Genomic DNA, 56,834 nt, shown 5'->3' with positions numbered 1-56,834 from the left:
GACGGGCGGACCGGCTTGACGGCGAACCGGCTTGACGAGCGGACCCGCTCGACGAGCAGACGGACCACCGGACGGGCGGACCGGCTTGACGAGCGGACCCGCTCGACGAGCAGACGGACCACCGGACGGGCGGACCGGCTTGACGGCGGACCGGATTGACGGCGGACCGGATTGACGAGCGGACCGGCTCGACGGGCGGACGGACCGCCGAAATCGGCCCGTTGGCAGATCGGTCCGCCGGTCGGCGTCAGCCCGCGAAGGCCGGCTGCGGCAGCCCCTTCCCCGCCCCCGGCACCACCAGTACCGAGCCCGCCAGGGGATGCGGGGCGGACAGTCCCGTGCGGGCCGTCGTGATGTACAGGTCGGTCAGGTCGGCTCCGCCGAACGCGCAGGCCGTCGGGCGGGGCACGGGCAGCTCGATCACCCGGTCCAGCTCGCCGGTGGGCGTGTAGCGGCGGACGGCCCCGCCGTCCCACAGGGCCACCCACACGCAGCCGTCGGCGTCGACCGTGAGGCCGTCCGGGAAACCGGCCCCCTTCTCGACCGACGCCAACGGCCGCCTGCCCGTGACCCGTTCACCGTCGTAGTCGAAGACGTCGATCCGCCGGGTCGGCGAGTCGATGTAGTACATCAGCCGTCCGTCGGGGCTCCAGCCGGTGCCGTTGCTCACCGCCACGTCGTCGAGCACGACCTCGACCGAGCCGTCACCGGTGACGCGGGACAGCGTGCCCCCGCCCGGTGCCTCGTCGTAGCGCATGGTGCCGGCCCACAGCGAGCCGTCGGGCGCGACGGCGGCGTCGTTGCCGCGGCGGCCGGGAACCGGGTCGTGGTGCAGCCGGCGGAAGGACCCGTCCGGGTCCACCAGGCCCACGCCGTCCCTCAGGTTGAGGACCAGGCCGCCGCCGACGCGCGGCTTGGCCGCGCCCACGTGCTGCTCGGTCGTCCGGACCGTGCGCCGGCCCGACGCGGGGTCGTACGTGTGCACCCGGGAAGCCAGGACGTCGACCCAGATCAGCCGCCCGGCCTCCGGATCCCACGTCGGGCCCTCGCCGAGCTCCGCCTCCGCGCGTACCGCCACCTCGTACGTCATGCCACGCTCCGGTGGCCGAGGCGCTCCGACAGCTCGGCGGCGCCCTTGGCGGCGAGCTGCTCCAGCTCGGCCATGCGCTCGTCGCTCCAGCGGATCATGGGCACGGAGATGGACAGCGCCGCAACCACCTGGCCGGTGCGGTCGCGCACCGGGGCGGCCACGCAGCTCACGTCCGGGTTGGACTCGCGGCTCTCCACGGCGATGCCCCGCTGCCGTATCTCGGCCAGGGCCTCGCGCAGGGCGGCCGGGTCGGTGATGCTGTTGGGGGTCATCGCGACCAGTTCGGCGCCGTCCGGGATGCGCGCGGCGAGCTCCTGCTCCGGGAGGGAGGCGAGCAGCATCTTGCCGACCGAGGTGCAGTGCGCGGGCAGGCGGCGGCCCGCCGCCGACACCATGCGCACCGCGTGCGTGGAGTCGACCTTGGCGATGTAGATGACGTCGGTGTCCTCGAGGATCGCCACGTGCACGGTCTCGTCGCAGGTCTCGGCGACGGACCGGGCCACCTGCTGGCCCTCGGCGGCGAGGTCGAGCTGCTCGGCGTAGCGGCTGCCGAGCTGGTAGGGGCGTACGCCGAGCCGGTAGCGTCCGGGCTGGCCGGTTACGGGGACGATGTACTTGCGGGCGGCGAGCGTGGTGACCAGCTCGTGCACGGTGGTGCGCGGGAGCTGGAGCTTGCGCACGATGTCGGGGGCGGAGAGCGTCCCGTCCCCGTCGAGGAAGAGCTCAAGAATGTCGAGAGCTCGGGTCACGGCAGGTACGAGGCGTCCCACGACCGGCCCCCTCCCTTGATCCAGGCATGTTCGAAATTTCAACAGGCGGTCGGCATGACGAACACAGGCTAGTCATAGTGGGTTGCGCGGGCAATGGGTGTGAGTGCCCGGCTACCGGCGCACCCTCGGGTCCCCCAGCTCTCCGCGCAGGCGCTGCGCCCGCAGGACCAGTTCGAGTTCGAAACGGCGGTCGGGGTCGTCGATCCCGTCCCCCCACAGCTCCCGTATCTGCCGGAGACGGTAGCGCACGGTCTGCGGGTGGACACCCAGCCGAGCCGCCACCTCCGGCGCCCCGCCCCGCGTCTCCAGCCAGGCCAGTAACGTTTCCGCGAGCCGCCGCCCATGGGTGGGCACGCAGTGGGCCAGCGGGGCCAGGCAGCGCAGCGCCAGGTCGACGATCAGCTCCTCGGGCTGCAACAGCACCAGCGCCTGCGTGTGCTCGGTGCAGTACAGCACCTCCCCGGCCGGCGGGAGCCCCCGCTCCATCAGCCCCACCGCCGCCTCGGCCCAGCGCAGCGACTTCGCCGCGTCGGCAGCGGTACCGGCGGCCCGATCGCCCCCGCCCACCCCGTCAGCGCCCGGTGCAGCAGCTCGGGGCGTCCGGCGGCGTCCGGCTCGGGCACGACCATCCGCGGCTGCTCGTACTCCATGTCGAGCAGCACCCCCTGTCCCACCGCGGGTGCCACCGCCTCCCGCGCCGGGCGGAGCAGCACACCGACCGCGACCTTCCCGGGCAGCGGCCGGCCGATCCGCCCGGTGGTGCGGTACCTGGACACCGGTGGTGCGGTACCTGGACATGCTGGGCTACGCGGGCTGGGTGCTGCCGGGCACCACCTGGATCCCGCTGTCCGCCTTCCTCCTGGAGGCCCACCAGGCTCAGACGTCGTACGTCGTCTCCCACGGCCTGCTGCGCCGCGTCCTGCCCTTCCGCGGCCCGCGGTACGTCAACTCGGTGCTGTTCCTCCCGGACGGCCGCCGCCCGGGCGCCCGCGCCGTGGGCGACGATGGGACCCATGCCCACCGCGAAGCGACCCGATAGCCCCGGCAGCCCCTTCGGCACCCTCGACTTCCAGCTGGTCCTGCTGCGCCGCATGGCCGACCACCATCAGGACCTCGTGGAGGAAGCCCGCCACGCGCTGGGCGCCTCCATCGCCGACATGCGGGAGGCCAACAAGCGGTGGCAGGCGATGGTCCGCTCGCCGGGGACGAGGTCCGCCGCCTCCCGGTACCGCTCGGTCCTGGGCCGCCCCGAGTCGACCGCGCACCGCACGATCGGCGACCTGGAGTGCGAGGCCTGGCAGTGGCCCCTCCCGCTCTGGCCCGACCTGCGCTTCGAGGTCCTGGTCGGCCCGAACGGCGCGGTGTGGAACGAGTGGCTGGTCCGCGCCCCGGGCAGCCCCGGCCCTTCCCTGAAGACGCTGGAGGACCTCACCCCCTGGTCCTGCACGGTCGACGAGGCCGCCCGCGCCTTCGCCCCCGCGCGCCCCCTGGAGGGCACCGCCCCCAACCGCTGGCGCCTCGCCTTCACGGCCCCGGACGCGCGGGGGGTACGCCGGGAGGTCGTCGCGGAGTTCGCGTGGGGCCTGCTGCAGCGGACGACGGTGGGCTGACCCGCCTCCGCCCGGCTCGCACAGGTAGCAGCGCCGGGGCCGGGCGAAGGACACCGGGGCAGGGCGAAGGACACCGGGGCAGGGCGAAGGACACCGGGGCCGACGGTCCGGGTGTCAGGCGGTAGGTCCACGCCGCATCCGGCCGCCCGCACACCAGGCAGAGCTGGTCCCGCCGGCTGGTCCCACCGACTGGTCCCGCCGGCTGGTCCCACCGACTGGTCCCGGTCTGCGGCCGGTCAGGAGGCGGCCGCGGTCATCCGGGCTCTCCGGCCGCGTTCAGGATCGCCTCCACCACCCGCGGTACCGAGCCCGGGTGCAGCCACAGGAAGAGGTTCGGCTCGACCAGTTCCAGCTCCATCACCCGGGGTTCGCCGTCCTCCCCGTCCACGAGGTCGACGCGGGCGTACAGCAGCTCGGGCGCGTCGGGTACGGCCGCCAGCGCGCGCTCGGTGACCGAGAGTTCGGCCGGGGTCGGGGTCCAGGGCTCCAGGCCGGGATGGGCCACCTTGCGCTCGTCGTAGGGCGTGCCGGGGGCGAGGACGGCGCCCTTGCGGCCGGCGTGCAGCAGACGGCCGCCGAAGAACTGCAGCGCCCGCTCCCCGCCGGCGTCGATGCGCCGCATGTACGGCTGGACCATGGCCGTGAACCCCTCCGCGTGCATCCGCGCGAGCTGCCGTACGGCGGTGTCGTGCTCGTCGGGCGTGTAGCGGGCGGCGAACCGGGCGCCGGCGCCGGAAGTGGGCTTGATCACGTACTCGTGGTCGTCCGGGAGGCCGGCCGGATCGCCCGGACCGATGTAGCGGGTCGGCACGACGGGCACGCCGGCCGCCGCCAGCTCCCCGAGGTACCGCTTGTCGGTGTTCCACCGCACGACCTCGACGGGATTGGCCAGCCGCGTGGCCTTGCCGCACCGCTCGGCCCACGCCACGAACTCGGCCGCCCGCCAGCTGTAGTCCCAGGTCGACCGGATCACGGCGAGGTCGAAGCCGCCCCAGTCGACGTCCGGGTCGTCCCAGAAGACGGCGGCCGCCTCCGCCCCGGCCTCCTCCAGCGCCCGCACCAGCACCGGGAGGTCGCGGTCGACACTGATGTCGGGAGCGGGGCGGCAGGTGACGAGTGCGATGCGGGGCACGGCGGGCTCCATCCTCGTACAGCGGTTCATGGCTGATCGCCTCGCAGGCTAACAACCGCTTCCGCAGCCGATACCTGCACGTGGGGAGCCCGGGGAGGGCGACGGGCTGAGCGTGGAAGTGACCGGCATCAACCTCCGGCAGCGTCGGATGTTCCCGGCCGTGGGGTAGGAACGGTGGTGTTGTCCTCCAGCCACGAACAGCCCCAAGGAGTGCGCCCGTGTCCTCCCTCTTTCCGGCCCTGACGGGCGATCCGGGTGAGCAAGTCGCCCTGCGGTTCGGTGACCGGTCCCTGACGTACGGGGAACTCGCGGCGGCGGCCGGAGGCGTCGGCGAACGGATCCGCGGGGCGGCCCGTGTCGCGGTGTGGGCCACGCCGTCGCTGGAGACGGCCGTCGGGGTGGTGGGTGTGCTGCTCGCCGGGGTGGCCGCCGTGCCGCTCAACCCGAAGTCCGGGGAGAAGGAGCTCGGGCACATCGTGTCCGACAGCGCGCCGTCGGTGGTCCTGGCGGGTCCCGGCGACGAACTTCCGTCCGCGCTGCGCGACTTGCGGCGCGTCGATGTCGACGTCCACGGCAGCGGGCCGGTCCCGCAGGAGCAGGCGGACGAAGGCGACCCGGCCCTCGTCGTCTACACCTCCGGCACCACGGGCCCGCCCAAGGGCGCCGTCATCCCCCGCCGGGCGGTCGCCGCCACCCTGGATGCGCTCGCCGACGCCTGGCAGTGGACCGGTGAGGACGTGCTGGTGCACGGGCTGCCGCTGTTCCATGTGCACGGGCTGGTGCTGGGCATGCTCGGGCCGCTGCGGCGCGGCGGGGCCGTGCGGCACCTCGGGCGGTTTACCACGGAGGGCGTGGCGCGGGAGCTGAACAGCGGCGCGACCATGCTCTTCGGCGTGCCGACCATGTACCACCGGATCGCGGAGGCGCTGCCCGCCAACCCGGAGCTGGCCAAGGCGCTCGGCGGGGCGCGGCTGCTGGTCTCCGGTTCCGCCGCGCTGCCCGTGCACGACCACGAGCGGATCGCGGCCGCGACCGGACGGCGGGTGATCGAGCGGTACGGCATGACGGAGACGCTGATGAACACCAGCGTGCGGGCCGACGGGGAGCCGCGCGCGGGCACCGTCGGCGTGCCGCTGCCCGGGGTCGAGCTGCGGCTCGTGGAGGAGGACGGCACACCGATCGCGGCGTACGACGGCGAGACCGTGGGCGAGATCCAGGTGCGCGGGCCGAACCTGTTCACCGAATACCTCAACCGGCCCGACGCGACGTCCGCCGCCTTCACCGCCGACGGCTGGTTCCGCACCGGGGACATGGCGGTGCGGGACCCCGACGGCTACGTCCGCATCGTCGGTCGGAAGGCCACCGACCTGATCAAGAGCGGGGGTTACAAGATCGGCGCCGGGGAGATCGAGAACGCGCTCCTCGAACACCCGGGGGTGCGCGAGGCCGCCGTCACCGGGGAGCCGGACGCCGACCTGGGCGAGCGGATCGTCGCCTGGATCGTCCCGGCGGATCCCCAATCTCCCCCAGAAGCCGAGGAGTTGGCGGATCACGTGGCCCGTCGGCTCGCCCCGCACAAGCGGCCGCGCGTCGTCCGCCTCCTGGACTCCCTGCCCCGCAACGACATGGGGAAGATCATGAAGCGGGCGCTGACGCATGACTGAGCGGCTCTCCGCACGGCAGGCCATCGCCCTCGTCACCGACAACTTCACCGAACTCCCGTACCCCTCACGCGAGTCCAGGTCCGACGGCCCACTCGGCTGGCAGGGCTACGACGCCTCGCGCGCCCGCGCCGCAGAGCGCACCGGCGAGGACGAGTCCGTGGTCTGCGGCACCGCGCGCGTCGAGGGCACGCCGACCGTGCTGATCGCCTTCGAGTTCGGTTTCCTCGGCGGCTCGCTCGGCGAACGCACCGGCGACCGGCTGGAGGCGGCGTACACCCACGCCCGTGAGCACCGCCTGCCGGTCGTGCCGCTGATCGCCACCGGGGGCAGCCGGATGCAGGAGGGCATGCTCGCCCTCACCCAACTCCAGCGCGTGGCCCGGCAGTCCGCGCTCACCCGGGAGGCCGGCCTGCCGCAGATCGCGGTGCTGCGGGACCCGACGACCGGCGGCGGCTGGGCCACCCTCGGCGCGGGCGCCGACGTGATCCTCGCCCTGCCCGGCGCCCAGGTCGGCTTCGCCGGCTCCCGGGTCCGCCCGCCGGACGCCGACCCGGCGGCGTACACGGCGGAGGCGCAGGTGGCGGCGGGCTCGGCGGACGCGGTCGTACGCCCGGAGGACCTGCGGGAGACGCTGGGACTGTGGCTGCGGCTGCTGACCCGCCCGTCGACGGCTGCGGCTCCCCCGCCGCACGCGCTGCGCGCGACCGACGCCCCACCTCCCGGCGCTCCGCGCCCGACCGACGCGCCGGCGCGGGACGCCTCGCCGCCCGGCCCCGGCCCCGCACCGGCCGGGCCGACCCCCGAGCCCCCGCCATCACCCGCCGCACCCCAACCCCCGACGCCCGAGCCCCCGCCATCACCCGCCGCACCCCAACCCCCGACGCCCGAGCCCCCGCCTCGGCAGTCCGCAGGCACCCCCGACCTCCCCGCCACCGGCTGGGACGCCGTGCGACGTGCACGCTCGCCCGAGCGCCCGCGGGCCGAGCAGTACCTGGACACCTACTTCACCCGGCGGGCGGCCCTCCGCGGCGACCGCTGCGGCGGTGCGGACGACGGCATGCTCTGCGGGTTCGGCGAGCACGACGGCCGCACCGTCGCATACGCCGCCCAGACGGGAACCGCGACCCGCCCCGCCGGTTACCGCACCGCCACCCGACTGATCCGTCTCGCGGACCGGCTCGGCATTCCGGTGCTGACCCTGGTGGACACCCCGGGCGCGGCCAACGATGCCGAGGCAGAACGGAGGGGCGTGGGTGCCGCGATCGCCGACCTGTTCGCCGCGGTGGCGGCCGCCCGTACGCCGATCACCACGCTGGTGATCGGCGAGGGCGGCTCGGGCGGTGCGCTCGCGCTGGCCGCCCCCGGCAACACCTGGGCCACACCGGACAGTTACTTCTCGGTGATCGCCCCGGAGCTCGCGGCCGCAATCCTCAAACGCCCGCCGGACCAGGCGCCGGCCACCGCGGACCAGCTCCGCATCCGCCCCCAGGACCTGGTCGAACTGGGCGTCATCCGGGGCGTCACCACCGTCCGGGATGGCACGGCCGCTTGACCCCCACCGCCCGGACGGCCTCCTGCCGCACCCCGCCGCCCCGCTCGTCGCTTGCCGAGGCCCGCACCGAGTTCGAGGGGGCGAATGAGCAGGCGCCGGGCCCCCTATTCTGGCCTTTATGTGACATATAACCATCTCTATTCAGCACATAACCATAAATTCACCCATCCAGCCGCACCCCACCCGGCCCACCAGAACAGGCGCCTCTTCCCCGGCCCCCGCACTATGCGAAGGAGGCCGCCAACCGGCGACGGCCCCGTCACGGTCCGCGCTCTCGGGAGGATCTGCCATGACCGCCAGTCTGGAGCAGTTGCGCCGCTGCCATTTCGCCGTCGATCTGGGAGCCGCACGGACCCGTGTGTACGTGAAGGGCACGGGGCTTGTCGTCGACCAGCCGTCGGTCGCCGCCGTGAACACCCGCACCGGCGCCCTGATCGCGGTCGGCGAGTTCGCGGAGAGGATGACGGGCCGCACCCCCGACTACATCCGCGTCGTCCGGCCAGTCTCCGGTGGCACCGTCGTCGACATCGAGATGGCGCAGCGCATGCTGCGGCATCTGCTCGGCGACAAGATGCGCCGCAGCCTGCGCCGCAAGACCCGGCTGCGCGCCGCCGCCTGCACCCCGCACGACGCCGATCCGCTCGCCCAGCGGGCCACGATCGAGACGCTCGTCGGGCTCGGTGCCCGTCGCGTGGAGCTGGTCGACACCCTGATCGCCGCCGCCGTCGGCTGCGGACTGCCCGTCGAGCGGGCCGAGGCCACCATGATCATGGTGTGCGGGGCCGCGGCCACCCAGGTGGCCGTTCTCTCCCTCGGCTCGATCGTCACCGCCGAGCGCATCCCGGTCGGCGGCGAGGCCGTCGACCGCGCGATCGTGCAGCACCTGCGCCACGAGCACGCGCTGATGCTGCCCAGCCAGTCCGTACGGCCGCTGCAGCTCGCCCTGTCGGGCAACGGGCTCACCCCGCACGGCCCGGCGTCCACGGAGATCCACGGGCGGGACGTGGCCACGGGCCTGGCCCGCTCCGTCCGGGTCGACACCGCCGCCGTACGGGACGCCATCCAGACGCCGCTGACCGCCGTGCTCGACGGCATCGGCAAAGTGCTGCGGGAGTGCCCACCCGACCTGGTGGCCGACCTCGCCGACCGCGGGATCATGATGGTCGGCGGCTCCGCCCTGCTCCCCGGCCTCGACCAGATGCTGCGGCAGGCCACCGGCGTGCCGGTGCACATCGCCGAACGTCCCGACGTGTGCGCCGTCCAGGGCCTGGGCGCCATGCTGGAGGGCAGGATCGAGCCGCTGGCACTGGACCCGCTGGGAGCCTGAACCCTCCGTGACGGCGACGGCGGTCGCCCTCGACGCCGCGGCCCGACGAGGGCCGATCAGCAGGCGAACCAGCAGCGGACGGTGGTGCCCGCCTCGCCGGTGTGGACGCGGACGAGGTCGGCGACGAGGTTGACCAGCAGCAGATCGCGGCCGCCACGCTGGTCGCGGGCGGCGGGCCGGCGTCCGGCCAGCGGGTCGTCCAGGCGGCCCTTGTCCCGCACCTCGCACAGCACGTAGCCGTCCTCGGCCCACACCCGCAGCACGCCCGAACCGCCGCCGTGCACCACGGCGTTGGTGGTCAGCTCGGCCGTGACCAGGGCCAGGTCCTCCAGCCGGGTGTCCGCGAGCCCGAGCCGCGCGCCCTCGGCGGTGGCGACGCGCCGGGCCTGCGACAGCGTCTCCGTCGCGAAGCCGAAGGGCAGGGCGTCCGGCACGACCGGCAGCGGCTCGTTGTAGCGGGCGACGATGTGCTCGGGGGCGTAGGCGACGCTGTCCCGCTCCCCGGTGGCGCCGGCGGGGATGACGACGGGGTGGGTGGCGTAGGCGTCGGCGAGGATCCGCTCGTCGAGGCGCCGGGCGTCGTACGGGCACAGGACGGTCACCTCGCGGCCCTGGAACGCCGCGTTGATCAGCGCCTCGTGCTGGACGCAGGCCGGGTACTCGGTCGGCGTGCGGCCGGCCCAGATCGGCTCGCCGATGATCCGCACCCGCCGACCGGGCTCCTGGGCGTCGGCGAAGGCGCGCAGCACCCCGGGGATGATCCGGCCGGGGTTGCGTCCGGCCTGCCGCATGTCCAGCAGCCGCACGGCGTCTGCGTCCGCGCCCAGTTCGGCCTCGATCAGCCGGAGGTTCTCGCCGGGGACGGCCACCGCCACCGGCTCGCCCGACTCCAGTCCGGCGCGCACGAAGGGCACGGTGCCCGCGAGGTACTCCTGCTCGTCCCGGTAGAACAGCGCGGGGTGGACGAAGGGTTCGGCCGCGGCGGTCATGACGTCGACACCTCGCTCCCCGACAGGCCGGGCCAGAACATCTCCACTATCCGGCTCAGCCCGGACGACGGCCGGTGCAGCACGATACGGCGGCCCGGCTCAGCCGCCGTGCGGCGTCCGCGAGCACGCCGACGCCGGCGACGTCGACGAAAGTCACGGCCGAAAGCTCCAGGTAGTACACGTCCTCACCCTCGCGCACCGCCTGTTCCAGCGCGCGTTCCCAGAGCACGCGCGTGGCCAGGCTGACCTCGCCCGCCGCCCGCAGGCCGGCCTGCCGCGGCAGCGGACACACCTTCAGCTTCGGCACCGTGCCGGTGGCACGGCGACGTCCGCCGGAGGTCGCAGCCGGTCCGGGATGTCCACACCGTCTCCCTGCTGATCCTGGACGTGGAGCCAAGTATGCTCCGCGCCGTCCCGGACCGGTGCGTCATGGGTACCCGTTGGGGCGCGAATCCCGCAGCTCGGTCCGCGAGAACGGCACGGCTTGGCGCGCGTACGGCACGGCTTGGCGCGCATACGGCACGGCCGCGTTCGACCACACGCGCCCGAACCGGCCCCTCCTCCACCCAACTCCCCTGTCCCGACAACCACCGACTCGGCAGGAATGCCGCATGACCCGAACACCGCGTGTAGTCCGCCGGGAAGCGGGCAGGCGAACGGGCAGCACCGCCGGGATTCCGCGGAGTTCGGTTCGCCCGCGGCTTTTCGCGGCCGCGGCCCGGCGGCAACGGGGAAACGCGACGTCGGCAGGACGCGCGAGGACTGCCGGGGACGAACAAGGCGGGGAGATGATCTCAGCGGCACCACCATTCGCAAGTCGGTTGAACTCTCTGGTCGACACTCTGGTGATCGACGTGCGTACGGAAGCGGACGGCCGGGCGGCACTCATGGCACGCGGGGCGCTGGTCCACGGCTGCGCGGACACCCTGGCCAAGACGCTGGCCGAACTGCCGCCGGGGACCAGCCGGGTCGACCTGGACGTGGCCCGGGTGACCTTCATGGACACGGCGGGGCTGCAGTTCCTGGACACCCTCGACGACCACGGCCGCCGTCACCTGATCCCAGTGACGGCCACCGGCTGGACCGGCCAGCCGCGCCGGGTCCTGGAACTGGCCGGTCTGGACACCACCGACCCCCTGCGCCCGACGGCGCGCCGGCCCGGACCGCAGCCCGAGGCCGAGCCCCCGGTCGCCTCGGCGGTGGCCCTGGAGCGGGCGGAGCAGCTCCTCCTGCTGCAAAAGGAGGTCGAACAGCTCCGCCAGGCCATCGCCTCCCGCCCGGTGATAGACCAGGCGCGCGGCATCCTGATCGCCACCCGCGCCTGTACGTCCCAGCAGGCCTGGGACATCCTGCGGGAGGCCTCCCAGCGGTCCAACACCAAGCTGCGCAGGGTGGCCGCCGCGGTCACCGCCGGTGCCCAGCCCGACGGCCCGCCACCCCCCGAGGAGATCCGCACGGCCCTGCGCACGGCGGTCGCCCACTGCTGTCCCCGGCCCTGACGCCCCTGTGCCCGGCGGCCGGCTCCCGCGGTCAGTAGGCAGCTGCCGCCCCGACGGCGTCCGGCGGTCGATCGTCACCTCGCGGGGAGCGGCGGGCCGGCGGCTGACCCGAACGCGGATCCGGCGGGTGGTCGAGCCGGGTCGGTTCCGTCGGCGCCGCTCCTGCCCGTACGGGCCGCTGCGGTCATGGGCCCGCCATTCCAGTCCGCGAGCGGATACGTTCACTGCTGTAGGCGTCACGCGGGCATCGGCGTATCCGAGCCGATGGCCCATGTCGGAGTTGACCGGGTACGGATATTCGGAGGGCAAGGAGCGGCTGCATGGCGACCGAAAGTGAGCGGACCGTGAAGCTGAGTGGCGTTCCGGAGACGCTGTTGTGGAACCTCTACCACCGTGCGTACGAGGCCCGGCAGCCGCGGCCGGTGCTGGAGGATCCGAAGGCCGTGGAACTGGTCGAGCGGATCGACTACCCCTTCGAGGAGACCTTCGGCCCGCCCAACCCTCTGCTCGCTCAGGGACAGGCCCTGCGAGCGCGGACCTTCGACGACGCCGTGCGGGCCTTCCTCGCCGAGCACCCGGACGGCACCGTCGTCGCACTGGCCGAGGGGCTGGAGACACAGTTCTGGCGGGTGGACAACGGGCGGGCACGCTGGTTGTGCGTGGAGTTGCCGGAGACCGCCGAGGTGCGCCGCCGCCTGCTGGGGGACGGCGAGCGGCGTCGGATCCTGGCCCAGTCCGCACTCGACCTGTCCTGGCGCGACGAGGTCGACGTCACCCGCGGTGTGCTGATCACCGCGCAGGGGCTGCTGATGTACCTGCGGCCGCCCCAGGTGAGGGAGCTGATCGCCGGCTGCGCCGAGCGGTTCCGCGGCGGAGCTCTCGTCTTCGACGCGGTCCCGCGGTGGTTCAGCACCCGCACACTGCGCGGCCGGATGCGCACGGCACAGGGGTACCAGCCGCCGCCCATGCCATGGGGGCTGGACGCCGGCGAGCTGTCCCAGGTGCACACCACCCACCCGGCCATCACCGACGTGCGGGAACTGCCCCTGCCGCGTGGCCGCGGACCGTACTACGGGCTGCTGGCACCCGTACTGCACCGGCTGCCCGCCGTACGCAATCTCCGCCCGACCATGACCGTCATCGCCCGCTTCTCCTGACCGGCACCGGTCGAGGCCTCGCCGGCCTTTCCCTTGTCACTCGGACAGCGAACTCGAGCGGGCAATGGAAATCGCCTTCCTCGCACCTGTGCCGTGAACGGGAGGAAGAGAGGCGTGTGCTCGGCGAGTTGGAGCGCGCGGGCAGGGGCGTCAGCCCAGCTGCGAGTGATCGAGAGCACGGCGTAGCCACTGGCCCCCGACGTCCCACAGATTTCCGCCCGCGTTCCCCCAGTCGAGTGCAAATAGGGCGACACGCACGCCTGTGGCCCCAGGATCGGATCCTGGGGCCACAGGCTTGATCAGTGCAAACGGCGAACGCGCTGGTCAGATCGATTCTGCGCGCGTAACGCCTAGGGGGCGGGTGGGACTCGAACCCACGGCCGACGGATTATGAGTCCTTTGGGGATCTTGGCGGCCCTTGCCGATCAACGCCCATCCATGACGTTCCAGCAGGTCAGAGAGGGTAAGCCGTGTCTTGGGGGACGATCGTGCGACAGCGCCAGCAGCCGACGGCGCAGCACCGCGGTGCGTACCGGGTTGCGGCGGGCGAGTGCTTCGTAGGTGCGGTCCCAGTCACGCTGGGTCTCGATCAGATCGCTGGGGAAGGTGTGACGCGCCATACTTGAAAGACCGTATGAGCGCTGAATTCCGCAGTGGTCATTTCTGCGGCAAAACCTCCGTAAGAACGCATCGGAAGCTCACCAGCGCACAAACGAGAGCGGGGAACCCACGTATGCACCCGAGTTGTAGCGATCCGCCACGGCGTGCGCCCTGTCGCATGGCCGCGCTCTGGAGAAACAAAACGCCCCCCAGCACCAAAGGGCCGCGAGGGGAGGGAAGTTCAGGGCGGGGCTCAGGTCACCGGGCGACGCGGTACCCGGGTTGAGGGGATCGAAGGGCGGATCGGCGTGGCGGGGAAGGGGTCGCCGACGCTGGCTGCATCCTGCCGAGTGCCATGTCGATCCGCCATATGCGGTATGGCTTTTCCGGTCACAAGGCTCGCGGGTCCGGTCGTTCACGCGGCCCCGCGCTCCGGGAACAGCGGGGCATCAAACATCGATTTCTGGATCATTTGTTCACCCACGGTCACGTGCTTCGATCGACGTCACGATCGAAGCCCAGTGCGGCATGGAAGTGAGCCTCGTCACCGTTTCGGGACCGGCTCATCAATCTGTGTACAAGGCTGGCCTATGCGCCATGGATCCGGCCGCAGTTGGGCATGGTGGTGTGACTGTCGGCTGGTGGAAGTTGAGGTGGGTGTGGTGCTGAGCAGGGTGTGGGTGAGCTTCCGGCCGTGCGACGGCCGGGTAGTCGATGACGCTCTGCGGATGAGGGCTGCCGGAACTTGTCCGGGAGACCGGCGCTGTTCTCGAGTCGGGGTGCTCGGATGCTGATGACGACGCTCCCCGAGTACCGCCTACGCCCCGGGCTGGTCAGGGAGTGGACGCTGGACGGGGAGCCCTTTCGCGAGGCGGCACGGTCGGTCCGGGGCACGCCTTTGTCGTATAACCAGGAATGGCACCTGAAGTTCGTCTCGAAGCTTGTCGAGCGGGACGTCAGGACTCCTCCGTGGCTGGGATTCGGTTTCGAGATTCCTGGACTCCTGGACGTCGAAGCGTTTCGTGCGACGCTGCGGGCGTGGGTCGAACGCCATGAGACGCTGCGCAGTGGGTTCCGCGTGGTCGACGCGAAGGCCGAGCGTTTCACCGTCGACCACGACGCGGTGGTCGTGCGTGACGTGGTCCTGGGCGAGTTCACCAGCACTGAAGAGATCTCCGCTTGTCTCCAAGGGCGCATCGACGGTGCGACCGACGCGTTGAACTGGCCCAGTTATGTGGTGGAGACCGTGGAACACACGGATTCCACCACTGTCGTCGTGGGGATGGACCACGCGCACACCGACGGCTTCTCGGTGATGATCAGCGTTGAGGAACTGCAGGATCTGTACGCCGCCATTTCCGCGGGGCGGCCGGCCCCGCACCGCCGCGTCGGCAGCTATGTCGACTACAGCGTCGCCGAGCGCGACGCCGCCGGGCAGATCGACGCCGACGATCCCGCCGTCCTGCGATGGGCCCGGCTCGTCGAGGACGGCGGTGGGCGGTTCCCCGGGTTTCCGCTCGATCTCGGTGTCACGGAGGACGTGTTCCTGCCGCACATCAGGATGGACATGACGCTACTGGACGGACCCGAGGCCGAGGCGGTTGAGGAGGTCTGCCACGCCGCGGACGGAGGGTTCGTCGCCGGTCTGCTCGCGGCCTTCGCGATCTCCGCCTACCAGCTCACGGGTGAGCCGCTCTACCGGACTGTGATGCCGGTGCACACCCGCTTCCGGCCGGAATGGCTGCACGCGATGGGGTGGTACATCGGAATTGGCGCGGTCGAGGTCGAACTCGGCGGAGCCGCAAGCTTCCGCGATGTGGTGCCGAGAGCGCACCGGTCCGCGAGGAGAGCAGTGCGCCTCGGCCGTGTGCCGTTCACGAGGGCCATGGAACTTCTCGGCATGGCAGCGGATGTGGAGCGGTCGATGCCCGAGGTGTGCCCGTTCGTCTCCTTCAGCGATATGCGGGTGGTCCCGGGGGAGCCGCGGTGGACCGAATGGAATGCCCGGACCTTGTTCCGTATGACCCGCGGAAACAAAGCGAACATCTGGGTCAACCGCACCGGTGAGGGAGTGCAGCTGATGGCGCGCTATCCCGATGCGGAGACCGCCCGTGCGGGCATTGCCTGCTTCACCGACCACGTGCGGGACGTGCTCCACAACGTGACGAAGACCGGTGACTACGTTTTCGACATCCGACCGAATACGACAGGAGTGACCGTATGACCCCTGTACGGGAGATCGTGGAAGCCACCTTGACCGGCAAGTTCCAGGTGCTTTCCGAAGAGTTGGAACCCGAGGCGACTCTGAACTCCCTGGACCTGGACTCGCTGGCCGTGATCGAGCTGCTCTACACCGTAGGCCGGGAGCTGGGAGTCAGGGTCGGCGAACATGAGGTGACCCCGCGGAACACGGTTTCGGAGCTGGTGTCCGTGGTGGAGGCGAAGCTCGCGCAGCGGGCGGCGGGGCCACTGCAGTGACCCGAACCGAGGTCGCGGTGACCGGTCTGGGCATGGTCACTCCGGCCGGGGTCGGCGCGGAGGCCACCTGGCAGGGTGTGTGCGAGGGGGTGCCTACCGCCTTGCCCGACCCGGGGCTCGTAGGCCTGCCGGTCGACTTCTCCTGCCGCGTTCCGGACTTCCGGCCCACTGCGTATCTCGGGCGCCGTGCCCTGTGGCGTACGGACCGCTGCTCGCAGCTCGCCGTCGCCGCGGCGTGCGAGGGGGTGCGCGACGCGGGGCTGGACCCCGAGACCTGGGACAGTGCCAGGGTGGCTGTGGTCATCGGCACTTGCTTCGGCGGCCAGCGGTCGTGCGAGGACGGGCACCACAACCTGCTACGGGACGGACATGAGGCGGTCTCCCCGGCACTGGTGCCGAAGATGATTTCCAACATGCCCGCGGCCGAGGTCTCCATGGCTCTGCGGGCGCGCGGGGTGAGTCTGAGTGTGTCGACGGCGTGTGCCTCGGGCGCCAGTGCCATCGCGCTGGGCCGGGACATGCTGGCCTCTGGCTCGTGCGACGTGGTGATCGCTGGTGGCGCCGACGCCGCTGTCACGCCGCTGATCACCTCCGGGTTCCACTGCATGGGCACGCTCTCCGGCCGCTGCGACGACCCGGCCACGGCCTCCCGGCCGTTCGATGCCGACCGCGACGGCTTCGTACTGGGTGAGGCCGCGGCCGTACTGGTCCTGGAGCGCGCGGACGATGCCCGGCGACGCGGTGCGGTGCCGCGCGCGGATCTGGCCGGTTGCGGATCCACGAACGACGCGTACCACGTCACCGCCCCGCACCCGGAACATCTCGGCGCCGAGGCCGCGTTGCACGCCGCGCTCTTCGACGCCGACGTCACTCCACGCGAGGTGGACCACGTCAACGCACACGGCACCTCGACGCGGATCAACGACGCCGCCGAAGCCGCCCTGCTCGCCCGCGTCTTCCCCCACGCCCCTAGCGTGACATCAGCCAAAGGCGCCCTGGGCCACTGCCTCGGCGCCGGCGGAGCAGTGGAGGCAGCACTCACCGTGTTGACGCTCCAGCGGCAGCTGGTCCCGCCGACAGCCAACCTGGAGGCAATCGCCCCGGGCATCGAGCTGGACCTGGTATCCAAAGCCGCCCGAGAACAACGCGTTGACCTCGCGGTGAGCAACGCATTCGGATTCGGTGGGCACAACGCGGTCCTGGCCTTCCGGCGCTGCCCGTAGCCGCTACGCGGGGAGACTTAACGCTGGAAGATCCATACAGCACGGAACCGCTGCCGCCACGTGCGTCCCGCGTGGGCTACGGCCTCCGAGTTCGCCTCCGCGAGGGCGTTCAAGCGCGGCTACGGCACGGCACGCGGGCAGTACCGCAAGAGCTGGCAGGTCAGATGATCGAGGAACCGGCCCCCACACCGGGAGACCGTCCAGGGGTCGAGTAACCCCTTGGGGCGGCTTTCTCTTGGGGCCGTTTCCTTGACGCCTACCAACCATCGCCGGACACACTCTCAGCGGTCACCTACAGCCACAAACCCAAGCGATCGCCACAGCGAACTCCTCGACCCGCAGCAGACGGCAGACCTGAGCGCAGCTCCTCGGGGACACTGTCCCGGGCACCAATGTCCCCACGTTGTCCCCAACATCACGGCTCTGTCGCCCCATGGTCGCCGGCCGCAGCTCGCACCAACTACATGTCAGGCGCATCCATGCAGGTCAGACAAGCATCAGCCGATACAGACCCCCCCGGCCCCGAACTCGCGAGCAGCGGATTCTCTATGACCAACTTCAACCCCAACTACTACCGGCGCTGCGCGTGCCAGGCGCCGGCCGTTGATGACGAGGGGGAGCCCATACGCAGCCCATACGCAACGCAGACGGCCGCCCCAAGCTGCGCATGCTGGGTGCGAGCTGCCCGAAGCTCACGCAGAAGGGACACGGCACCTGGTACTTCTACTTCGAACTGGAAGCAGGCGAAGGCGGCAAGCGCCAGCGTGTACGGCGGGGCGGCTTCGCCACCAAGGAGGACGCGAAGACGAAGGCCTCCGAGGTCTACCGCGATGTACTCGGCGGAACGGACGTACTCAGCAACGCCACCGTCGGCGAGGACCTGCGACCGTGGCTCAAGCGCAAGAAGAGCCTGGCCCGTACAACCCTCCACGGGTACGAGGAGCACATCAACCTTTACCTCGAACCGCACCTCGGCCACATCAAGCGGCGCGACCTCAAGCTGCGGCACATCGAGGGCATGTATGACGCGATCGGGTGAGAGAACGCCGAACGGCTCATCCACCACGCCAAGGTGGTCGAGTTGGAGGAGGCCCGGGACGCCGCGTACACGGCCTGGGTGCGGGCAGCGGGAAAGAAGGAGGAGCGCCGCGTCACCCGCCGGGCCTACCTTGACGCCAACGCCGCCCTGCGCGAGGGCCGCAAGGGCAAGCGGGAGATCACCAGCGCGGCCACGATGCACCGCATCAATGCCACCCTCAGCTCGTTCCTGGGGAGCGGCGTCAAGCGAGGCGAGTACGCGACCAACTGGGCCGCGCTCGTCGAGCTTCCGCCGGTCACGCGGTCCAAGCCGCTGGTGTGGACCCCGGAGCGGGTCAAGGAGTGGAAGCGGACAGGCGAGAAGCCCGGCCCGGTCATGGTCTGGACCCCCGAGCAGACCGGCCAATTCCTGGACTTCGTGAGCGACGACCGGTTGTACGCCCTCTGGCACACCTTCATCTTCCTCGGCCAGCGGCGGGGCGAGCTGTGCGCGCTGCCCTCGCCGGAGGTCAGCTTCACGGGGCTGTGGATGCGGATCTCAGCGCAGATCGTCGAGGTCGCCCACCGACTCTACGGCGAGCCGCCGAAGGCTGACAGCGTCCGCACCATCTCCATGAGCATGGAGTCGGCGGACGTACTGCGGGTCTGGAAGGCGAAGCAGGACCAAGAGCGCGAGCAGGCGAGCAAGCCCGGGTGGAGACGAACCGGGTCTTCACTCAGGAGAACGGCGAGCCGTACCACCCTGACTGGATCAGCAGGCGGTTCAAACGGCTCGTGGAGCTGTCCGGACTCCCTCCGGTCCGCCTGCACGACCTCCGCCACATCTCCGCCACTCTGTCGCTGCTCGCCAAGAACGACATCAAGGTGGGGCAGGAGCGACTGGGGCACCGCTCGCGGCAGATCACCTCGGACACGTACACCAGCGTTCTTCCGCAGCTCATGACGGCCGAGGCCGAGTCCACCGTCTCGATGGTGCCCCGGTCATCGAAGGAAGGCCCCGAGCGGGACGAGCGCACCCAGCCGGGCAACGAGGACAAGGCCCCGGAGGGCGCCCCGGAAGCCGGGGACGATAGCCCAGACGAGGGATTTCGTCCTGCCGCGTGCCCCGCGTCCTCAATTTGTCCTCACGATCATGAAACCATGATCGTGACAGGCCGCCAAGACCCTGCTGCACTCACCTCCGACCAGCAAAGCTGCTGGTCAGATCGATTCTGCACGCGTAGTGCTTGGTGGGGCGGGTGGGACTCGAACCCACGGCCGACGGATTATGAGTCCGCTGCTCTAACCGGCTGAGCTACCGCCCCGTTACGGCGCGTCGCGTACATGTGTACGCGCCGTCTGCCGCAGCATAGCCGCTCATACGATCTCCTGCTTCGCCTGGTCGGCTTCCCGCGGCCCTTCATGACCTTGAGGACTTCACCGCGGGCGCGGCGGTTCCCCGGGCATGAAAAAGGACCCCTGAGGGGTCCTCGTTCAACGTGCTCCCCCGACTGGACTCGAACCAGTAACCTGCCGGTTAACAGCCGGCTGCTCTGCCAATTGAGCTACGGAGGACCGAGCTCCCCCGACTGGACTCGAACCAGTAACCTGCCGGTTAACAGCCGGCTGCTCTGCCAATTGAGCTACGGAGGAATGCCTCATTGCATCGAACGTACCTACCTGGGTATTCGCCAGGGGGCGCGCGCTCGCTGCGACACATACATTAGCGCAAGCAGGGGGGTGTTCCGCCAATCGGTACTCCCCGGCTCCGACCTCGAGGCAAGGGAAGGGTGGCCGCCATGCGTTACCGGCTCACGTTCATCGCAGGGCTCGCTCTGGGTTACGTGCTGGGCACGAGGGCCGGACGGGAGCGCTACGAACAGCTGAAGAAGTCCGCACACCAGGTCGCGCAGAACCCCGCGGTGCGCAACACCGCCGAGACGGCGGCGCAGCAGGGCCGCCAGTTCGCGGGCAAGGCCTACCACGCGGTGAGCGAGAAGGTGGGCGACCGCGTACCCGAGTCGGTGGCCCAGCGCGTGCGCTCCCTGCGCGAGCGCAGCACGAACGGCACCGGCGGCGAGGACGACTGGGGCACCAGCAACACGTAGGCCTGCGGCGCGATCGACCGACGGGCCCGGACCCGTGACCGGAGGGGCCCCGCCCTGTGTTCGGAAGGGCGGGGCCCCGATCCGCGTTCGGAAGGCGGGCGGCGGCCGGCCAGGATCTGCGCCATACGGCGCCACCCGGCCAGGGCGCAGGCCATATGCCGCCCCCACTCCATCAGCGGCCGCCCCGCACTCCCACCGCAGGCACAGCCTGCGCAGGCACAGCCTGACGGCCGCAAGCCCCCGCCGGCACAGCGCGGCTCCAGCACAGCGCGCAGCCCCCGACACGCCCCGATCCCCCGACACGCCCCGGTGTCTCCCGACCGCCCCCGATTCCCCGACACGCGCCCCGCCGCCGCACGCTCCGTCGCCCAGCCCGCCCCGGCGCCTTCCCGCCGCCTCCCCCGCACCGTCCGCCCCGTCCCTCCACCCCGTCCGAGTCGGCGGCAGCGACCCGGCGCGGTCACCCCTCGCCGTACGGCAGAATTTTGGCCATGGGGATAGTCGCCGGGTTGGACAGTTCGCCCGATTTCACTCGTATCGTCGTCTGCGACACGGATACCGGGGCCGTGCTCAGGCAGGGATATGCGCCGCATCCGGTGGAGAACCCCGAGGGCGGCGGGCGCTCTGCCGATGTCGATCCGCAGGCCTGGCTGCTGTCGCTCGGGGAGGCTGCGGGCGGCGGGCTCCTCGAGGGCGTGCAGGCGATCGGTGTCTCCGCGCAGCAGAACGCGCTGATCCCGCTCGACGCCCAGGGCAACACCGTGCGGCCCGCGCTGGTCGGCGGCGACCGGCGGGCCCAGGTCGCCGCCGCCGACCTGATCGACGCGCTCGGCGGGCGTGAGGCGTGGGCGCAGGCGGTCGGCTGTGTACCGCAGGCCGCGCAGCCGGTGACCAAGCTGCGCTGGCTCGCCAAGAACGAACCCGACGCCGCCCTGCGCACCGCGGTCCTCATGCAGGCGCACGACTGGCTGGTGTGGCAGCTGCTCGGGCGGCCGGTGCGGCGGACCACGGATCGCGGTGGTGCCTCCGGGACCGGGTACTGGTCCGCGGCCACAGGCGCCTACCGGCCCGACCTGGTCGAGCTGGCGCTCGGTCACCAGGCCGTGCTCCCCGAGGTGATAGGGCCCGCGGATGCGGCGGGTACGACCCCGGAGGGGCTGCTGATCTCCGCCGGGACCGGCGAGACCATGGCCGCGGCCTTCGGGCTCGGGCTCGGGCTGGGCGACGCCGTCGTCTCGCTCGGCGCCTCCGGGTCCGTGATGGCCGTCCATCCCGAGGCGCTCGTCGACCAGACGGGAATGATCACCGCGCTCGCCGACGCCACCGGCATGCACCTGCCGGTCGTCACCACGCTGAACGCCGTACGGGCCCTGCGCGGGACCGCCGAACTGCTCGGCCTGCCGGATCTGGAGAGCCTGTCCGACCTGGCGATGAAGTCGACGCCGGGCGCCCACGGGCTCGTCCTGCTGCCCTACTTGGAGGGCGAGCGCACGCCGAACCTGCCGCACACCGCCGGGACGCTGGCGGGCCTGAGGCGCGAGTCGATGAAGCCGGAGCACCTGGCGCGGGCCGCGTTCGAGGGGATGCTGTGCGGGCTCGCGGACGCGCTCGACGTGCTGCGCGGCCGGGGCGTGGAGGTGCGGCGCATCTTCCTGCTCGGGCCGGCCGCCGAGCTGCCCGCCGTGCAGGCCGCGGCGCCCTCGCTGTTCGGCGCGCAGGTGGTGGTGCCGCAGCCCGCGGACTACGCCGCGATCGGCGCCGCCCGGCAGGCGGCCTGGGCGCTCGGCGTCTCCCAGGGCACCCTCGACCCGCGTACCCCGCCGGCCTGGCAGGGCGCGGCCGCCCAGGTCCTGGAACCCGGCGAGGAACTGGCGGTGGGCCAGGCGGTGCGCCAGCAGTACGTGTCGGTGCGCGAGCAGACCCACCCGGGGGCGTTCCGCGCGTAATGGTCACCCGTCCAGGGCGTTTGGCACGCTGCGACCACCCGTTCGGGGGCATTTCGGATGCGGCCGCCTGGGGCCAACGGCTGACGAACCGTCGGTCGTTGGCCCGTTGTTGACTTACCCGTTGTTGGCTTAATCGGTTGAGGTAACGCCGGTGGAGTGTCCGACGATAGGGGCGAAGGGATACCGACCGTCCCCATCGCCGACTCCGAGAGACGTAGCGTGCTCATACGACTTCTGCAGACCTATCTCAGGCCCTACAAGAAACCCATCACCCTCTTGGTGCTGCTGCAGTTCCTGCAGACCTGCGCCACCCTCTACCTGCCCACGCTGAACGCCCACATCATCGACAACGGTGTCGTGAAGGGTGACACCGGTTACATCCTGACGTTCGGCGCCCTGATGATCGGCATCTCGCTGGCACAGGTGGTGTGCAACATCGGTGCCGTGTACTACGGCGCCCGGACCGCGTCGGCGCTCGGCCGGGACGTCCGGGCCGCCGTGTTCGACCGCGTGCAGTCCTTCTCGGCGCGCGAGGTCGGCCACTTCGGCGCGCCCTCCCTCATCACCCGTACGACCAACGACGTCCAGCAGGTCCAGATGTTGGCCCTGATGACGTTCACCATGATGGTGTCGGCGCCCATCATGTGCGTCGGCGGCATCGTCCTGGCGCTCGGGCTGGACGTACCGCTGTCCGGGGTGCTGGTCGCGGTCGTCCCCGTGCTGGGCATCTGCGTGACGCTGATCGTGCGCCGGCTGCGCCCGCTGTTCCGGGCCATGCAGGTGCGCCTGGACACGGTGAACCGGGTGCTGCGCGAGCAGATCACCGGTAACCGCGTCATCCGCGCCTTCGTCCGCGACGAGTACGAGAAGGACCGCTTCCGCAAGGCCAACGCCGACCTGACCGACATGGCGCTGGCCACCGGACGGCTGCTCGCGCTGATGTTCCCGATGGTCATGACGGTGGTGAACCTGTCGTCCATCGCGGTGGTGTGGTTCGGCGCGCACCGCATAGACAGCGGCGGGATGCAGATCGGCGACCTGACCGCGTTCCTCGCCTACCTGATGCAGATCGTCATGTCCGTGATGATGGCGACCTTCATGTTCATGATGGTGCCGCGCGCGGAGGTGTGCGCCGAGCGCATCCAGGACGTCCTTTCCACCGAGTCCAGCGTGGTGCCGCCGCTCGCGCCCGTCACGGAGCTGCGCCGCAGCGGCCACTTGGAGATCCGCGCGGCCGGCTTCCGCTATCCGGGTGCCGAGGAGCCCGTGCTGAAGGCCATCGACCTGGTGGCCCGCCCCGGTGAGACGACCGCCGTCATCGGCTCGACCGGCAGCGGCAAGTCCACCCTGCTGGGGCTGGTGCCCCGGCTGTTCGACGCCACCGACGGCGAGGTCCTCGTCGACGGGGTCGACGTCCAGACCATCGACCCGAAGCTGCTGGCGAAGACCGTCGGGCTGGTGCCGCAGAAGCCGTACCTGTTCGCGGGCACGGTGGCGACCAACCTGCGCTACGGCAATCCGGACGCCACCGACGAGGAGCTGTGGCACGCGCTGGAGGTGGCGCAGGCCAAGGACTTCGTGTCGAAGCTGGAGGGCGGGCTGGACGCGCCGATCGCGCAGGGCGGCACCAACGTCTCCGGCGGCCAGCGCCAGCGCCTGGCCATCGCCCGCACGCTGGTGCAGCGCCCGGAGATCTACCTCTTCGACGACTCCTTCTCCGCGCTCGACTACGCCACCGACGCGGCGCTGCGGGCGGCGCTCGCCCACGAGACCGCCGAGGCGACCGTCGTCATCGTCGCCCAACGCGTGGCGACCATCCGGGACGCCGACCGGATCGTCGTCCTCGACGAGGGACGGGTCGTCGGCACGGGCCGGCACCACGAACTCATGGCGGACAACGTGACCTACCGGGAGATCGTGCTCTCCCAGCTGACGGAAGCGGAGGCTGCCTGATGGCCGGGCCGATGGGGCGGATGATGGCCGGGGGCGGCCCCGACAACCGCTCGATGGACTTCAAGAACTCGGGCAAACGCCTGATCGCCCAGTTCAAACCCGAACGCCTCACCATCGGCGCGCTGCTGCTCTGCGTGGTCGTGAGCGTGGGCCTGTCCGTGGTCGGCCCGAAGATCCTCGGCAGGGCCACCGACCTGGTCTTCGCCGGGATCGTCGGGCGGCAGATGCCGAACGGGCTCACCAAGGACCAGGTCCTTCAGTCCATGCGCGACCGGGGCCAGGGCGCCATCGCGGACATGCTCAAGAGCACGGACTTCACCCCGGGCAAGGGCATCGACTTCGGCGCGGTCGGGAACATCCTGCTGCTCGCGCTGTGTACGTTCCTCGCCTCCGGCCTGCTGATGGCGGTGGCGACACGCCTGGTGAACCGGTCCGTGAACCGGACCATGTTCCGGATGCGCGAGGACGTGCAGGTGAAGCTGTCGCGACTGCCGCTGTCGTACTTCGACAAGCGGCAGCGCGGTGAGGTGCTCAGCCGGGCCACCAACGACATCGACAACATCGGGCAGACGCTGCAGCAGTCGATGGGGCAGCTCATCAACTCGGCCCTGACCATCATCGGTGTGCTGGCGATGATGTTCTGGGTGTCGTGGCTGCTGGCGCTGGTCGCGCTGGTGACCGTGCCGCTGTCGTTCGTCGTCGCCACGCGCGTCGGCAAGCGGTCGCAGCCGCACTTCGTGCAGCAGTGGCGCTCGACCGGAAAGCTCAACGCGCACATCGAGGAGATGTACACCGGGCACACCCTGGTGAAGGTGTTCGGGCGGCAGGAGGAGTCGGCGCAGCAGTTCGCCGAGCAGAACGAGGCGCTGTACGAGGCCGGGTTCCGGGCGCAGTTCAACAGCGGCATCATGCAGCCGCTGATGATGTTCGTGTCCAACCTGAACTACGTGCTGGTCGCGGTCATCGGCGGCCTGCGGGTGGCGTCCGGTGCGCTGTCCATCGGTGACGTGCAGGCCTTCATCCAGTACTCGCGGCAGTTCTCGATGCCGCTGACGCAGGTCGCCTCGATGGCGAACCTGGTGCAGTCGGGCGTCGCCTCGGCCGAGCGGATCTTCGAACTCCTGGACGCGGAGGAGCAGGAGGCGGATCCGGTGCCGGCCGAGCGGCCGGCCAAGTTGCGCGGGCGGGTCGCGCTGGAGCACGTGTCGTTCCGGTACGACCCCGACAAGCCGCTCATCGAGGACCTGTCGCTGAAGGTGGAGCCCGGGCAGACGGTCGCGATCGTCGGGCCGACGGGCGCGGGCAAGACCACGCTGGTCAACCTGCTCATGCGGTTCTACGAGGTCTCCGGCGGGCGCATCACGCTCGACGGCGTCGACATCGCGAAGATGTCCCGGGACGAGCTGCGCGCCGCAATCGGCATGGTGCTGCAGGACACCTGGCTGTTCGGCGGCACGATCGCGGAGAACATCGCCTACGGCGCCTCCCGGGAGGTCACCCGGGGGGAGATCGAGGAGGCGGCGCGGGCCGCGCACGCCGACCGGTTCATCAGGACGCTGCCCGACGGCTACGACACCGTGATCGACGACGAGGGCTCCGGGGTGAGCGCCGGTGAGAAGCAGCTCATCACCATCGCTCGGGCGTTCCTGTCCGACCCGGTGATCCTCGTCCTGGACGAGGCGACGAGTTCGGTCGACACCCGTACGGAGGTGCTGATCCAGAAGGCGATGGCCAAACTCCAGCACGGCCGGACGTCGTTCGTCATCGCCCACCGGCTGTCGACGATCCGCGACGCGGACACGATCCTCGTCATGGAGAACGGATCCATCGTCGAGCAGGGCGCGCACGACGAACTGCTCGCGGCCGACGGGGCGTACGCCCGGCTGTACAAGGCGCAGTTCGCGCAGGCGGTGGCCGAGGTCGACTGAGTGCACGGGGGCCGCCGACGGGCGGCCCCCCCTTTCAGTCCAGGTAGCCCCGCAGCTGGTCGGCGAAGGCGTGGTCCCGCAGCTTGTTGAGGGTCTTGGACTCGATCTGGCGGATCCGCTCCCGCGTCACCCCGAAGATGCGGCCTATCTCCTCCAGCGTGCGCGGACGCCCGTCCACGAGCCCGTACCGAAGCTGCACGACCTTCCGCTCCCGCTCCCCCAGTGTCGACAGGACGGCCTCCAGATGCTCCTTGAGCAGCAGGAACGCCGCCGATTCGACGGGTGAGGCGGCGTCGCCGTCCTCGATGAGATCGCCGAGGGCGACGTCGTCCTCCTCGCCGACCGGGGCGTGCAGGGAGACCGGTTCCTGAGCCAGGCGCAGGACCTCGCCGACCCGCTCGGGCGGCAGGTCGAGCTGCGCGGCGACCTCTTCCGGGGTCGGCTCGTGGCCCCGTTCCTGGAGCATGCGGCGCTGGACGCGGACCACGCGGTTGATGAGCTCGACGACGTGAACCGGGACGCGGATGGTGCGGGCCTGGTCCGCGAGCGCACGGGACATGGCCTGGCGGATCCACCAGGTGGCGTACGTGGAGAACTTGTAGCCGCGGGCGTAGTCGAACTTCTCCACGGCCCTGATGAGGCCGAGGTTGCCCTCCTGCACCAGGTCGAGCATGGTCAGGCCCCGTCCGACGTACCGTTTGGCGACGGAGACGACGAGCCGCAGGTTCGCCTCGATCAGACGGCGCTTGGCCATGCGGCCCATGACGACGAGCTTGTCCAGGTCGAGGGCGAGCTGGCTGTCCAGGTCGGGCGTGTTGCCGAGCTTCTCCTCGGCGAACAGGCCTGCCTCGACGCGGCGGGCGAGTTCCACCTCCTCGGCAGCGGTGAGCAGCGGGATGCGGCCGATCTCGCGCAGGTACTGGCGGAACAGGTCGGAGGAGGGGCCGCCGGTCTCGGTGCGGGCGAAGGCAGGTTCGACGGGCTCGGGCGCCTCGGCGGCCTCGGGCGTCTCCGCGGGCTCGGGCGCCGCCAGCGCGCCGGCCGGGGGTTCCTCGGGCTCGGGCGGGCTGTCCGCCTCCGTCTCGAGGTGGAGCGCGACCCGGTTCTGCGGGGGTACGGCCGCGATGACATCGGTCTCCGCGTCCGGCCCGGCGATGCCGAGGTCGGTGGTGATGTCGGTCTGGGCGAGGGTCTGGGTCTGCACGGGGGCGACCTCCAGGATGATCGCTGCTGAGGTGTGCGGCAGCGGTACTCGGGGGGCGGAGTCGGCGGCCTCGCCGCTGTCCGTCCCGTACGCGATGAACGGAACCGCGGGGATGTAGGACCCGTGGGGGACGGATCGGCCGCGCTCCGAGGACTCAGGCACCGGAACCCAGTGTGGGGTACGACACATCGTCGCCACGAGGGGCGTGCGGTGACTTTTTGCGTCCGGTCCGTGACCGCACGGTTATCCCGGCGTACGAGTGCGCAGCCCACAGGGCCGGAAACCCCCCGAAAGACGTACGGCTCGCCCCGGATACCTCAGAGGGCGGCCGCGCCCCGCTCCCGCAGGGCCTGGTCGTACTGCTGGAGGATCCACAACTCGTTCTGGACGGCGGCCAGTTGGGCCGGGTCGCCCCCCGTGCCGAGGCGGGTGAGGGTGCTCTGGATGTCGCGGATGCGGCGTTCGACGGCGCGCCGGCGGACGGTGACCAGCTGGGCGCCGGCGTAGGCCTCGTCGACCTCCTTGCGGAGCATGATCGCCTCGACGGCCAGCTCCGTGACCATCGCGCGGACGGCGTCGTCGGGGGCCGCCTCCCGGACGCGGACCAGATACTCCTGCGGGTCCTGTACCCCGAGTTCGGCGCCGCCCGCGTCCATGATGGCCTGGCGTACGGCTGCGTACGGCGGGGCGGTGAACTCGTCGACTCCGTACGCGTCGAACGCCGGGGAGACCAACTCCGGCCGCTGAAGGGCGAGTTTGAGCAGCTCGCGCTCGGTGGCGTAGACCGGGTTGCGCAGGTTGAGCGCCGGGCCGCGGGCCGGGGTCTGCACGGCGGCGTACTGCTGGGGCGGGCGCTGCTGCCGGTCGGGCGCCGGGCCCCGACCGCCGCGCTCGCGCGCCCAACGGGCCAGCTGCGCCACCCGCTTGACCACGAACTGGGTGTCGAGGATGCCGAGCATGCCGGCGAGCTGCACCGCGACCTCGTGCTGGGCGCCGCTGTTCTTGATCCGGGCGACGACCGGCGCCGCCTCGTCCAGGGCGGCGGCGCGGCCCGCCGGGGTGTTCAGGTCGTACCGGCCGACGATCTGGCGCAGCGCGAACTCGAAGAGCGGCGTGCGCGGTTCGACCAGGTCGGCGACCGCCTCGTCGCCCTTGGCGAGCCGCAGGTCGCAGGGGTCCATGCCGTCCGGGGCGATGGCGATGTAGGTCTCGGCGGCGAACTTCTGGTCGTCCTCGAAGGCGCGCAGGGCCGCCTTCTGGCCGGCCGCGTCTCCGTCGAAGGTGAAGATCACGCGGGCCGAGCCGTTGTCCATCAGCAGTCGGCGCAGGATCTTGATGTGCTCGCCGCCGAAGGCGGTGCCGCAGGTCGCGATGGCCGTGGTCACGCCGGCGAGGTGGCAGGCCATGACATCGGTGTAGCCCTCGACGACGACCGCGCGGGACGTCTTGGCGATCTCCTTCTTCGCCAGGTCGATGCCGTAGAGGACCTGGGACTTCTTGTAGATCGCGGTGTCGGGGGTGTTCAGGTACTTGGGGCCGTTGTCGGCCTCGTAGAGCTTGCGGGCGCCGAAGCCGACGACGTCCCCGCCGATGTCGCGGATCGGCCACATCAGACGGCCGCGGAAGCGGTCGATGGGGCCGCGGCGGCCCTCCTGGGAGAGGCCGGAGAGGATCAGCTCCTTGTCGGTGAAGCCCTTGCCGCGCAGGAAGCGGGTGAGGTGGTCCCAGCCCTGGGGGCTGTAGCCGACGCCGAAGTGGACGGCGGCGGCCTGGTCGAAGCCCCGCTCGGCGAGGAAGACGCGGCCGGTCTCGGCCTCGGGGCTGGTGGCGAGCTGCTCGGCGTACCACTCGGCGGCGAGTTTGTGGGCCTCGACCAGGCGGATCCGCTCGCCGCGCTGGTGGGCGGGGTTGTACCCGCCCTCCTCGTAGCGCAGGGTGATGCCGGCCTGGGCGGCCAGGCGCTCGACCGCCTCCGAGAAGGAGAGGTGGTCGATCTTCATCACGAACGTGATGGTGTCGCCGCCCTCCTGGCAGCCGAAGCAGTGGAAGAGCCCCTTGCTCGGGCTGACCTGGAAGGACGGGGACTTCTCGTCGTGGAACGGGCACAGGCCCTTCAGGTTGCCCCCGCCCGCGTTGCGCAGCTGGAGGTACTCGGACACCACGGCGTCGATCGGGACCGCGTCCCGTACCGCCTTCACGTCCTCGTCGTTGATCCGTCCTGCCACGCGTGAATTCTACGGGGGCGGACCGACATCTCCGGGGCGAGCCGCCGGGCCCGAGGGGCGCGGGGCTGTGACATCGTGCGGCTCCGCCGCGTGGGCGCGAGCAGCCACCGTCCACCCGCGCCCGCGTTGCGGCAGAACCCGGCAGACGCCTAGGCGGACAGGCTCTCGAGCGGCACGTGCGGGTCCGACAGTGCCTCGGTGTCCACCTGTGCGCGTGTCCGGATCATCCGCTGGATCGGGTCTGTAACGTCCCACACGTTCACGTTCATCCCCGCCAGCACCCGGTGCTCCTTCACCCAGAACGCGATGAACTCACGCTTCCCGGCGTCTCCCCGGATCACCACTTCGTCGTACGACCCCGGGGGCGCCCAGCCGGAGTACTCCATGCCCATGTCGTACTGGTCGGAGAAGAAATAGGGCACGCGGTCGTAGGTGACGTCCTTGCCGAGCATCGCGCGGGCCGCCGCCGAACCGCCGTTCAGCGCGTTGGCCCAGTGCTCGACGCGCAGCCGCGTGCCGAAGAGGGCGTGCGGGAAGGCGGCGACGTCGCCGGCGGCGAAGATGTCGGGGTCGGAGGTGCGCAGCCGCTCGTCGACGACGATGCCCCCGCCATGCCTGCCGTCGGCGATCTCCAGGCCCGCCGCCTCGGCGAGCGCGGTGCGCGGCGCGGCGCCGATCGCGGCGAGCACGTCGTGGCAGGGGTGCTCCTCGCCGTCGTCGGTGCGGGCGGCCAGCACCATGCCGTCCTGGCCGACGATCTCGGTCAGCCGGGCGCCGAAGTGGAAGCGGACGCCGTGCTCACGGTGCAGCTCGGCGAAGAGCTGGCCGAGCTCGGGGCCGAGGACGGCGTGCAGCGGGGTCGGCCCCTGCTCGATGACGGTGACCTCCGCGCCGTACTCGCGGGCCGCGGCGGCGACCTCCAGGCCGATCCAGCCGGCGCCGGCGATCACGAGGTGGCCGTTGTCCCGTCCGAGGTGGGTCAGGACGCCCTTGAGGCGCTCGGCGTGCGCGAGGCGGCGCAGGTGGTGAACGCCCGCGAGATCGGTGCCGGGGATGTCCAGGCGGCGCGGTTCGGCGCCCGTGACCAGCAGCAGCTTGTCGTAGCGGATGAGCGTGCCGTCGTCGCCGTAGCGGACGGTCTTGGCGGCGCGGTCGATGGCGACGACGGTCTGGCCGAGGTGCAGCTCGATGTCGTTCTGCGCGTACCAGGCGGGCTCGTGCACGAAGACGCTGTCGCGCTCCTCCTTGCCGAGGAGGTAGCCCTTGGACAGCGGCGGGCGTTCGTAGGGGTGGTCGCGCTCGTCACAGATGAGGATCACGCGGCCGCTGAAGCCCTCCGCGCGGAGGGTCTCGGCCGCCTTGGCGCCGGCGAGACCTCCTCCGACAATGACGAATGTCTGATCCGCGTCGACCACTTGATGCCTCCTCGTAAGGGTGCCGCCACTTGCGAGCGTCCCGCACGGAGCGTGATGCGGGAAGAGGGAGTGGCCCGATCAGGCCACGGAGGGTCACCTTCGGACCCCTTGGTTCACTGAGGCCCCGTGGGTCACACGGGTGCCCTCGCCAGTTTCATGGATGCCCCGTCAGACGGGCGTGAAGCGAGCGGGCCGAGGCGTCGGTGAGGGAGGCGATCTGGTCGACGATCGCGCGTTTGCGGGCGCGGTCGTCCGGGGCCCGGTCGAACAGGGCGCGGAACTGCGGGTCGAGGCCGTCGGGGGCGCGGGCGGTGAGCGCCTCGGCGAGCTCGGCGACCACGATCCGCTGGTCGGCGCGGAGCCGCTCCTGTTCGGCGCGCTGCATGACGTACCGGTCGGCGACCGCCTTGAGGACCGCGCACTCCATCCGGGTCGCGCGCGGTACGACGAGTTCGGCACCGTACCGGGTGAGGTGGCCGCTGCCGAACGCCTCCCGGGTGGCGCCCTCGGCGGCGAGGCAGAAGCGGCCGATGAGCTGGCTGGTGGCGTCCTTCAGGCGGGCCTGGGCGACGGCCGAGCCGTCGTAGCCGTGCGGCCACCACTCCTGGTCCAGGAGCCGGTCGAGGGCCTCCGCAAGCTCCTCGGGATCGGTGCCGGCGGGGACGTACCGCCCGATGGCGACCGCGAACACCGCCTGCCGCTCCGGCTCGGCCTGCAGGCAGTTGGGGTCGATGTGGCCGGCGTGCAGGCCGTCCTCGACGTCGTGCACCGAGTACGCCACGTCGTCCGACCAGTCCATCACCTGGGCCTCGAAGCACGTGCGCGTGCCGGGGGCGTCCTTGCGGACCCAGTCGAAGACGGGCCGGTCGTCCTCGTAGACCCCGAACTTGGGGGACGCCGGGTCGGTGGGGTGGGCGCCGCGCGGCCAGGGGTACTTGGTGGCGGCGTCGAGGGTCGCCCGGGTGAGGTTGAGGCCGACGCTGACGAGGTCGCCCGACTCCGGGTCGGTGACGAACCGCTTGGGCTCTATGCGGGTGAGCAGCCGCAGGGACTGGGCGTTGCCCTCGAAGCCGCCGCAGTCCTGCGCGAACTCGTTCAACGCCTGTTCGCCGTTGTGACCGAAGGGCGGGTGGCCCAGGTCGTGGGAGAGGCAGGCCGCCTCCACCAGGTCGGGGTTGCAGCCGAGGGCGGCGCCCAGCTCGCGGCCGACCTGGGCGCATTCGAGCGAGTGGGTGAGCCGGGTGCGGGGGCTGGCGTCCCAGGCCTGGCTGCGCGCGCCCGGGGTGACCACCTGGGTCTTGCCGGCCAGGCGCCTGAGGGCCGCGGAGTGCAGTACGCGCGCGCGGTCGCGCTGGAAGGCGGTGCGGCCGGGCCGTTTGTCGGGCTCGGCGGCCCAGCGCTCGACGGCCGGCGCCTCGTAGCCGATGGGCGGGACGTGGTTCTCGTACGACTGGGGTGCGTTCTCGTACGCCCGCGGTGCGTCGGGTGCGATGCCTTCCATGCCTCGACAGTAAGCGCACCCACCGACAATCGGGACGTCAGCGTCCGTTTCCGGCCGGGCCCTCGGGGCCGTTCCGGACCGGTGTCGCCTCACCCACCGACGTCGCCGCGGCCAGGACGGCCTCCGCGGTCGGCTCCGGCGTCGCAACCGCCCGGTCGTAGCGGTGCAGGACCAGGCGGGCCATCGCCGGGTGGGCGCCCAGCGGGGCGGAGGCGATCCAGGGGGCGGCGTCGGCGCACTGGGTGGCGAAGCGGCCGGGAGCGGTGAAGCAGGAGGCGACGGCGACGCGATGGCGGCCGCGGGCGGCGAGGGCGCGCAGGGCGGCAGGGACGGTGGGCGTGGCGGCCGCGGCGTAGGCGGGGACCACGGGCACGCCGAGGCGCTCGGCGAGGAGCTGCGCGGTGCGGCGGATGTCGGCCGCGGAGTCGGGGTCGCGGGACCCGGCGGCGGCGAGGACGACACCGCCGGCGCGGCGGCTGGCGTCGTCCGTTCCGGTGCGCCAGCCGGCCTCGACCAGTCGGGCGTACAGGGTCTCCACGAGCAGCGGGTGCGGGCCGAGCGGAGCGGACACGCGCGTGCGGGCCGAGGCGGACGCCGCCATCTCGGGGATGTCCTGCTTGACGTGGTAGCCGCGGCTGAGCAGCAGCGGCACCAGCACGGCCTCGGTACTTCCCAGGCCGGCGAGGGTGTCTGGGAGCAGCGGCTCGTTGAGTTCGATGTGCCCGAGGTGGACGGGCACCCCGGGGCGGAGCTCGCGGACGCGCTCCACGAGCGCCCGTACGGTGCCCAGCGCGCGCGGGTCGCGGCTGCCATGGGCCACGAGGTCGCGGCTGCCATGGGCCACGAGTACGAGGGCGGGCGGGTCGGGCCGGCGTCTGCCGTTGAGCGAGACGAGGCTGAGCCGGCTGGCGAGCCGCCTGCTGATGCTGTTCATGATCTGCGCCGTGCTGTCGAGGTGGACGCCAGGGGGCGGCGGGCCGCCGGGGCGCTGGAGGGTCTCGTCGCGAGGAGGGTTCGACGCCGTCATGCAAGGATCCTCGCGGCCCGAGGTTGCGCCGCCGTTGCGTGACCGTGACGGGTATTTTCCGGGGCGTCACCGGGCGGGTCCGGGCCGTGTGAGGCGCTTGCCGGAAGCCGTGCGACCGCTGTTGCGAGGGTGATACACGGGCGGTGAACCGGACCACCCCGCGCTGCGTCCTCCATGATCGAGGCCCGCCGGGGCCGCCCGGGGAGGGGACCGTCCGATGCGTCGACCGAAGCCGTTCCGACCGCGACTGCCGCGCACGCGTGCCGGGCAGCGGCGGCTGGTGAAGATCTTCGGAGTGGACCGGGCGGTGCTGTCAGCCAGGCCTTCCACATCCGGCGGGCGGTCGCGCTGTGCGACGCGGCGGGCGTCGACTCCTACGGTGTCGGCGTCGACGACAAGCACGACACGACCTGGTACTACGGCGGCACCCGCGAGGTGTTCGCGGCCGGCAAGGCGGCGCTGAACGCGGTGTTCCACCCGGCTCCGACGTTCCTGGGGCCGAAGGAGCAGGGGGTGGCCCGGGCTCTGGCCAGTGCCCGGTGACGGGCACCTCACGGCGTGCGGACGGGGACGGGGAGGTCACCGTCCCGGCCGTGTAACAGACAGCCGCCTGGGCACGTAACACGGCCGAAGCACGCTGAGCGGCATGCAGACCTCCGCGACGCCCACGCACTGCCCGTACTGCGCCCTGCAGTGCGGGATGAATCTGACGCCCACCCCGGACGGGGGTGTCAAGGTGACCGAGCGCGCGGACTTCCCGGTGAACCGGGGCGCGCTGTGCGGCAAGGGCCGTACGGCCCCGGCGGTGCTCTCGTCCCGGGTGCGGCTGACCTCCCCGCTGGTGCGCTCCGGCGACACGCTCATGCCCGCCACCTGGGACGAGGCACTGGACCGGATCGCCGAGGGGCTGTCCCGGGCCCGTTCGGCGCACGGCGCGGACGCGTGCGGGGTCTTCGGCGGGGGCGGGCTGACGAACGAGAAGGCGTACGCGCTCGGGAAGTTCGCCCGGGTGGTGCTGGGCACCTCGCAGATCGACTACAACGGCCGCTTCTGCATGTCGTCGGCGGCCGCGGCCGGGACGAAGGCGTTCGGGCTGGACCGGGGGCTGCCGTTCCCGCTCGAGGACATCCCGAAGACCGGGTGCGTGATCCTCGTCGGCTCCAACCTCGCCGAGACGATGCCGCCGTCGCTGCGGTACTTCAACGAACTGCGCGACAACGGCGGCACGCTGATCGTCGTCGACCCGCGCCGCACGCGTACGGCCGAGCAGGCCGACCTGCACCTGGCACCCCGCCCGGGCACCGATCTCGCGCTGGCCCTCGGCCTGCTGCACCTGGTCGTCGCCGAGGGCCGCACCGACGAGGCGTACATCCAGGAGCGCACGACCGGCTGGGAGGAGGCGCGGGCGGCCGCCATGGTGCACTGGCCGGAGTACGTGGAGCGGATCACGGGGGTGTCCGTTCCCCAACTGCGCGAGGCGGTACGGATGTTCTGCGAGCCGGAGGCCGCGATGGTGCTCACCGCGCGCGGACCAGAGCAGCAGTCCAAGGGCACCGACACCGTGGGCGCGTGGATCAACCTGTGCCTGGCGACCGGCCGCGCGGGCCGCCCGCTGTCCGGGTACGGCTGCCTGACCGGGCAGGGCAACGGGCAGGGCGGGCGCGAACACGGCCAGAAGGCCGACCAGTTGCCCGGCTACCGCAAGCTGACGGACCCGGCGGCGCGGCGGCACGTGGCCGAGGTGTGGGGCGTGGACCCGGACGCGCTGCCGGGGCCCGGCCGCAGCGCGTACGAGCTGCTGGACGCCCTCGGCACGGACATCCGCACACTGCTGCTGATGGGTTCCAACCCGGTGGTGTCGGCGCCCCGCGCCGCACACGTCGAGGAGCGGCTGAAGTCGCTGGACTTCCTGGCGGTGTGCGATGTGGTCCTGTCGGAGACGGCGGCGCTCGCGGACGTCGTCCTGCCGGTCACACAGTGGGCGGAGGAGACGGGCACGACGACCAGCCTTGAGGGCCGGGTGCTGCTGCGGCGGCGCGCGATCACCCCACCGGACGGGGTCCGCAGCGATCTGGAGGTGCTGCACGAGCTGGCCGCCCGCCTGGGCGTGGAGAAGGGCTTCCCGACCGACCCCGAGGAGGTCTTCGACGAACTGCGCCGGGCCAGCGCGGGCGGCCCTGCGGACTACTTTGGGATCACCTACCGGAGGCTGGCGGAGGAGAACGGGGTGTTCTGGCCGTGCCCGGCGCAGGCGGACTTTGCCGAGGACGCCGAGGACGCCGAGGACGCGTCGCCGGACGTGCGCGCGGACGCGGCCGACTCCGACGCGTCGCCGGAGTTGCTCACGGACGCGGGCGACTCCGAGGACGCCTCCCTGGACGTGCGCGCGGACGCCCCGGCGCGGGACGACGCCTCCGACGAGCACCGGCCCGGCGTCCACCCCGGCACCCCCCGCCTCTTCCTCGACCGTTTCGCCACCGAGGACGGGCGGGCCCGGTTCGCGGCCGTGACGCACCGGGCGATCGCCGAGGAGCCGGACGACGAGTACCCGGTGCTGCTGACCACCGGGCGGGTCGTGGCCCAGTACCAGTCCGGCGCCCAGACCCGGCGCGTCGACGAGCTGAACGCCGCCGCGCCCGGCCCGTTCGTGGAGCTGCACCCGCGGCTGGCGGCACGGCTGGGGGCGGCCGAGGGGGACCCGGTCGCGGTGGTGTCGCGGCGCGGACGGTCGGTGGCCCCGGCCCGGATCACGAACAGCATCCGCCCGGACACCGTGTTCATGCCCTTCCACTGGCCCGGCGAGGGCCGCGCCAACACGCTCACCAACCCTGCCCTCGACCCGACCTCGCGCATGCCGGAGTTCAAGGTGTGCGCGGTGCGCGTGGAGGCCGTGAAGTCCTAGGCGGCCTGGCGGAGTTGGGGCCGTAGGGTGGTGCGCCGTGACACGGGAGGCCGGGGTGTCACCCCGCGCGCACCATGGTCAAGGCGAACCGGTGGCCGACGCACAGCACCGGACGGCAACTTGCCGGTCCGGGCTCCACTGTTGGTCCACTGTGGCCAGCAACTGCCGGCCGAGCCGCTCGTACAGAGCTGCCATTGCCGTGTCGGCAGCAACTACGTCGAGCACCGGATGCAGGTGGTGATCTCGCGCCGCTCCGACCGCCTGCGCCATCAGCAGTGCACCGATCCCGTGGAAGCACAGTCCAAGGACCGTGACCAGCGAGTTCACGACAGGCCCGGGCACCGGGCCGGCCAGTCCCCGCCCTCGATCCGTTTTGCCCGGGCCCGCAGCCGTGCCGCGACGGACGGCGCGGCGACGTACACCCAGGCCCGCACCGCCGCGCCGTCGGCCTCCCGGACCACCTCCCGCTCCACCCGCTCGTAAAGGTTTTGCGGATCCCCCGGCGTGTACTCCTCCAGCCGGTCCAGCGCGACCAGCAACTCCCCGTACGCCTCCGGCACCGCGGTGACGAGTTCCCCGCGCACCGTTCCCCCCGGCTCCTCGACGGCATACGGATATCCGGGCCCCTCGTACAGCACCGCGCCCGCCAGCAGCCCGGGCTCCTCGGACTGCGTACGGCCGCGCAGGAACAGGCCGTGGTTGCGCTCGCCGGGGCGAAGGGTGCCGTAGACGAAGAACGGGAGGCTCACAGAAACGATTCTCTCCCCTCACACATCCCCACGTGGGCGCTATGGACATGACATGTCAGGGGCCCTTAAATCTCAGTCGACATCAGCGCAACCCCGACGCGCCCGAGGGCGCCCGCGCTCAAGGAGATTGATGAGTCGGACACGGCACATCCGAGGTTCCCGTCTCGCCACGGCCGGCATAGCCGCCACCACCGCCACCCTCCTGGTCGCCGCGCTCTCCCCCGCCGCGCACGCGGACGGCAGACCCGGCCGGACCACCGCGATCGCGAACGCGGCGTCGGCGCTCGTCGAGCACGCCGCGGCCCTGGGACTCACGTCCGCCGAGGACACCACCGTCCGGGACGTGATCGTCGACAAGGACGGCACACAGCACGTCCGCTACGACCGCACGTACCGCCAACTCCCCGTCCTCGGCGGCGACCTCGTGGTCCACCTGGCCCCCAACGGCACGTACCGCAGCACCAGCCGCGCCACGAAGGCCAGGATCGCCCTCTCCACCATCGCCCCGAAGCTGTCGGCCCCGAAGGCCGCCGACCTCGCGGTGAACGCGCTGCGCGCCGTGAACCTCGGCGAGCAGCTGAGGAAGGTCACGGCCAAGCCCCAACTGGTGGTCGACGCCCTGCACGGCGCCCCGCGCCTGGCCTGGCGCACCAACGCGGTCGCGCAGGACTCGCTCGGCAACCCGGTCGCGCGCACGGTGCTGACCGACGCCCGCACGGGGGCGCAGATCGACGCGTGGGACAGCATCGAGACGGCCACCGGCGACGGCAAGTCGCTGTACAGCGGAACGGTGCCGCTGGAGACGACGCTGTCGGGATCGACGTACCAGCTGAAGGACCCGACGCGCGGCAACACGTACACGGGTGACGCGGCGAACAAGACCGACCTGTGCTTCCTGGGCAGCATCTGCATCAGCCGTGCCCCCGCGACGCTGTTCACGGACGCCGACAACCACTGGGGGACGGGCACGGCCTCCGACCGCTCGTCGGCGGCGGTGGACGCGCAGTACGGCACGAACGAGACCTGGGACTACTACAAGAACGTCCACGGCCGCAACGGCATCGCGGGCGACGGCAAGGGCTCGTACAACCGCGTCCACTACGGCAACAACTACAACAACGCCTTCTGGGACGACAGCTGCTTCTGCATGACGTACGGCGACGGCGACGGCACGACGTTCGGGCCGCTGGTGGCCCTGGACGTGGCCGGGCACGAGATGTCGCACGGCGTGACGTCGAAGACGGCGGCGCTGACGTACTCGGGCGAGTCCGGCGGCCTGAACGAGGCCACGTCGGACATCTTCGGCACGCTGGTGGAGTGGTACGCGGGCAGCTCCACCGACCCCGGTGACTACCTCATCGGCGAGAAGATCGTCCGCTCGGGCTTCGGCAAGCCGGCCCTGCGGTACATGGACAAGCCGTCCAAGGACGGCAACTCGGCGGACTGCTGGATCAGTTCGGTGGGCAACCTCGACGTCCACTACTCGTCGGGCGTCGCCAACCACTTCGCGTACCTGCTGGCCGAGGGCAGCGGCGCGAAGACCCTTAACGGCGTCAGCTACAACTCCCCGACCTGCAACGGCTCCACGGTCACGGGCATCGGCCGGGACAAGCTCGGCAAGATCTGGTACCGGGCGCTGACGGTCTACATGACGTCCTCGACGAACTACGCGGGCGCCCGGACGGCGACGCTGAACGCGGCGAAGGACCTGTACGGAGCGGGCAGCAACGAATACAACGCGGTGGCGGCGGCCTGGAGCGCGGTCAACGTGGGCTGAGTTCGGCCAGTGGACCAGACGGAGGCCGGCGCCCCGAGGGGCGCCGGCCTTTCGTGTGTCGCGCGCCGGGTCAGGCGACGAGTTCCGGCTTCTGCTCCGCGGGAGCCTCCGGCGGCGTCGGCCTGCCGTCCCGCATCACCACCGTCGCCAGCACGGCCGCCGCCAGGACACCGATCGCGCCGATCGTGAAGGTCGTCGACATCGAAGCGGTGAAGGCCTCGCGGGCCGCGTGGACGAGCCCGATGTCGCCGTGGGCCGCCGCCAGCGCGTCCGCGATCGAGCGCTTGGCCCCCTCCGGGACCCGAGCGGGCATCTCGTGGGCGAAGCCGCTCGACAGGAGGGAGCCGAGGATGGCGATGCCGAGGGCGGAGCCGGCCTGCTGGATGGTGTCGTTGAGGGCCGAGCCGACGCCCGCCTGTTCGGCCGGGATGGCGCCCATCAGGGCGCCGACCGCGGCCGGCATCGCAAGGCCCGCGCCGAGGCCCAGCACGCCGAGCGCCACGGCCGGGACCGCGAAGCCGGTGTCGGCGGAGACGGTGGTCAGCAGGGCGAAGGAGGCGGCCATGACGAGCATCCCGGCGAGGATCACCCGGCGGTGGCCGTACCTCGCCGTGAGCGAGGCGCCGGCCGTGTTGCCGGCCAGGGCCGTGATCGCCAGGGGGAGGAAGGCGAGGCCCGCCTTGACGGCCGAGTAGCCGAGGACGAACTGCAGGTACTGGGTGAGGACCAGCATCAGGCCGCTCCGCTCCGGCGAGACCGAGGCGGACTTCATCGCCCGCCTCATGCCCGCCGCCCAGCAGGCCGCCTCCGCCCACACCCACCTCGCCGACTCCTACGCCGACACGGCCGCCGCCGCCACCGACCCCGCCGCCCTCCGCGACGCCAAGTTCGCCTACGGCCTGGAGGTCGTCCTGGACGGCCTGGCCGCGCGACTGCCTCGCTAGGCCGAGCGGCGGCGGATCCGGGGAACCAGCCTGCGTCAGCTTCCGTACGGCCGCCTCTCCTTCGCCTCCCGCAACGCCCGTCCCCACCACACCCGTTGGTCCAGCATCGTCTTCGCCGCCGCGTCCGGGGCAGACGGGTCCTTCGGGCGGCCCTCGTCGTCGAAGGACGAGCCCGCGTTGTGGAAGGAGACCGTGTCACGGACCGTGACGGCGTGGAGTTCGGCGAAGACCTGGCGGAGGTGTTCGACGGCCCGGAGGCCGCCGGCGAGGCCGCCGTAGGAGACGAGGGCGACGGGCTTGGCGCGCCATTCGGTGAAGTGCCAGTCGATGAGGTTCTTCAGGCCGGCGGGGAAGGAGTGGTTGTACTCGGGGGTCACGACGACGAACGCGTCCGCGGACGCGAGCTTCGGCGTGATGTCCGCCAGCGCGGCCGTCGCCTCCGGGGTCGGCGCCAGCGTCGTCGGCAGGTCCGTCTCCGCGACGTCCACGACCTGCGGGACCAGGTCGGCGCGGTCGCGAAGACGGCCGAGGAGCCAGTCGGCGATCACGGGACCGAAGCGGCCGTGGCGGTTGCTGCCGACGACGAGGGCGACGTTCAGGGGGGCGGGGGTGTCAAGGGTCGTCTTCATGCGGCACAGCCTGATACCTCAACCTTTGTCGAGGTCACGCCCTGCCCGCCGCACCCCCCGGTCACCCGTTCACCCCCGCGCCCTGCGCCCTTCGGGTAGTTTCCGACGGCCCGTCAGCAGTACGACTCTGACCTGCCCAAACGTTTCTCCACGCGCCTCCTGCGGCGGGCTCGCCGACACCCGTTCACCCCAATTCTGACGTCCCCTCAGGAAGCGGGCGCGCCCCTGTGCCACTTACCTCGGAAGGGCAGGGCGCGACCGACGGCGGCACATGGGGGTGTCGCGGGCCGTGTCCCCACCGCAGAGCTCGGAGGAGCACCGATGCGACGTAACGCCCGTCTGCTGACCGGGACCGCGCTCGCCGTCGCCGCCGCGAGCGGTCTCGCCGCGCCCGCGTCCGGCGCGGACTCCGGCCCTCTGGAGGTGTACCCGTCCTCGGTCGTACCGGGCAGCCAGGTCACCGTGAACACGAAGGCCTGCGGCGACAAGGCCACCGCGGCGGGCGACGCCAGCGCGGTCGGCGCCGGGCCCTTCACGCTGGCGCCCAGCACCCACGAGGGCGACGCGATCGGCCAGTTCCGGGTGCCGGAGAGCGCTCAGCCGGGGACGTACGAGATCGTCGCGCAGTGCGCCGAGGGCGGCCGGCAGGCCAAGGGCGACCTGGTGGTCACGCTGACCGCCCCTCACGAGCAGGTGCAACCCCGAGGAAGTGTGAGGACGGGGGTCGGCGGCGCGCTGGGCCCCGACCCCGTGCAGACCGCGGCCGGTGTGGCGGCTCTCGCCATCGCCGCCGCGGGCGGTACCTGGCTCCTGCATCGCCGGGCGAGAGGCGACGGGATCTGACGGACACCCTCCGCTGTCCGTCCGCCGGTACCGCATGTCCCCTCCCCCTCCGGAGCCCACGCCCCTCGTGGCCCGGAGGGGGTACGGGGCATCGAGTCCGGGAGAGGGGTGCGTATGCGAAGGATCGGCAACACCGCCATAGCGGCCGTCACGGTGGTCGCCCTCTGCTCCGGCGCATGGCTGCTGCACAGCGGCGCCGGGACGCATGCCCCGCCCCAGCCCTCCACCGCCGAGGCCCTGCTCGACCCCGGTGAGGACCGGCTCGCGGCCGCCGCGCTGCCACCGTCCCCGCCGGACCGCATCCGCATCCCCTCGATCCGCGTGAACGCCCCGCTGATGGGCCTCGGGCTGACCAAGTCCGGCAGCCTCGACGTCCCGCCCCCGGGGAAGAAGAACCTCGCCGGCTGGTACGAGGCCGGCACCACCCCCGGCGAGAAGGGCACCGCGATCGTCGCCGGCCACGTCGACAACACCGATGGCCCCGCCGTCTTCTACGACCTCGGCGCCCTGAAGAAGGGCAGCACCATCGAGGTGGACCGGCGGGACGGCAGCGTCGCGGAGTTCACCGTGGACGCGGTCGAGGTGTACGAGGCGAAGGACTTCCCCGACGAGAAGGTGTACGGGGCGGCGAAACGACCCGAGCTGCGGGTGATCACCTGCGGTGGCGGTTACTCGCGTACCACCGGCTACCAGGGCAACGTGGTCGTCTTCGCCCATCTGACGGGCAGCCACTGAGCCGTCGGACCCTCGGCTCAGCTCACCGCGTGCCCGTGTCCCGGCAGCCCGCCCAGGATGTTCGCCCTCCCCCACGCACCCAGCGGCCCAGCGTCTCGTTCAACGAGCGGGGTGCTCGGCGCGCAGCCGCAAGGCCGCCCGTACGCCCTCGTCGGTCTGGGTGGGCGGCAGCCGGATGTCGTCACAGCGCTGCCCCGGCGCCCACGCACACCCTCACACCCCCTCCCGGCTTCCGCTGAGGGCAGCGTTCCTCGCGGGAAACAGGCGTGATGCGGCCGGGTAACGTCCACGCCGCACGCTGCGATGCATGACCTCGAATACGCGTGTGGTGGTGATCGGCGCCGGCCTCGCGGGCGTGACGCTCGCCCGGCGGCTCGGTGAGCTCGGCACGCCCGCGCTGCTCGTCGGCGAGGAGGAGCACCGCCCGTACAACCGGGTCCTGCTCGCCGAGGTGCTGGCCGGCCGGTACGCCCCCGAGGTGATCGCCCTCCCGGCGCCCGCCGGCCTGCTGCGCACCCGGGTCACCGGCATCGACCGCGCGGCACGGCAGCTGCGGTGCGCGGACGGCTCGGTGATCGCATACGACACGCTGGTCCTGGCCACCGGCTCCAACCCCGTCCTGCCGCCGCTGCGCGGCCTGTTCGCCACCGGTCGGCACGAACTCCCCGAGGGCGTCCACGCCTTCCGCACCATGGACGACTGCCTGGGCCTGTCCAAGGCGGTCCGGCCGGGGGTGCGGGCCGTCGTCATCGGCGGCGGGCTGCTCGGCGTGTCCGCCGCCCGCGCGCTCGCGGTGCGCGGCGCCCAGGTGGTGCTCGCCCAGCAGGCCGAGCGGCTCATGGAGCGCCAGCTGGACCCGGGCGCGTCGAAGCTGGTGCTGCGGCACCTGACGGACCTCGGCATCGAGGTGCACACCGAGTGCCGGGTGCGGGATGTGCGCTGCGTCGGCGGCGCCGTCCGCTCGGTGGAGATGGCCGACGGATACGCCCTCGACGCCGACCTCGTGGTCCTCGCCTGCGGCGTCCACCCGCGCGTGGGCCTGGCCAAGGACGCGGGCCTCGCCGTGCACAAGGGCGTCCTCGTCGACGACGAACTCCGCACCTCCGACCGGCACATCCACGCCGTCGGCGACTGCACCCAGCACGACGGCACGGTCTACGGCCTCGCGGCCCCCGCCCTCGAACAGGCCGACGCGCTGGCCGAGGTCCTGGCCGGGGACGCGAACGCCCGCTACACCGGCACCCGTTCCCTGACCCGGCTCACCCTGACCGGGCAGGACTCCCCCTTCGACCTCGCCGCCTTCGGCGAGACCGAGCCGCGCCCCGGCGACGACGTCGTGCAGCTCGCCGACGCCACCCGCGGCACCTACCGCAAGGTCGTCGTCCGCGACGACCGCCTGGTCGGCGGGGTCCTCGTCGGCGAACTCGGCACCGTCGGCGCGCTCGCCCGCGCCTGGGAGGGAGCAGAGCCGCTCCCGTCGGACGGCGGTCCCCTGCTCCACCTGCTCACCAACGATGGAGGCTCCTGATGTCCACGGACACCCCCACGATCGTGCTCGTCGGCCATGGCATGGTCGGCCAGCGCTTCCTCGAAGCGCTCGCCGAGCGCGGTCTGACCGCCACGCACCGTGTGGTCGTGCTGTGCGAGGAGCCGCGCCCCGCGTACGACCGCGTGCAGCTCACCTCGTACTTCTCCGGGAGGACGCCCGAGGACCTCTCCATGACGGACATGGAGTTCATCAAGGACCACGGCATCGAGCTGCACGTCGGCGACCCGGCGGAGTCGATCGACCGCGAGGCCCGCACGGTGACGGCCCGCTCGGGCCTGGTGGTGTCGTACGACGTCCTCGTCCTGGCCACCGGCTCCTCCCCCTTCGTCCCGCCGGTCCCCGGCAAGGACGCCGAGGGCTGCTTCGTCTACCGCACGATCGAGGACCTGCTCGCGATCGAGGAGTACGCGAGGACCAGGGCCACGACCGGCGCGGTGGTCGGCGGCGGGCTCCTCGGGCTCGAGGCGGCCGGCGCGCTCAAGGGCCTGGGACTGAACACGCACATCGTGGAGTTCGCGCCGCGGCTGATGCCGGTGCAGGTCGACGAGGGCGGCGGGGCGGCGCTGCTGCGCACCATCGAGGACATGGGCCTGACCGTGCATACGGGCACCGGCACCCAGGAGATCCTCGCCGGCGAGGACGGCGCGGTGACGGGGATGAAGCTGTCCGACGGCTCCGAACTGGCCACGGACATGGTGGTGTTCTCGGCCGGTGTCCGCCCGCGCGATCAGCTGGCCCGCGCCTCGGGCCTCGCGGTCGGCGAGCGCGGCGGCATCACCGTCGACAAGCAGTGCCGCACGGTCACCGACCCGCACGTCTTCGCGATCGGCGAGTGCGCGCAGGCCGTGGACGGCCGGGTGTACGGCCTGGTGGCGCCCGGCTACGAGATGGCAGAGACGGCCGCCGCGACGATCGCCGCGGACGAGGCGGAGTTCACCGGAGCCGACCTGTCCACCAAGCTGAAGCTGCTCGGCGTGGACGTGGCCTCCTTCGGCGACGCGCACGGCACCGCCGAGGACTGCCTGGACGTCGTGTACTCCGACTCGCGCTCGGGCCTGTACAAGAAGCTGGTCATCGGCCGGGACGGCACGCTGCTCGGCGGCATCCTGGTCGGCGACGCGGAGGCGTACGGCACGCTGCGCGCGCTCACCGGCTCCGTACCGCCGATCTCGCCCGAGACGCTGGTGCTGCCCGCCGGTGCCGGGGCACCGGCGCAGCTCGGCCCGTCCGCGCTGCCGGACGAGGCAGTCATCTGCTCCTGCCACAACGTCACCAAGGGCACGATCCGCGGGGCGGTCACCGAGCACCGGTGCACCACCGTGCCCGAGGTGAAGAAGTGCACCAAGGCCGGTACGGGCTGCGGCAGTTGCGTCAAGGTGCTGGGCCAGCTGGTCACCGCCGAGCTGGAGGCGAGCGGCGTCGAGGTCGACAAGGGCCTGTGCGGCTGCTTCGCGCAGACCCGCGAGGAGCTGTACGAGATCGTCCTCGCGCTGCGCCTCACCTCCTACCAGGACCTGCTGGACCGCTACGGCCGCGAGGCCGCCCGCGGGGGCGACGGCTGCGAGGTCTGCAAGCCGGCGGTCGCCTCGATCATCGCCTCGCTCGCGCCCACGATCGGCGCCGACGGCTACGTCCTGGACGGCGAGCAGGCGGCCCTGCAGGACACCAACGACCACTTCCTCGCCAACCTGCAGAAGAACGGCTCGTACTCGGTCGTGCCCCGCATCCCCGGCGGTGAGATCGCCCCGGAGAAGCTGATCGTGATCGGCGAGATCGCCCGGGACTTCGGGCTCTACACGAAGATCACCGGCGGGCAGCGCATCGACATGTTCGGCGCGCGGGTGGAGCAACTTCCGCTGATCTGGGCCCGGTTGGTGGACGCCGGCTTCGAGTCGGGCCACGCGTACGGCAAGGCGCTGCGCACGGTGAAGTCCTGCGTCGGGCAGACCTGGTGCCGGTACGGCGTCCAGGACTCCGTCCGCATGGCGATCGACCTGGAGCTGCGCTACCGGGGACTGCGCTCCCCGCACAAGCTCAAGTCGGCGGTCTCCGGCTGCGCCCGCGAGTGCGCGGAGGCCCAGTCGAAGGACTTCGGCGTCATCGCCACCGCGAGCGGCTGGAACCTGTACATCGGCGGCAACGGCGGCGCCACCCCGCGCCACGCGGACCTGCTGGCGCAGGATCTGTCCGACGCCGAACTGGTCCGTCTGATCGACCGGTTCCTGATGTTCTACATCCGCACCGCCGACCGCCTGGAACGCACGAGCACATGGCTGGAGCGGATCCCGGGCGGCCTGGACCACGTGCGGGACGTGGTGGTGCACGACTCCCTCGGCATCTGCGACGAGCTGGAGTCCCTGATGGCCGCGCATGTGGCCAACTACCGCGACGAGTGGGCCGAGACCATCAACGACCCCGAGAAGCTGGCCCGGTTCGTGTCCTTCGTGAACGCGCCGGACACCCCCGACCCGGTCGTCGGCTTCGTCCCCGAGCGCGACCAGATCAAGCCCGACCTGCCGCTGCTGTCCATCGGCATGCGCCCCATGGAAGACGCCCTGGAAGGAAGCGCCCAGCGATGACCCTGGCACCCGAGACGACCGACCTGAAGGTCCAACTGCAGCTCGACGGCGACTGGTTCACCATCTGCGACCTGAGCATGCTGCTCCCGGGCCGCGGTGTGGCGGCCCTGCTGCCGGAGGGCCGCCAGGTGGCCCTCTTCCGCGACCGGTCGGGCCGCCTGTACGGCATCGACAACCGCGACCCGTTCAGCGGCGCCGCGGTCCTCTCCCGCGGCCTGACCGGCACCCACCAGGGGCGCCCGTTCGTCGCCTCGCCCCTGCTGAAGCAGCGCTTCGACCTGGTCTCCGGGCAGTGCCTGGACGACGCGCGGGTGCGGGTGACGGCGTACGAGGTGCGGACGGCGTAGAGCGCCTTCCTTGACTGATCGTTCCAGAAATACCTAGGCTGCGACACGTGGCCAGGACCAAGGAGTTCGACCCGGATGCCGCGCTGGAGTCAGCCCTCGAGCTGTTCTGGCGGCGCGGCTACGAGGCGACGTCGATGTCCGACCTCGTCGAGCACCTCGGCATCGGACGCGCCAGCCTCTACGCGACCTTCTGCAGCAAGCACGAGCTGTATCTGAAGGCGCTGGACCGGTACGGGCAGACGCACGACCCCCGGCTGGTGCGGGAACTGTCCCAGCCGGGTCCCGCGCTGCCCGCCGTGCGCGCGGTCGTCCGCCGGTTCGCCGCCGAGGCAGCGGCCGAGGACACGCGGGAATGCGGCTGCCTCGTCACCAACACGGCGGTTGAACTCGGCCCACACGACCAGGCCGCCGCCCGCCGGGTGGAGCACAGCTGGGACCACGTCGAGACCCTGCTGCACTCCGCCCTGGTCCGCGCCCAGGCCCAGGGCGAACTGCCCGCCGACCGCGATCCGCTCACCCTCGCCCGCATGCTGCTCGTACTGCTGCAGGGCCTGCGCGTGGTCGGCAAGGCGTCGTCGGACCCAACCCGCGTCCGGGACGCGGCGGAGCAGGCACTGGCGCTGCTCGACTGAGAGACGCACCTCCACGGGGGTGCGTTTCTTTACGCTCTCATATTGAACCGATTGGTCAAGAAAAGCCGTCCCACTCCAAGGGGAGATCATGACCAATTGCTTCTCCGGCAGGACCGCCCTCGTGACCGGCGCGGGCTCCGGCATCGGACGGGCCGTCGCGCTCGCGTTCGCGCGGGAGGGGGCGAACGTGGTCGTCGCCGGGCGCACCGCGGGGCCGCTCGAGGAGGTGGCGACCGAGATCGAGGGGCTGGGCGGCAAGGCCCTGGCGGTGACCGCGGACGTGTCCCGCGCCGCCGAGACGCAGGCCCTGGTCACGGCCGCCGTCGACCGCTTCGGCCCGCTCGACGTGGCCGTCAACAACGCGGGCGTGCGGCAGGCCCCTCGCCGACCTGGCGGAGCCCGACTGGCAGACCCTCCTCGACATCAACGTCACCGGCGACTTCCTACCCTCCAGGCCGAGATCCGCCAGATGCGCACCCAACCGGCCGGCGGGGCGATCGTCAACGTCTCCTCCAACCTCGGCATCCACAGCCACCGCCCCGGCGTCGCCGCATACGCCGCCTCCAAGGCGGCCGTCACGGCGCTGACCAGGTCCGCCGCCCTCGACCACATCGCCGACGGCGTCCGCATCAACACCGTCAGCCCCGGCCCCACCGCCACGGCCATGTCCCGCCGCCCCGGCGAGACGGAGGCCCAGCGGGCGGCGCGGGTCGGGAACGAGCTGCCCCTGGGCCGGGTGTCGGCCACGGAGGAGGTCGCGGCGGCGGTGCTGTACCTGGCGTCGGACGAGGCCGCCCCGGTCGTCGGCACCGACCTGCTGATCGACAGCGGCGCCTCGCTCTGACCGGAGGACCCCTGACCGGAGGACGTCCCCCTGACCGAAGGACGTCCCCCTTACATCTCCAGGCGCGCCGCAGGACCCCCGTCGGCCGCTCGGAGGCGTGCCACAGCCGCTCCCCTGACGCGTCGTCGAGGGTCCAGGTCGAGGGTCCAGGTGGACAGCCGAGAGGGCGGCACCCCCGCACAAGGGTGCCGCCCTCTCTTCGTGATCCGGGGCCGTCGCCCCGTCGGTGAGGGTCAGGGTGACAGGCGACGGCTCCGGCGTTCGACCGGCCTCCGGGAGCCTGCCGGCTTCTACCGGTGGTCGCTCCCCTCCGCCTGGACCGCCGCCCGGCCCGCCTCCAGGCGGGCTACCGGGATGCGGAAGGGGGAACAGGAGACGTAGTCCAGGCCCACCTCGTGGAAGAAGTGGACGGACTCGGGGTCACCGCCGTGCTCGCCGCAGACGCCGAGCTTCAGGTCGGGGCGGGTCTGACGACCGGCCTTCGCGGCGGCCTTCACCAGGGAGCCGACGCCGTCCTTGTCGATCGTCTCGAACGGCGACACTCCGAAGATGCCCTTCTCCAGGTACGCGGTGAAGAACGAAGCCTCCACGTCGTCCCGGCTGAAGCCCCACACCGTCTGGGTCAGGTCGTTGGTGCCGAAGGAGAAGAACTCCGCCGCCTCGGCGATCTGACCGGCGGTCAGCGCGGCGCGCGGCAGCTCGATCATCGTGCCGATCGCCAGCTTCAGCTCCGTACCCGTCGCCGCCTGCACCTCGGCGATGACCTGGTCGGCCTCCTCGCGCACGATCTCCAGCTCCTGGACCGTGCCGACGAGCGGGACCATGATCTCGGCGCGCGGGTCGCCCTTCGCGGCCTTGCGCTCGGCCGCCGCCTCCGCGATGGCGCGGACCTGCATCGTGAACAGGCCGGGCACCACCAGGCCGAGGCGTACGCCGCGCAGGCCCAGCATCGGGTTCTGCTCGTGCAGGCGGTGCACCGCCTGGAGCAGGCGCAGCTCGTTCTCGTGCGGCTCCTGGCGGGACTCCGCGAGCGCCACGCGAACCGACAGCTCCGTGATGTCGGGGAGGAACTCGTGCAGCGGCGGGTCGAGGAGGCGGATCGTCACCGGGAGGCCGTCCATCGCCTCGAACAGCTCCACAAAGTCCTGCTTCTGCAGCGGCAGCAGCTGCTTCAGGGACTCCTCGCGCTCGGCCTCGGTGTCGGCCAGGATCAGGCGCTCCACCATCTCGCGGCGGTCACCGAGGAACATGTGCTCCGTGCGGCACAGGCCGATGCCCTGGGCGCCGAAGCGGCGGGCGCGCAGCGCGTCCTCGGCGTTGTCCGCGTTTGCCCGCACCCGCAGGCGGCGCTTGCGGTCGGCGAAGGCCATCATCCGGTGGACCGCCTCGACCAGCTCGTCGGCGTCGTCGGCGCCCGGGTGCATCCGGCCCTCGAAGTACTCCACGACCGGGGACGGCACGACCGGGACCTCGCCCAGGTACACCTTGCCCGTCGAGCCGTCGATGGAGATCACGTCGCCCTCCTCGACGACGTGTCCGCCCGGCACCGTCATCCGGCGGCGCTTGGTGTCGACCTCGAGCTCCTCGGCGCCGCAGACACAGGTCTTGCCCATGCCGCGGGCCACCACGGCCGCGTGGGAGGTCTTGCCCCCGCGGGAGGTCAGGATGCCCTCGGCCGCGATCATGCCGTCCAGGTCGTCGGGGTTGGTCTCACGGCGGACCAGGATGACCTTCTCGCCCGACCGCGACCACTTCACCGCCGTGTACGAGTCGAAGACCGCCTTGCCGACCGCAGCGCCCGGGGAGGCAGCGATGCCCCGGCCGACCAGCTCGACCTTCGCGTTCTCGTCGAAGCGCGGGAACATCAGCTGCGCGAGCTGAGCGCCGGTGACGCGCTGCAGCGCCTCGGCCTCGTCGATCAGGCCCTGGTCCACCAGCTGGGTCGCGATACGGAAGGCGGCACCGGCGGTGCGCTTGCCGACGCGGGTCTGCAGCATCCACAGCTGGCCGCGCTCGATGGTGAACTCGATGTCGCAGAGATCCTTGTAGTGGTTCTCCAGGGTCTCCATGATCTGCATGAGCTGGTCGTACGACTTCTTGTCGATGCGCTCCAGCTCCGCCAGCGGGACGGTGTTGCGGATGCCCGCCACGACGTCCTCGCCCTGGGCGTTCTGCAGGTAGTCGCCGTAGACGCCCTGGTGGCCGGAGGCGGGGTCGCGGGTGAAGGCGACACCGGTGCCGGAGTCGGGGCCCAGGTTGCCGAACACCATCGAGCAGATGTTGACGGCCGTGCCGAGGTCGTGCGGGATGCGCTCCTGGCGGCGGTAGAGCTTGGCGCGCTCGCCGTTCCAGGAGTCGAAGACCGCCTTGATGGCGAGGTCCATCTGCTCGCGCGGGTCCTGCGGGAAGTCCCGGCCGGCCTCGGTCTTGACGATCTTCTTGAACTTGGTGACCAGCTTTTTCAGGTCGGCGGCGTCCAGCTCGGTGTCGACCGTGACCTTCTTGGCCTCCTTGGCCTTCTCCAGCGCGTCCTCGAAGAGGTCGCCGTCGACGCCGAGGACGGTCTTGCCGAACATCTGGATCAGGCGGCGGTAGGAGTCCCAGGCGAAGCGCTCGTCGCCGGCCTGCTTGGCCAGGCCCTGCACGGACTTGTCGGAGAGACCGATGTTCAGGACGGTGTCCATCATGCCCGGCATGGAGAACTTCGCCCCGGAACGGACCGACACGAGGAGGGGGTTGTCGGGCTGGCCGAGCTTCTTGCCCATCTTCTTCTCGAGCGCCTCGAGGTGCGCACTCACCTCGTCACGCAGTGCCGCGGGCTCCTCGCCGCTGTCGAGGTAGACCTTGCAGGCCTCGGTGGTGATGGTGAAGCCCGGAGGGACCGGAAGGCCCAGGTTGGTCATCTCGGCAAGGTTGGCACCCTTGCCGCCGAGGAGGTCCTTGAGGTCCTTGTTGCCCTCGGTGAAGTCGTAAACGAACTTCACGCCCTCAACGCTGGTGCCGCGCTCAGCTACCTGGGGATCTTTGTTTTCCGACACGGGTCTCGACTCCTCGAGGACGCGGTGGCTGCCCTGACGGCGAGGAACATACCCAGATCAAAGGCTTGCGGGTACGTCTACTTGTGCGTCATGCGCCTGTAACCACTCGTCCGCCAGCGGATCGAAAGTCAAGGCTTGGCAAGTCGTCAGGGCCGGATGTTTTCACTTCTTGAACGAGTCAACGCCCGTAAACCCACCCATCCGCTCATATGAGCGGTTCTTGGCACGCCTGATTTCGATCGATGAACGATCAAGGGGTGGCACTGAGTGCCACCCCTTGGAGAAGTGCAGCCGCTCAAGATCCGCTCATCTGAGCGCAACCCTTATCAAGGGTGGCGAGAATCACGCTGCCACAGGCGACCGGATTTCACCATGCGGACGGGACTCCGGACAGAAACATCGCTGTCACACCGGCGCCGGAGAGCACCGTCACACCCCGAGCGCCAGCAACCGCTCCTCCACCCGCTCCGGCGCGTACAGGTACTCCACGACCAGCGCCCCGGCGCCCACCAGCCCGGCCCGCTCGCCGAGCCGCGAGGTCACCACGTCCAGATGGGCCGTCGAGCGCGGCAGCGCCCGCTGGTACAGCAACTCCCGTACGCCGGTGAGGAAGGGCGTCCCGGCCAGGTCTCCCGCGATCATCAGCACGCCGGGGTTGAGCAGCGTGACGACCGTCGCCAGCACGTCCCCGACGCGCCGCCCGGCCTCGCGCGCGAGCGCGGCCGCCTCCGGGTGCCCGGCCGCCAGCAGGTCCCGTACGTCCGAGCCGGAGGCGGCCGGCACCCCGGCCTCGGCGAGCCGCCGCGCCACGGCGCCACCACTCGCGACGGCGGCCAGACAGCCGTAGGACCCGCACCGGCACAGCGCCTCCGCGCCGACCCGGATGTGCCCGATGTCCCCGGCGCCGCCGTCGATGCCCCGGTAGACGGAACCGTCGACCACAACCCCCGCGCCGATACCGGTGGACACCTTGACCAGTACGAAGGCCGAGCAGTCCGGGTAGCCGGTGCGCTGTTCGCCGTAGGCCATGAGGTTGGCGTCGTTGTCCACGAGGACCGGCACGGCCGGCGCGCCCGTGTGCTCGGTGAAGGCTCGTGCCAGGCGGCCTGTGATGTCGTAGCCGTCCCAGCCCGGCATGATCGGCGGCTGCACGACCCGGCCCGTCTCGCTGTCGACCGGGCCCGGCACCGCGAGCCCGATGCCGCAGACCTCGTCCGCCCGGTGACCGGCCTTCTCCAGCAACTCGGCGAACCAGTGGCCGAGCTCGCCGAGCACCGCGTCCGGGCCGTCCTCGATGACCAGGGTGCCAGTGTGCTCGGCGAATATCTCGCCGGTGAGCGAGAGTACGGCCGCACGCGCGTGCCGGGTGTCGAGGTCGGCGGCGAGGACGACCGCGTGGGCGTCGTCGAACTCGAGGGTGATGGACGGGCGGCCTCCCAGCGGGGAGTCCACGGGACCGCCGGCGCCCTCGCGCAGCCAGCCCGCGCGGAAGAGCCGGTCCAGGCGCTGACCGACGGTCGCGCGGGACAGTCCGGTGGCCTGCTGGAGGGCGCCGCGTGTGGTGGCACGGCCGCTGCGCACGAGTTCGAGCAGATCGCCGGCGCTCGCCTGACTCCCGCTCTTCCCCGTCCTTCCGGGACTTCCGGTCATGCGCACCCCCTTGTGTTTCTCAATCCTGCATTACATAGTGAGTTTTGCCTGTTAAATAGACGTAACTCTACGGTAGCCACAGCCGAACCGGTCGGCCGGAACGTCTTCGGGGAGCCCCGAGTGGATCGCACTGCCCAGCTCACCGCCCATCCCGCGGAGCCCGCCGTTGCATACGATCCGGCGGCGCCGGCGAGTTCGCTGCACCTCAGGGCCGTGCGCGTGCTGGAGGGCAACTGGACGGGAACGTCCACGGTGCCCTCACGCGGGCTGTACCCGCACCAGTGGTCCTGGGACTCCGCGTTCATCGCCGTCGGCCTGCGGCACATCTCGCCGTTACGAGCCCAGACGGAGCTGGAGACGCTGCTGGACGCCCAGTGGGCCGACGGGCGCGTCCCGCACATCGTCTTCAGCCCCTCCGTCCCGCTCGACGCCTACTTCCCGAGCCCCGACTTCTGGCGCTCCCCGACCGCGGGTCGCGCCGCGGGCGCCCCGCGCACCGTACAGACCTCGGGCATCGTGCAGCCACCGGTGCACGCGCTGGCCGCCTGGCTGGTGCACCGCGCCGACCCCGGGCTGTCGCGGGCCCGCGGCTTCCTGGCCCGGGTCCACCCGCGGCTCGCCGCCTGGCACCGCTATCTGCTGCACCGCCGCGACCTGGGCGGCGGCGGGCTCGCGTCCGTCGTACACCCCTGGGAGCAGGGCATGGACAACAGCCCCTGCTGGGACGCCCCGCTCTCCCGCATCACCCCGGCCCCGGCCCGCTCCTTCCGCCGCGCCGACCTCGACCACGGCTCCCCCGAGGACCGGCCGACGGACCTGGACTACGGGCGGTACGTGCGGCTGGCGACGGACTACCGGGACCGCGGATACACCGACGGGTCGGTCGAGTTCGCGGTGGAGGACCCGGCGTTCAACGCCCTGCTGATCGCCTCGGAACACGCACTGGCGCGGATCGCCCACGAGCTGGGCGCGACCGGCACCGCCCGGCACGCGCGCGCCGAACGCCTGACGACGGCGCTGATCGAGCGGCTGTGGGACCCGGCTCAGGGGATGTTCTTCTGCCGGGACGTGCGGAGCGGGGAGCTGATCTTCGAGCGCAGCGTCTCAGGCCTGATCCCCCTGCTCCTGCCCGGCCTCCCCCGCGACCTCACCGCCACCCTCGTCCGCACCCTCTGCGGACCGCACTTCGGGCTGGGCGGCGCCACGCGCCTCGTCCCGAGCTACGACCTCCTCGGCGAGGCCTTCGACCCGCACCGCTACTGGCGGGGGCCGGCCTGGTTCAACACCAGCTGGCTGGTGGAGCGCGGACTGCGGGTGCACGGCGAGCGCGAGCGGGCCGACGCGTTGCGGGAGGCGGTCCTGCGCACCGCCGACGCGACCGGGTTCGCCGAGTACGTCGACCCGTACACCGGCGAGGCCTGCGGGGCGCTCGGCTTCGGCTGGACCGCCGCGCTCACGCTCGACCTGCTGCACGATCCCCACGGACACGGCGTCTCCCACGGAGACGGCGTGTCCCCCACGGACATCGGCACGTTCGACCAGCACAGCAAGCACGTCAAGGGCGTCAAGGGAGGGGACCTGGGATGACGGACCGGCATCATCTGCTCGTGCACGGCACGACGTTCGCCGCCGTGGGCGACGGCGGGGACATCAGCGGCGTGCGGAACGGCAGCTCCCCGGACGGGCTGTTCGTGCGGGACGCCCGTCATCTGAGCCGGTGGCAGCTGACCGTCGACGGCGCCGTGCCGGAGGCGCTGGCACCGGTCGCGGACGGGGACACCGCGCGCTGCGTCCTCGTACCGCGCGGCGGTCGCACCGAGCCGCCGGCGTACACGCTCTTCCGCGAACAGGCCGTCGCCGACAGCGCCTTCGTCGAGTCCCTGCGCGTGACCAGCAACCGCCCGGTGCCGACGACGGTCCGCCTCGCGGTCACCGCCGACGCCGACTTCACCGACCAGTTCGAGGTGCGCTCCGACCACCGCACCTACGCCAAGACCGGCGTCGTACGCTCCCGTCAGATCCTCGACGACGGCGTGGAGTTCACCTACCGGCGCGGCGCATGGCGGTCCTGTACGACGGTGACCGCCGAGCCCGCCCCGGACGGTGTCGAGGAGACCGGCACCGGCGCCCGCCGCCTGGTGTGGACGCTGGACCTCGAACCGCACGGCACGGCGGAGCTCACACTGCGGGTGATGGCCCGCCCGCACGGGGACAAACGAGCCGTGCGGGTGCCGCGCTCCCCTTCCACCGTGAACGATCAACTCCTTGCCCTCGAAGGCGAGTTCCTGGAAGGCGTGGCCTTCCCGACCGGCTGGCCGGAGCTGGCGGCGGCCTGCGCCCGCGGCCTCGCCGACCTCGCCGCGCTCCAGGTCCCGGCGACCGGCCCGGACGGCGAGGAGCTGCGCGTCCCGGCCGCCGGAGCCCCCTGGTTCCTGACCCTGCTGGGCCGCGACGCCCTCCTCACCTCGCTGTTCGCCCTCCCCTACCGCCCCCGGCCGGCCGCCGCCACGCTGCTTGCCCTCGCCGCGACGCAGGCCAGGGAGACCAGCACGGGGGCGGTGGCCCAGCCCGGCAAGATCGTGCACGAGGTGCGGCACGGGGAGCTGGCGCACTTCGGGCAGGTGCCGTTCGGGCGGTACTACGGCTCGGTGGACGCGACCCCGCTGTTCCTCGTCCTGCTGGGCACGTACGTCGAGCACACCGGGGACGCGGCCCTTGCCGGGCACCTGGAGCCGCACGCGCGGGCGGCGATCGGCTGGATGCTGGACCACGGCGGGCTGACCTCGCGCGGCTACCTCGTCTACCGCGCAGACGAGGGCGGCCTCGCCAACCAGAACTGGAAGGACTCCCCCGGCGCCATCTGCTCGGCCGACGGCACCCGAGCATCCGGCCCGGTGATGGCGGCGGGGGCCCAGGGCTACGCGTACGACGCGCTGCGCCGCACGGCCTGGGTCGCGCGCACGGTGTGGGAGGACGAGGTCTACGCGGCCCTGCTGGAACAGGCCGCCGGCGATCTGCGCGACCGCTTCCAGCGGGACTTCTGGATGCGCAAGGAGTCCTTCCCGGCACTCGCCCTGGACGGCCACGGCCGCCAGGTGGACGCGCTGGCGTCGGACGCCGGGCACCTGCTGTGGTCGGGGCTGCTGGACAAGGAGTACGGGGAGGCCGTGGGCCGACGGCTCCTGGAACCGGACTTCTTCTCGGGCTGGGGCGTACGGACCCTGGCGGCCGGACAGCCGGCGTACCACCCCCTGTCGTACCACCGCGGTTCGGTCTGGCCGCACGACAACGCGCTGATCACGCTGGGCCTGGCCCGCTACGGCCTGCACGACGAGGCCCGCACGGTCGCCCACGCCCTGATCGACGCGGCGACCGCCACCGGCCACCGCCTCCCCGAGGTCCTCGCCGGCTACGGCCGCGACACCCACGGGGAGCCGGTACCCTACCCGCACGCGTGCGTGCGGGAGTCCCGCTCGGCGGCGGCTCCGTTGGCGCTGCTGACGGCGGTCGGAGGGGCCTAGCCACACGGTTGACGAGGCGTTTGCCGGGTGTTTGCCGAGCGTCGTGAACAGGGGAGGGAGGCCGGCCGTACGGGATTGAGGCGGGCCGGCCTCCCCAGCATGGCCCGCCGCTCCGTCACGGGCCTCGCACGGAAGGACCTTCGGGTTGCCTCAGCACACGAGCATTCGCCAGTCATCGGATACGGCCGGGGTTGCCGAGGGCGAGGTCCGGCCACCGGAGAGGACCGGGGCGGAAGAACCGGAGGCAACCGCCGCTGCCGCCGAGACCAAGGACGCGCCCGCGGAAGCCGACTCCCCGGCGGGCGAGCCCGGCACAGCCGAAGCCACCGTGCCGACCGCACGGGCCGAGGCCGCACCCTCCGAGCCGGCCGCGCCCGGCCCCGAGGCCGAGGCCACGTCCACGAAGGCCGGCGCACCCGACCCCCAAGCCGGGACTGCGACCCCCGCAACGGCGGACTCCCCCGCTCCGGAGGCCACCGCGGAAGCCGCCGCACCCGTCACCGAACCCGACGAAACCACAGCCCAACCCGACGACCCCCCAGCCCAGGCCGACCAACCGGCAGCCGAACCCGGCAAACCCGCGGCCCAGGCCGACCAACCGGCAGCCGAACCCGGCAAACCCGCGGCCCAGGCCGACCAACCGGCAGCCGAACCCGGCAAACCCGCGGCCCAGGCCGACC

41 protein-coding genes, 3 tRNA genes and 7 pseudogenes are annotated in these 56,834 nt (G+C 71.8%); 30 read left to right on the top strand and 21 right to left on the bottom strand.

The features are described from left to right. Positions 1–247: 247 nt before the first annotated feature. The 3 genes and pseudogenes from ABZV31_RS00905 to ABZV31_RS00895 form a co-directional block, all read right to left on the bottom strand. A complete protein-coding gene (locus tag ABZV31_RS00905; RefSeq protein WP_355886307.1) occupies positions 248–1,090 on the bottom strand; it encodes an SMP-30/gluconolactonase/LRE family protein in 843 nt (280 codons plus the stop codon). Further along, complete coding sequence (locus tag ABZV31_RS00900) at positions 1,087–1,860, bottom strand: IclR family transcriptional regulator (RefSeq protein ID WP_355886304.1); 774 nt, start codon at positions 1,858–1,860, stop codon at positions 1,087–1,089. The genes ABZV31_RS00905 and ABZV31_RS00900 overlap by 4 nt, the downstream gene beginning before the upstream one ends. Before the next feature lie 111 nt (positions 1,861–1,971). Further along, positions 1,972–2,612: pseudogene (locus ABZV31_RS00895) on the bottom strand (helix-turn-helix domain-containing protein); the annotation flags it as partial. Positions 2,613–2,635: 23 nt separating this feature from the next. Between ABZV31_RS00895 and ABZV31_RS00890 the strand changes: the two are divergent. Both ABZV31_RS00890 and ABZV31_RS00885 read left to right on the top strand, forming a co-directional pair. Further along, a pseudogene (locus ABZV31_RS00890) lies at positions 2,636–2,899 on the top strand (FkbM family methyltransferase); the annotation flags it as partial. After that, on the top strand, positions 2,865–3,470 hold the full coding sequence (locus ABZV31_RS00885) for a hypothetical protein (RefSeq protein ID WP_355886301.1): 606 nt from the start codon (positions 2,865–2,867) through the stop codon (positions 3,468–3,470). The pseudogene ABZV31_RS00890 and the gene ABZV31_RS00885, both read left to right, overlap by 35 nt. 253 nt (positions 3,471–3,723) lie before the next feature. On the opposite strand, the gene ABZV31_RS00880 is transcribed toward ABZV31_RS00885, so the two are convergent. Continuing rightward, positions 3,724–4,602 (bottom strand): hypothetical protein, encoded by an 879-nt coding sequence (locus ABZV31_RS00880; RefSeq protein ID WP_355886298.1) that lies wholly within the window; start codon positions 4,600–4,602, stop codon positions 3,724–3,726. A gap of 218 nt (positions 4,603–4,820) precedes the next feature. Between ABZV31_RS00880 and ABZV31_RS00875 the strand changes: the two genes are divergently transcribed. The 3 genes from ABZV31_RS00875 (at position 4,821) to ABZV31_RS00865 (ending at position 9,145) form a co-directional block, all read left to right on the top strand. After that, positions 4,821–6,266, top strand: a complete 1,446-nt coding sequence (locus ABZV31_RS00875) for an acyl-CoA synthetase (RefSeq protein WP_355886295.1) — start codon at positions 4,821–4,823, stop codon at positions 6,264–6,266. Next, positions 6,259–7,818 carry a carboxyl transferase domain-containing protein gene (locus ABZV31_RS00870; RefSeq protein WP_355886293.1) on the top strand — a complete coding sequence of 520 codons (1,560 nt, stop codon included), beginning with the start codon at positions 6,259–6,261 and terminating at the stop codon, positions 7,816–7,818. The genes ABZV31_RS00875 and ABZV31_RS00870 overlap by 8 nt, the downstream gene beginning before the upstream one ends. Before the next feature lie 289 nt (positions 7,819–8,107). After that, complete coding sequence (locus ABZV31_RS00865; RefSeq protein WP_355886291.1) at positions 8,108–9,145, top strand: rod shape-determining protein; 1,038 nt, start codon at positions 8,108–8,110, stop codon at positions 9,143–9,145. A 56-nt stretch (positions 9,146–9,201) separates the two neighbouring features. Here the strand turns inward: ABZV31_RS00865 and ABZV31_RS00860 are convergent, their stop codons facing one another. After that, on the bottom strand, positions 9,202–10,134 hold the full coding sequence (locus ABZV31_RS00860; protein ID WP_355886288.1) for an anti-sigma factor RsbA family regulatory protein: 933 nt from the start codon (positions 10,132–10,134) through the stop codon (positions 9,202–9,204). Positions 10,135–10,189: 55 nt separating this feature from the next. Beyond that, positions 10,190–10,441: an STAS domain-containing protein gene (locus ABZV31_RS00855; RefSeq protein ID WP_355886285.1), complete on the bottom strand. Its 252-nt coding sequence runs from the start codon at positions 10,439–10,441 to the stop codon at positions 10,190–10,192. A 481-nt stretch (positions 10,442–10,922) separates the two neighbouring features. Here ABZV31_RS00855 and ABZV31_RS00850 point away from each other — a divergent pair, with 481 nt between their 5' ends. Together ABZV31_RS00850 and ABZV31_RS00845 are read left to right on the top strand one after the other, a co-directional pair. Next, positions 10,923–11,633, top strand: a complete 711-nt coding sequence (locus ABZV31_RS00850) for an ANTAR domain-containing protein (protein WP_355886283.1) — start codon at positions 10,923–10,925, stop codon at positions 11,631–11,633. A 320-nt stretch (positions 11,634–11,953) separates the two neighbouring features. Beyond that, positions 11,954–12,790, top strand: a complete 837-nt coding sequence (locus ABZV31_RS00845) for a class I SAM-dependent methyltransferase (protein ID WP_355886282.1) — start codon at positions 11,954–11,956, stop codon at positions 12,788–12,790. A 425-nt stretch (positions 12,791–13,215) separates the two neighbouring features. Here the strand turns inward: ABZV31_RS00845 and ABZV31_RS00840 are convergent, their stop codons facing one another. Next, positions 13,216–13,410: a hypothetical protein gene (locus ABZV31_RS00840; RefSeq protein ID WP_355886280.1), complete on the bottom strand. Its 195-nt coding sequence runs from the start codon at positions 13,408–13,410 to the stop codon at positions 13,216–13,218. A 767-nt stretch (positions 13,411–14,177) separates the two neighbouring features. On the opposite strand from ABZV31_RS00840, the gene ABZV31_RS00835 reads away from it, so the two are divergent. The 5 genes and pseudogenes from ABZV31_RS00835 to ABZV31_RS00815 all read left to right on the top strand — a co-directional run. Then, positions 14,178–15,614 carry a condensation domain-containing protein gene (locus tag ABZV31_RS00835; RefSeq protein ID WP_355886277.1) on the top strand — a complete coding sequence of 479 codons (1,437 nt, stop codon included), beginning with the start codon at positions 14,178–14,180 and terminating at the stop codon, positions 15,612–15,614. Next, positions 15,611–15,868: an acyl carrier protein gene (locus tag ABZV31_RS00830; RefSeq protein ID WP_355886275.1), complete on the top strand. Its 258-nt coding sequence runs from the start codon at positions 15,611–15,613 to the stop codon at positions 15,866–15,868. Before ABZV31_RS00835 ends, ABZV31_RS00830 begins: the two co-directional genes overlap by 4 nt. After that, positions 15,865–17,091 (top strand): beta-ketoacyl-[acyl-carrier-protein] synthase family protein, encoded by a 1,227-nt coding sequence (locus ABZV31_RS00825; protein ID WP_355886272.1) that lies wholly within the window; start codon positions 15,865–15,867, stop codon positions 17,089–17,091. Before ABZV31_RS00830 ends, ABZV31_RS00825 begins: the two co-directional genes overlap by 4 nt. 667 nt (positions 17,092–17,758) lie before the next feature. Beyond that, positions 17,759–18,130 (top strand): Arm DNA-binding domain-containing protein, encoded by a 372-nt coding sequence (locus ABZV31_RS00820; protein ID WP_355886269.1) that lies wholly within the window; start codon positions 17,759–17,761, stop codon positions 18,128–18,130. A 692-nt stretch (positions 18,131–18,822) separates the two neighbouring features. Next, positions 18,823–18,999, top strand: a pseudogene (locus ABZV31_RS00815) (site-specific integrase); the annotation flags it as partial. A 357-nt stretch (positions 19,000–19,356) separates the two neighbouring features. On the opposite strand, the gene ABZV31_RS00810 reads toward ABZV31_RS00815, so the two are convergent. The 3 genes from ABZV31_RS00810 to ABZV31_RS00800 form a co-directional block, all read right to left on the bottom strand. Beyond that, positions 19,357–19,433, bottom strand: a tRNA-Ile gene (locus ABZV31_RS00810). A 177-nt stretch (positions 19,434–19,610) separates the two neighbouring features. Further along, positions 19,611–19,683 (bottom strand) — tRNA-Asn (locus tag ABZV31_RS00805). Positions 19,684–19,688: 5 nt separating this feature from the next. Further along, positions 19,689–19,761 (bottom strand) — tRNA-Asn (locus ABZV31_RS00800). Between the two features lie 146 nt (positions 19,762–19,907). Here ABZV31_RS00800 and ABZV31_RS00795 point away from each other — a divergent pair. From ABZV31_RS00795 to ABZV31_RS00780, 4 genes are all read left to right on the top strand, one after another. Next, the gene (locus tag ABZV31_RS00795) at positions 19,908–20,216 is read left to right on the top strand and encodes a YtxH domain-containing protein (RefSeq protein ID WP_355886266.1); all 309 of its coding nucleotides are present in this window, start codon (positions 19,908–19,910) and stop codon (positions 20,214–20,216) included. Between the two features lie 491 nt (positions 20,217–20,707). Then, positions 20,708–22,162, top strand: coding sequence for an FGGY family carbohydrate kinase (locus ABZV31_RS00790; protein WP_355886264.1), 1,455 nt, complete (start codon positions 20,708–20,710; stop codon positions 22,160–22,162). A 219-nt stretch (positions 22,163–22,381) separates the two neighbouring features. Then, complete coding sequence (locus tag ABZV31_RS00785) at positions 22,382–24,115, top strand: ABC transporter ATP-binding protein (RefSeq protein ID WP_355886262.1); 1,734 nt, start codon at positions 22,382–22,384, stop codon at positions 24,113–24,115. Then, positions 24,115–26,043: an ABC transporter ATP-binding protein gene (locus ABZV31_RS00780; RefSeq protein WP_355886259.1), complete on the top strand. Its 1,929-nt coding sequence runs from the start codon at positions 24,115–24,117 to the stop codon at positions 26,041–26,043. The genes ABZV31_RS00785 and ABZV31_RS00780 overlap by 1 nt, the downstream gene beginning before the upstream one ends. 34 nt (positions 26,044–26,077) lie before the next feature. Here the strand turns inward: ABZV31_RS00780 and ABZV31_RS00775 are convergent, their stop codons facing one another. From ABZV31_RS00775 to ABZV31_RS00755, 5 genes are all read right to left on the bottom strand, one after another. After that, entirely contained in the window at positions 26,078–27,409 is a 1,332-nt protein-coding gene (locus tag ABZV31_RS00775; RefSeq protein WP_355886257.1) for an RNA polymerase sigma factor, read from the bottom strand. Between the two features lie 155 nt (positions 27,410–27,564). Further along, the gene (dnaG, locus tag ABZV31_RS00770; protein WP_355886255.1) at positions 27,565–29,472 is read right to left on the bottom strand and encodes a DNA primase; all 1,908 of its coding nucleotides are present in this window, start codon (positions 29,470–29,472) and stop codon (positions 27,565–27,567) included. A 149-nt stretch (positions 29,473–29,621) separates the two neighbouring features. After that, the gene (locus ABZV31_RS00765; RefSeq protein ID WP_355886252.1) at positions 29,622–30,887 is read right to left on the bottom strand and encodes an FAD-dependent oxidoreductase; all 1,266 of its coding nucleotides are present in this window, start codon (positions 30,885–30,887) and stop codon (positions 29,622–29,624) included. Between the two features lie 154 nt (positions 30,888–31,041). Next, the gene (locus ABZV31_RS00760; RefSeq protein WP_355886249.1) at positions 31,042–32,388 is read right to left on the bottom strand and encodes a deoxyguanosinetriphosphate triphosphohydrolase; all 1,347 of its coding nucleotides are present in this window, start codon (positions 32,386–32,388) and stop codon (positions 31,042–31,044) included. Between the two features lie 37 nt (positions 32,389–32,425). Then, entirely contained in the window at positions 32,426–33,415 is a 990-nt protein-coding gene (locus ABZV31_RS00755) for a sirohydrochlorin chelatase (protein ID WP_355886246.1), read from the bottom strand. Between the two features lie 283 nt (positions 33,416–33,698). On the opposite strand from ABZV31_RS00755, the pseudogene ABZV31_RS00750 reads away from it, so the two are divergent. Next, positions 33,699–33,958 (top strand): annotated as a pseudogene (locus ABZV31_RS00750) (hypothetical protein); the annotation flags it as partial. A gap of 103 nt (positions 33,959–34,061) precedes the next feature. Then, the gene (locus ABZV31_RS00745) at positions 34,062–36,317 is read left to right on the top strand and encodes a molybdopterin-dependent oxidoreductase (protein ID WP_355886243.1); all 2,256 of its coding nucleotides are present in this window, start codon (positions 34,062–34,064) and stop codon (positions 36,315–36,317) included. A gap of 78 nt (positions 36,318–36,395) precedes the next feature. On the opposite strand, the pseudogene ABZV31_RS00740 reads toward ABZV31_RS00745, so the two are convergent. Both ABZV31_RS00740 and ABZV31_RS00735 read right to left on the bottom strand, forming a co-directional pair. Then, a pseudogene (locus ABZV31_RS00740) lies at positions 36,396–36,608 on the bottom strand (GNAT family N-acetyltransferase); the annotation flags it as partial. Positions 36,609–36,640: 32 nt separating this feature from the next. Beyond that, entirely contained in the window at positions 36,641–37,066 is a 426-nt protein-coding gene (locus ABZV31_RS00735) for a gamma-glutamylcyclotransferase family protein (protein ID WP_355886240.1), read from the bottom strand. Positions 37,067–37,196: 130 nt separating this feature from the next. On the opposite strand from ABZV31_RS00735, the gene ABZV31_RS00730 reads away from it, so the two are divergent. Beyond that, positions 37,197–38,843 carry a M4 family metallopeptidase gene (locus ABZV31_RS00730; protein WP_355886238.1) on the top strand — a complete coding sequence of 549 codons (1,647 nt, stop codon included), beginning with the start codon at positions 37,197–37,199 and terminating at the stop codon, positions 38,841–38,843. A gap of 70 nt (positions 38,844–38,913) precedes the next feature. Here the strand turns inward: ABZV31_RS00730 and ABZV31_RS00725 are convergent. Then, a pseudogene (locus tag ABZV31_RS00725) lies at positions 38,914–39,582 on the bottom strand (MFS transporter); the annotation flags it as partial. On the opposite strand from ABZV31_RS00725, the gene ABZV31_RS00720 reads away from it, so the two are divergent. After that, positions 39,563–39,787, top strand: coding sequence for a hypothetical protein (locus ABZV31_RS00720; RefSeq protein WP_355887607.1), 225 nt, complete (start codon positions 39,563–39,565; stop codon positions 39,785–39,787). The pseudogene ABZV31_RS00725 and the gene ABZV31_RS00720 sit on opposite strands and share 20 nt — an antisense overlap. Positions 39,788–39,822: 35 nt before the next feature. On the opposite strand, the gene ABZV31_RS00715 is transcribed toward ABZV31_RS00720, so the two are convergent. Next, positions 39,823–40,416 carry an NAD(P)H-dependent oxidoreductase gene (locus ABZV31_RS00715; RefSeq protein ID WP_355886236.1) on the bottom strand — a complete coding sequence of 198 codons (594 nt, stop codon included), beginning with the start codon at positions 40,414–40,416 and terminating at the stop codon, positions 39,823–39,825. 321 nt (positions 40,417–40,737) lie between these two features. Between ABZV31_RS00715 and ABZV31_RS00710 the strand changes: the two genes are divergently transcribed. From ABZV31_RS00710 to ABZV31_RS00680, 7 genes are all read left to right on the top strand, one after another. Beyond that, positions 40,738–41,259, top strand: a complete 522-nt coding sequence (locus ABZV31_RS00710; protein ID WP_355886233.1) for a hypothetical protein — start codon at positions 40,738–40,740, stop codon at positions 41,257–41,259. 114 nt (positions 41,260–41,373) lie between these two features. Beyond that, positions 41,374–41,994, top strand: a complete 621-nt coding sequence (locus ABZV31_RS00705) for a class F sortase (RefSeq protein WP_355886230.1) — start codon at positions 41,374–41,376, stop codon at positions 41,992–41,994. Positions 41,995–42,301: 307 nt separating this feature from the next. Further along, complete coding sequence (locus ABZV31_RS00700; protein ID WP_355886227.1) at positions 42,302–43,522, top strand: FAD-dependent oxidoreductase; 1,221 nt, start codon at positions 42,302–42,304, stop codon at positions 43,520–43,522. Further along, positions 43,522–46,122, top strand: coding sequence for a nitrite reductase large subunit NirB (gene nirB, locus ABZV31_RS00695; RefSeq protein WP_355886224.1), 2,601 nt, complete (start codon positions 43,522–43,524; stop codon positions 46,120–46,122). Before ABZV31_RS00700 ends, nirB begins: the two co-directional genes overlap by 1 nt. Beyond that, positions 46,119–46,469, top strand: coding sequence for a nitrite reductase small subunit NirD (gene nirD / locus ABZV31_RS00690; protein WP_355886221.1), 351 nt, complete (start codon positions 46,119–46,121; stop codon positions 46,467–46,469). Before nirB ends, nirD begins: the two co-directional genes overlap by 4 nt. A gap of 47 nt (positions 46,470–46,516) precedes the next feature. Continuing rightward, on the top strand, positions 46,517–47,101 hold the full coding sequence (locus tag ABZV31_RS00685) for a TetR family transcriptional regulator (protein WP_355886218.1): 585 nt from the start codon (positions 46,517–46,519) through the stop codon (positions 47,099–47,101). Positions 47,102–47,189: 88 nt separating this feature from the next. Then, positions 47,190–47,945, top strand: coding sequence for an SDR family oxidoreductase (locus ABZV31_RS00680; RefSeq protein ID WP_355886215.1), 756 nt, complete (start codon positions 47,190–47,192; stop codon positions 47,943–47,945). Between the two features lie 290 nt (positions 47,946–48,235). Here the strand turns inward: ABZV31_RS00680 and ppdK are convergent, their stop codons facing one another. Together ppdK and ABZV31_RS00670 are read right to left on the bottom strand one after the other, a co-directional pair. Further along, a complete protein-coding gene (ppdK, locus tag ABZV31_RS00675) occupies positions 48,236–50,983 on the bottom strand; it encodes a pyruvate, phosphate dikinase (RefSeq protein ID WP_355886212.1) in 2,748 nt (915 codons plus the stop codon). A 429-nt stretch (positions 50,984–51,412) separates the two neighbouring features. Further along, the gene (locus ABZV31_RS00670) at positions 51,413–52,633 is read right to left on the bottom strand and encodes an ROK family protein (RefSeq protein ID WP_355886209.1); all 1,221 of its coding nucleotides are present in this window, start codon (positions 52,631–52,633) and stop codon (positions 51,413–51,415) included. A 120-nt stretch (positions 52,634–52,753) separates the two neighbouring features. On the opposite strand from ABZV31_RS00670, the gene ABZV31_RS00665 reads away from it, so the two are divergent. The 3 genes and pseudogenes from ABZV31_RS00665 to ABZV31_RS00655 all read left to right on the top strand — a co-directional run. Continuing rightward, positions 52,754–54,220: a hypothetical protein gene (locus tag ABZV31_RS00665; protein WP_355886206.1), complete on the top strand. Its 1,467-nt coding sequence runs from the start codon at positions 52,754–52,756 to the stop codon at positions 54,218–54,220. Further along, complete coding sequence (locus tag ABZV31_RS00660) at positions 54,217–56,154, top strand: glycogen debranching N-terminal domain-containing protein (RefSeq protein WP_355886203.1); 1,938 nt, start codon at positions 54,217–54,219, stop codon at positions 56,152–56,154. The genes ABZV31_RS00665 and ABZV31_RS00660 overlap by 4 nt, the downstream gene beginning before the upstream one ends. A 145-nt stretch (positions 56,155–56,299) precedes the next feature. Continuing rightward, positions 56,300–56,834 (top strand): annotated as a pseudogene (locus ABZV31_RS00655) (hypothetical protein); the annotation flags it as partial.

Origin of the sequence: Streptomyces sp. NPDC005202 (assembly GCF_040608235.1) — a bacterium.
GTDB lineage: Bacteria > Actinomycetota > Actinomycetes > Streptomycetales > Streptomycetaceae > Streptomyces.
Note: the sequence above shows the minus strand (reverse complement) of the source record. Positions and strands in the feature narration are given on the sequence as shown.

Bases quoted from the DNA above. Each gene is read 5' to 3' on its own strand.
- ABZV31_RS00905 (WP_355886307.1), bottom strand. From the start codon at position 1,090: ATGACGTACGAGGTGGCGGTACGCGCGGAGGCGGAGCTCGGCGAGGGC.
- ABZV31_RS00885 (WP_355886301.1), top strand. From the start codon at position 2,865: ATGGGACCCATGCCCACCGCGAAGCGACCCGATAGCCCCGGCAGCCCC.
- ABZV31_RS00870 (WP_355886293.1), top strand. From the start codon at position 6,259: ATGACTGAGCGGCTCTCCGCACGGCAGGCCATCGCCCTCGTCACCGAC.
- ABZV31_RS00865 (WP_355886291.1), top strand. From the start codon at position 8,108: ATGACCGCCAGTCTGGAGCAGTTGCGCCGCTGCCATTTCGCCGTCGAT.
- ABZV31_RS00860 (WP_355886288.1), bottom strand. From the start codon at position 10,134: ATGACCGCCGCGGCCGAACCCTTCGTCCACCCCGCGCTGTTCTACCGG.
- ABZV31_RS00850 (WP_355886283.1), top strand. From the start codon at position 10,923: ATGATCTCAGCGGCACCACCATTCGCAAGTCGGTTGAACTCTCTGGTC.
- ABZV31_RS00845 (WP_355886282.1), top strand. From the start codon at position 11,954: ATGGCGACCGAAAGTGAGCGGACCGTGAAGCTGAGTGGCGTTCCGGAG.
- ABZV31_RS00840 (WP_355886280.1), bottom strand. From the start codon at position 13,410: ATGGCGCGTCACACCTTCCCCAGCGATCTGATCGAGACCCAGCGTGAC.
- ABZV31_RS00835 (WP_355886277.1), top strand. From the start codon at position 14,178: ATGCTGATGACGACGCTCCCCGAGTACCGCCTACGCCCCGGGCTGGTC.
- ABZV31_RS00830 (WP_355886275.1), top strand. From the start codon at position 15,611: ATGACCCCTGTACGGGAGATCGTGGAAGCCACCTTGACCGGCAAGTTC.
- ABZV31_RS00820 (WP_355886269.1), top strand. From the start codon at position 17,759: ATGCTGGGTGCGAGCTGCCCGAAGCTCACGCAGAAGGGACACGGCACC.
- ABZV31_RS00795 (WP_355886266.1), top strand. From the start codon at position 19,908: ATGCGTTACCGGCTCACGTTCATCGCAGGGCTCGCTCTGGGTTACGTG.
- ABZV31_RS00790 (WP_355886264.1), top strand. From the start codon at position 20,708: ATGGGGATAGTCGCCGGGTTGGACAGTTCGCCCGATTTCACTCGTATC.
- ABZV31_RS00780 (WP_355886259.1), top strand. From the start codon at position 24,115: ATGGCCGGGCCGATGGGGCGGATGATGGCCGGGGGCGGCCCCGACAAC.
- ABZV31_RS00760 (WP_355886249.1), bottom strand. From the start codon at position 32,388: ATGGAAGGCATCGCACCCGACGCACCGCGGGCGTACGAGAACGCACCC.
- ABZV31_RS00755 (WP_355886246.1), bottom strand. From the start codon at position 33,415: ATGACGGCGTCGAACCCTCCTCGCGACGAGACCCTCCAGCGCCCCGGC.
- ABZV31_RS00745 (WP_355886243.1), top strand. From the start codon at position 34,062: ATGCAGACCTCCGCGACGCCCACGCACTGCCCGTACTGCGCCCTGCAG.
- ABZV31_RS00730 (WP_355886238.1), top strand. From the start codon at position 37,197: ATGAGTCGGACACGGCACATCCGAGGTTCCCGTCTCGCCACGGCCGGC.
- ABZV31_RS00715 (WP_355886236.1), bottom strand. From the start codon at position 40,416: ATGAAGACGACCCTTGACACCCCCGCCCCCCTGAACGTCGCCCTCGTC.
- ABZV31_RS00710 (WP_355886233.1), top strand. From the start codon at position 40,738: ATGCGACGTAACGCCCGTCTGCTGACCGGGACCGCGCTCGCCGTCGCC.
- ABZV31_RS00705 (WP_355886230.1), top strand. From the start codon at position 41,374: ATGCGAAGGATCGGCAACACCGCCATAGCGGCCGTCACGGTGGTCGCC.
- ABZV31_RS00700 (WP_355886227.1), top strand. From the start codon at position 42,302: ATGACCTCGAATACGCGTGTGGTGGTGATCGGCGCCGGCCTCGCGGGC.
- nirB (WP_355886224.1), top strand. From the start codon at position 43,522: ATGTCCACGGACACCCCCACGATCGTGCTCGTCGGCCATGGCATGGTC.
- nirD (WP_355886221.1), top strand. From the start codon at position 46,119: ATGACCCTGGCACCCGAGACGACCGACCTGAAGGTCCAACTGCAGCTC.
- ABZV31_RS00680 (WP_355886215.1), top strand. From the start codon at position 47,190: ATGACCAATTGCTTCTCCGGCAGGACCGCCCTCGTGACCGGCGCGGGC.
- ABZV31_RS00670 (WP_355886209.1), bottom strand. From the start codon at position 52,633: ATGACCGGAAGTCCCGGAAGGACGGGGAAGAGCGGGAGTCAGGCGAGC.
- ABZV31_RS00660 (WP_355886203.1), top strand. From the start codon at position 54,217: ATGACGGACCGGCATCATCTGCTCGTGCACGGCACGACGTTCGCCGCC.